47 protein-coding genes, 1 tRNA gene, 3 pseudogenes and 1 riboswitch (1 of these 52 only partly in view) are annotated in these 56,502 nt (G+C 71.7%); of the genes and pseudogenes, 23 read left to right on the top strand and 28 right to left on the bottom strand.

Annotation, left to right across the window (positions count from 1 at the left end; genetic code table 11):
- Positions 1 to 267, bottom strand: the 5' end (the start) of a protein-coding gene (gene nth / locus G6R25_RS00235) for an endonuclease III (RefSeq protein WP_163551186.1). It extends 468 nt beyond the left edge of the window; 267 of the gene's 735 nt are visible here — the first part of the coding sequence; it begins with the start codon at positions 265 to 267; its stop codon lies off the left edge, out of view.
- Between the two features lie 146 nt (positions 268 to 413).
- Between nth and G6R25_RS00230 the strand changes: the two genes are divergently transcribed.
- Both G6R25_RS00230 and G6R25_RS00225 read left to right on the top strand, forming a co-directional pair.
- A complete protein-coding gene (locus G6R25_RS00230) occupies positions 414 to 653 on the top strand; it encodes a hypothetical protein (protein ID WP_163551185.1) in 240 nt (79 codons plus the stop codon).
- A 562-nt stretch (positions 654 to 1,215) separates the two neighbouring features.
- Positions 1,216 to 1,917, top strand: coding sequence for a Crp/Fnr family transcriptional regulator (locus tag G6R25_RS00225; RefSeq protein ID WP_272871437.1), 702 nt, complete (start codon positions 1,216 to 1,218; stop codon positions 1,915 to 1,917).
- Between the two features lie 296 nt (positions 1,918 to 2,213).
- Here the strand turns inward: G6R25_RS00225 and G6R25_RS00220 are convergent, their stop codons facing one another.
- The 5 genes from G6R25_RS00220 to G6R25_RS00200 all read right to left on the bottom strand — a co-directional run bounded on the left by G6R25_RS00220 (position 2,214) and on the right by G6R25_RS00200 (position 8,909).
- The gene (locus G6R25_RS00220; RefSeq protein ID WP_235947009.1) at positions 2,214 to 5,912 is read right to left on the bottom strand and encodes an AAA family ATPase; all 3,699 of its coding nucleotides are present in this window, start codon (positions 5,910 to 5,912) and stop codon (positions 2,214 to 2,216) included.
- A gap of 489 nt (positions 5,913 to 6,401) precedes the next feature.
- Positions 6,402 to 7,256 carry an MBL fold metallo-hydrolase gene (locus G6R25_RS00215; protein WP_163551184.1) on the bottom strand — a complete coding sequence of 285 codons (855 nt, stop codon included), beginning with the start codon at positions 7,254 to 7,256 and terminating at the stop codon, positions 6,402 to 6,404.
- Positions 7,257 to 7,267: 11 nt separating this feature from the next.
- Positions 7,268 to 8,200, bottom strand: a complete 933-nt coding sequence (locus tag G6R25_RS00210; protein WP_163551183.1) for an NUDIX hydrolase — start codon at positions 8,198 to 8,200, stop codon at positions 7,268 to 7,270.
- 66 nt (positions 8,201 to 8,266) lie between these two features.
- The gene (locus tag G6R25_RS00205) at positions 8,267 to 8,740 is read right to left on the bottom strand and encodes a RidA family protein (protein ID WP_136446844.1); all 474 of its coding nucleotides are present in this window, start codon (positions 8,738 to 8,740) and stop codon (positions 8,267 to 8,269) included.
- Position 8,741: 1 nt separating this feature from the next.
- On the bottom strand, positions 8,742 to 8,909 hold the full coding sequence (locus G6R25_RS00200) for a Sp36 family protein (protein ID WP_136446845.1): 168 nt from the start codon (positions 8,907 to 8,909) through the stop codon (positions 8,742 to 8,744).
- Between the two features lie 94 nt (positions 8,910 to 9,003).
- Here G6R25_RS00200 and bagA point away from each other — a divergent pair, with 94 nt between their 5' ends.
- Positions 9,004 to 10,071: an ATPase BagA gene (bagA, locus tag G6R25_RS00195; RefSeq protein ID WP_163551182.1), complete on the top strand. Its 1,068-nt coding sequence runs from the start codon at positions 9,004 to 9,006 to the stop codon at positions 10,069 to 10,071.
- 5 nt (positions 10,072 to 10,076) lie between these two features.
- On the top strand, positions 10,077 to 11,441 hold the full coding sequence (gene bagB, locus G6R25_RS00190) for an ArsA family ATPase (protein ID WP_419469285.1): 1,365 nt from the start codon (positions 10,077 to 10,079) through the stop codon (positions 11,439 to 11,441).
- Positions 11,442 to 11,546: 105 nt separating this feature from the next.
- Here bagB and G6R25_RS00185 read toward each other — a convergent pair whose 3' ends face one another.
- The gene (locus G6R25_RS00185) at positions 11,547 to 11,903 is read right to left on the bottom strand and encodes a WhiB family transcriptional regulator (RefSeq protein WP_136446847.1); all 357 of its coding nucleotides are present in this window, start codon (positions 11,901 to 11,903) and stop codon (positions 11,547 to 11,549) included.
- A gap of 765 nt (positions 11,904 to 12,668) precedes the next feature.
- On the opposite strand from G6R25_RS00185, the gene G6R25_RS00180 reads away from it, so the two are divergent.
- Positions 12,669 to 15,053: a penicillin-binding protein gene (locus G6R25_RS00180; RefSeq protein WP_235947006.1), complete on the top strand. Its 2,385-nt coding sequence runs from the start codon at positions 12,669 to 12,671 to the stop codon at positions 15,051 to 15,053.
- A gap of 135 nt (positions 15,054 to 15,188) precedes the next feature.
- On the opposite strand, the gene G6R25_RS00175 is transcribed toward G6R25_RS00180, so the two are convergent.
- Positions 15,189 to 15,665: a GatB/YqeY domain-containing protein gene (locus tag G6R25_RS00175; protein ID WP_136446849.1), complete on the bottom strand. Its 477-nt coding sequence runs from the start codon at positions 15,663 to 15,665 to the stop codon at positions 15,189 to 15,191.
- A gap of 249 nt (positions 15,666 to 15,914) precedes the next feature.
- Between G6R25_RS00175 and G6R25_RS00170 the strand changes: the two genes are divergently transcribed.
- The 4 genes from G6R25_RS00170 (at position 15,915) to pyrH (ending at position 18,527) form a co-directional block, all read left to right on the top strand.
- Positions 15,915 to 16,850: a metallophosphoesterase gene (locus G6R25_RS00170; RefSeq protein WP_235947004.1), complete on the top strand. Its 936-nt coding sequence runs from the start codon at positions 15,915 to 15,917 to the stop codon at positions 16,848 to 16,850.
- Positions 16,851 to 16,956: 106 nt separating this feature from the next.
- A tRNA-Pro gene (locus tag G6R25_RS00165) sits at positions 16,957 to 17,033 on the top strand.
- An 87-nt stretch (positions 17,034 to 17,120) separates the two neighbouring features.
- Positions 17,121 to 17,474 (top strand): VOC family protein, encoded by a 354-nt coding sequence (locus G6R25_RS00160; protein WP_163551179.1) that lies wholly within the window; start codon positions 17,121 to 17,123, stop codon positions 17,472 to 17,474.
- Positions 17,475 to 17,732: 258 nt separating this feature from the next.
- Positions 17,733 to 18,527 carry a UMP kinase gene (gene pyrH / locus G6R25_RS00155; RefSeq protein WP_163551178.1) on the top strand — a complete coding sequence of 265 codons (795 nt, stop codon included), beginning with the start codon at positions 17,733 to 17,735 and terminating at the stop codon, positions 18,525 to 18,527.
- Positions 18,528 to 18,695: 168 nt separating this feature from the next.
- Here the strand turns inward: pyrH and G6R25_RS00150 are convergent, their stop codons facing one another.
- The 6 genes from G6R25_RS00150 to G6R25_RS00125 all read right to left on the bottom strand — a co-directional run bounded on the left by G6R25_RS00150 (position 18,696) and on the right by G6R25_RS00125 (position 24,161).
- A complete protein-coding gene (locus G6R25_RS00150) occupies positions 18,696 to 19,121 on the bottom strand; it encodes a hypothetical protein (protein WP_136446351.1) in 426 nt (141 codons plus the stop codon).
- 94 nt (positions 19,122 to 19,215) lie between these two features.
- The gene (locus tag G6R25_RS00145; protein WP_163551177.1) at positions 19,216 to 19,674 is read right to left on the bottom strand and encodes a hypothetical protein; all 459 of its coding nucleotides are present in this window, start codon (positions 19,672 to 19,674) and stop codon (positions 19,216 to 19,218) included.
- The gene (locus G6R25_RS00140) at positions 19,671 to 21,299 is read right to left on the bottom strand and encodes a long-chain-fatty-acid--CoA ligase (protein WP_336500085.1); all 1,629 of its coding nucleotides are present in this window, start codon (positions 21,297 to 21,299) and stop codon (positions 19,671 to 19,673) included. Before G6R25_RS00140 ends, G6R25_RS00145 begins: the two co-directional genes overlap by 4 nt.
- Positions 21,300 to 21,351: 52 nt before the next feature.
- Complete coding sequence (locus G6R25_RS00135; protein ID WP_136446348.1) at positions 21,352 to 22,224, bottom strand: phosphopantetheine-binding protein; 873 nt, start codon at positions 22,222 to 22,224, stop codon at positions 21,352 to 21,354.
- A gap of 151 nt (positions 22,225 to 22,375) precedes the next feature.
- Entirely contained in the window at positions 22,376 to 23,782 is a 1,407-nt protein-coding gene (proS, locus tag G6R25_RS00130) for a proline--tRNA ligase (RefSeq protein WP_163551214.1), read from the bottom strand.
- Between the two features lie 52 nt (positions 23,783 to 23,834).
- Positions 23,835 to 24,161, bottom strand: a complete 327-nt coding sequence (locus G6R25_RS00125) for a hypothetical protein (RefSeq protein WP_163551175.1) — start codon at positions 24,159 to 24,161, stop codon at positions 23,835 to 23,837.
- Between the two features lie 1,050 nt (positions 24,162 to 25,211).
- On the opposite strand from G6R25_RS00125, the gene pstS reads away from it, so the two are divergent.
- The 5 genes from pstS (at position 25,212) to G6R25_RS00100 (ending at position 30,189) form a co-directional block, all read left to right on the top strand.
- Positions 25,212 to 26,282 (top strand): phosphate ABC transporter substrate-binding protein PstS, encoded by a 1,071-nt coding sequence (gene pstS, locus G6R25_RS00120; RefSeq protein ID WP_163551213.1) that lies wholly within the window; start codon positions 25,212 to 25,214, stop codon positions 26,280 to 26,282.
- A 163-nt stretch (positions 26,283 to 26,445) separates the two neighbouring features.
- Positions 26,446 to 27,489 carry a phosphate ABC transporter permease subunit PstC gene (gene pstC / locus G6R25_RS00115; protein WP_163551174.1) on the top strand — a complete coding sequence of 348 codons (1,044 nt, stop codon included), beginning with the start codon at positions 26,446 to 26,448 and terminating at the stop codon, positions 27,487 to 27,489.
- A complete protein-coding gene (gene pstA / locus G6R25_RS00110) occupies positions 27,486 to 28,553 on the top strand; it encodes a phosphate ABC transporter permease PstA (RefSeq protein ID WP_163551173.1) in 1,068 nt (355 codons plus the stop codon). Before pstC ends, pstA begins: the two co-directional genes overlap by 4 nt.
- A 125-nt stretch (positions 28,554 to 28,678) precedes the next feature.
- A complete protein-coding gene (gene pstB / locus G6R25_RS00105) occupies positions 28,679 to 29,455 on the top strand; it encodes a phosphate ABC transporter ATP-binding protein PstB (RefSeq protein WP_136446343.1) in 777 nt (258 codons plus the stop codon).
- 71 nt (positions 29,456 to 29,526) lie between these two features.
- Positions 29,527 to 30,189, top strand: coding sequence for a winged helix-turn-helix transcriptional regulator (locus G6R25_RS00100; RefSeq protein WP_419469282.1), 663 nt, complete (start codon positions 29,527 to 29,529; stop codon positions 30,187 to 30,189).
- Positions 30,190 to 30,207: 18 nt separating this feature from the next.
- Here G6R25_RS00100 and G6R25_RS00095 read toward each other — a convergent pair whose 3' ends face one another.
- The 4 genes from G6R25_RS00095 to G6R25_RS00080 all read right to left on the bottom strand — a co-directional run bounded on the left by G6R25_RS00095 (position 30,208) and on the right by G6R25_RS00080 (position 35,249).
- Positions 30,208 to 31,164: an HhH-GPD family protein gene (locus G6R25_RS00095; protein WP_163551172.1), complete on the bottom strand. Its 957-nt coding sequence runs from the start codon at positions 31,162 to 31,164 to the stop codon at positions 30,208 to 30,210.
- A gap of 35 nt (positions 31,165 to 31,199) precedes the next feature.
- Positions 31,200 to 32,279 (bottom strand): DNA integrity scanning diadenylate cyclase DisA, encoded by a 1,080-nt coding sequence (gene disA, locus G6R25_RS00090; RefSeq protein WP_163551171.1) that lies wholly within the window; start codon positions 32,277 to 32,279, stop codon positions 31,200 to 31,202.
- 129 nt (positions 32,280 to 32,408) lie between these two features.
- Entirely contained in the window at positions 32,409 to 33,863 is a 1,455-nt protein-coding gene (gene radA / locus G6R25_RS00085) for a DNA repair protein RadA (protein ID WP_163551170.1), read from the bottom strand.
- A 654-nt stretch (positions 33,864 to 34,517) separates the two neighbouring features.
- On the bottom strand, positions 34,518 to 35,249 hold the full coding sequence (locus G6R25_RS00080) for a copper chaperone PCu(A)C domain-containing protein (protein ID WP_163551169.1): 732 nt from the start codon (positions 35,247 to 35,249) through the stop codon (positions 34,518 to 34,520).
- 757 nt (positions 35,250 to 36,006) lie between these two features.
- Here G6R25_RS00080 and G6R25_RS00075 point away from each other — a divergent pair.
- The 5 genes and pseudogenes from G6R25_RS00075 (at position 36,007) to cysS (ending at position 40,196) form a co-directional block, all read left to right on the top strand.
- Positions 36,007 to 36,489 (top strand): CarD family transcriptional regulator, encoded by a 483-nt coding sequence (locus G6R25_RS00075; RefSeq protein WP_009741775.1) that lies wholly within the window; start codon positions 36,007 to 36,009, stop codon positions 36,487 to 36,489.
- A gap of 275 nt (positions 36,490 to 36,764) precedes the next feature.
- Positions 36,765 to 37,559, top strand: a complete 795-nt coding sequence (gene ispD, locus G6R25_RS00070) for a 2-C-methyl-D-erythritol 4-phosphate cytidylyltransferase (RefSeq protein WP_163551168.1) — start codon at positions 36,765 to 36,767, stop codon at positions 37,557 to 37,559.
- Positions 37,560 to 37,630: 71 nt separating this feature from the next.
- On the top strand, positions 37,631 to 38,113 hold the full coding sequence (ispF, locus tag G6R25_RS00065; protein ID WP_163551211.1) for a 2-C-methyl-D-erythritol 2,4-cyclodiphosphate synthase: 483 nt from the start codon (positions 37,631 to 37,633) through the stop codon (positions 38,111 to 38,113).
- A 103-nt stretch (positions 38,114 to 38,216) separates the two neighbouring features.
- A pseudogene (locus G6R25_RS00060) lies at positions 38,217 to 38,608 on the top strand (PPOX class F420-dependent oxidoreductase).
- A 58-nt stretch (positions 38,609 to 38,666) separates the two neighbouring features.
- Complete coding sequence (gene cysS, locus G6R25_RS00055; protein WP_163551166.1) at positions 38,667 to 40,196, top strand: cysteine--tRNA ligase; 1,530 nt, start codon at positions 38,667 to 38,669, stop codon at positions 40,194 to 40,196.
- A gap of 159 nt (positions 40,197 to 40,355) precedes the next feature.
- Here cysS and G6R25_RS00050 read toward each other — a convergent pair whose 3' ends face one another.
- The 3 genes from G6R25_RS00050 to G6R25_RS00040 all read right to left on the bottom strand — a co-directional run bounded on the left by G6R25_RS00050 (position 40,356) and on the right by G6R25_RS00040 (position 44,179).
- The gene (locus tag G6R25_RS00050; protein WP_235947001.1) at positions 40,356 to 41,642 is read right to left on the bottom strand and encodes an FHA domain-containing protein; all 1,287 of its coding nucleotides are present in this window, start codon (positions 41,640 to 41,642) and stop codon (positions 40,356 to 40,358) included.
- Between the two features lie 75 nt (positions 41,643 to 41,717).
- A complete protein-coding gene (locus tag G6R25_RS00045) occupies positions 41,718 to 43,064 on the bottom strand; it encodes a vWA domain-containing protein (RefSeq protein ID WP_163551164.1) in 1,347 nt (448 codons plus the stop codon).
- On the bottom strand, positions 43,064 to 44,179 hold the full coding sequence (locus G6R25_RS00040) for a PP2C family protein-serine/threonine phosphatase (RefSeq protein ID WP_136446333.1): 1,116 nt from the start codon (positions 44,177 to 44,179) through the stop codon (positions 43,064 to 43,066). Before G6R25_RS00040 ends, G6R25_RS00045 begins: the two co-directional genes overlap by 1 nt.
- A gap of 648 nt (positions 44,180 to 44,827) precedes the next feature.
- Between G6R25_RS00040 and rlmB the strand changes: the two genes are divergently transcribed.
- Positions 44,828 to 45,841, top strand: coding sequence for a 23S rRNA (guanosine(2251)-2'-O)-methyltransferase RlmB (rlmB, locus tag G6R25_RS00035; RefSeq protein WP_163551163.1), 1,014 nt, complete (start codon positions 44,828 to 44,830; stop codon positions 45,839 to 45,841).
- Positions 45,842 to 46,282: 441 nt separating this feature from the next.
- On the opposite strand, the gene G6R25_RS00030 is transcribed toward rlmB, so the two are convergent.
- Positions 46,283 to 46,663, bottom strand: a complete 381-nt coding sequence (locus tag G6R25_RS00030) for a transglycosylase family protein (protein WP_136448846.1) — start codon at positions 46,661 to 46,663, stop codon at positions 46,283 to 46,285.
- 2 nt (positions 46,664 to 46,665) lie between these two features.
- Positions 46,666 to 46,841, bottom strand: a riboswitch (cyclic di-AMP (ydaO/yuaA leader).
- A 446-nt stretch (positions 46,842 to 47,287) separates the two neighbouring features.
- Entirely contained in the window at positions 47,288 to 48,580 is a 1,293-nt protein-coding gene (locus G6R25_RS00025; protein ID WP_235946998.1) for a peptide deformylase, read from the bottom strand.
- A gap of 979 nt (positions 48,581 to 49,559) precedes the next feature.
- Between G6R25_RS00025 and G6R25_RS00020 the strand changes: the two genes are divergently transcribed.
- On the top strand, positions 49,560 to 50,372 hold the full coding sequence (locus G6R25_RS00020; RefSeq protein ID WP_163551162.1) for a hypothetical protein: 813 nt from the start codon (positions 49,560 to 49,562) through the stop codon (positions 50,370 to 50,372).
- An 11-nt stretch (positions 50,373 to 50,383) separates the two neighbouring features.
- Here the strand turns inward: G6R25_RS00020 and G6R25_RS25835 are convergent, their stop codons facing one another.
- Complete coding sequence (locus G6R25_RS25835) at positions 50,384 to 51,250, bottom strand: hypothetical protein (protein WP_235946995.1); 867 nt, start codon at positions 51,248 to 51,250, stop codon at positions 50,384 to 50,386.
- Between the two features lie 130 nt (positions 51,251 to 51,380).
- Positions 51,381 to 51,611 (bottom strand): annotated as a pseudogene (locus G6R25_RS25830) (lipase family protein); the annotation flags it as partial.
- A gap of 677 nt (positions 51,612 to 52,288) precedes the next feature.
- Between G6R25_RS25830 and G6R25_RS25825 the strand changes: the two are divergent.
- Positions 52,289 to 53,104, top strand: a complete 816-nt coding sequence (locus G6R25_RS25825; protein WP_235946990.1) for an ABC transporter transmembrane domain-containing protein — start codon at positions 52,289 to 52,291, stop codon at positions 53,102 to 53,104.
- A 36-nt stretch (positions 53,105 to 53,140) separates the two neighbouring features.
- Positions 53,141 to 54,157, top strand: coding sequence for an ABC transporter ATP-binding protein (locus tag G6R25_RS25820; RefSeq protein WP_235826138.1), 1,017 nt, complete (start codon positions 53,141 to 53,143; stop codon positions 54,155 to 54,157).
- A gap of 65 nt (positions 54,158 to 54,222) precedes the next feature.
- On the opposite strand, the gene G6R25_RS25815 is transcribed toward G6R25_RS25820, so the two are convergent.
- The 3 genes and pseudogenes from G6R25_RS25815 to G6R25_RS28550 form a co-directional block, all read right to left on the bottom strand.
- Positions 54,223 to 55,122 carry a hypothetical protein gene (locus tag G6R25_RS25815; protein WP_235947021.1) on the bottom strand — a complete coding sequence of 300 codons (900 nt, stop codon included), beginning with the start codon at positions 55,120 to 55,122 and terminating at the stop codon, positions 54,223 to 54,225.
- A complete protein-coding gene (locus G6R25_RS25810; protein WP_268904066.1) occupies positions 55,119 to 55,781 on the bottom strand; it encodes a protein kinase domain-containing protein in 663 nt (220 codons plus the stop codon). Before G6R25_RS25810 ends, G6R25_RS25815 begins: the two co-directional genes overlap by 4 nt.
- A gap of 103 nt (positions 55,782 to 55,884) precedes the next feature.
- Positions 55,885 to 56,055: pseudogene (locus G6R25_RS28550) on the bottom strand (serine/threonine-protein kinase); the annotation flags it as partial.
- Positions 56,056 to 56,502 lie beyond the last annotated feature (447 nt).

Genomic DNA, 56,502 nt, shown 5'->3' with positions numbered 1-56,502 from the left:
CAGCAGGGCCTCGAGCTCGGCCCGGTCGGCGGCCGCGTAGTCCGTCGCTGTCCGATACCTGGCGAAGACCGTCGGTGTGACCTCGTTGACTTTCTTGTCGGTGCACTGGGCGGACAGCACCGTTGCGACCAGCAGCTCAAGAGCGTTGTCGAAGTGCAACGCGATGCGGGCATCAGGGTGGATCTCGCCCAGCAGACGCACGATCCGCCGGGCCCGCCGGGTCTTCGCGAGCGGTGTCTCGGTCGCGGTATCGAGGTCGGCGGGCATGTCTCGCAGCGTATCCGCCGGTCGATCCGGCTCGGTTGGCACCGGAGGGCATGCCGTGTGGTCGGCTCGGGCGCCGGCAATCGGATGCGCGACACACCTACCCCCAGTGCGCCCGCCGATCGCCCGTCGGCCACCATAGGGGAGTCATGTTTGTCATTGCCGCGATCTTCTTTCCTCTGCTGCTTCTCGGCCTGCTGCTGGCGATGGAACGGGTGGAACGCCCGTTGAACGCCGCCGACACGGGCAAGGGCCTGGAGGGCTTCCTCGACAACGCCCAACCGGACGAGGTCGACACCTTCGTCCAGCAGGGGCTACCCGCCGCGCTCGAGCGGTACCGCCGCCGCCGGCTGCGCCGCCCGTCGCCCGGAAAGCATCGGGCGGCCTGATGCCCCCTGATGCCCCCTGATGTTCCGGCAGTTCGCCCGCCGGTCATCCGATGCCGGGTTGATGCTCGATGCCGGCGTATACCACATGTCGCCCGCCGCGCGCCATTAATGGTCCGGGTATGAGTGCGTGACGGGCGGCGCGGGCAACGGTTTTCCCACCGCTTTTCCCGCCTGTTCCCGCCCGTGGGCGTTGTCGCAGGTAGCGGGCTCGGGCGGCGGGCACAGCGGGGAAGTGGCGCCAGGCGGCTCGCCCCGTACGACCCCGGCCGTTGGCCCTGGCGGGTCCTGGCCGTCCGGCCAGGTGGCAGGGTGGGCCTATCGGCCCGTCGGCGGCCGGGCCGATCGACCCGGTGTCCGGCTGGCCCGTCCGGGCGAGACGGCTCCTGCAGCCTGTGGTGAGGCGCGGAGGTGGGGATTAAAACACCCGGACGTGCCGTCCGGAAGTGCCTGATCAAGGGCGAATTCTCGCGAACGGCGCACGGTTGGTCGCTCCACGTTCACCTACATGGAGCAATTTGATTGCTGGGGGTCCCTGCTCGTGCCCTCCACCGCTAGTCCTGGCATGCTCAGGACCGTGGAGGATCTGCTTGCCCGCGTACCGCTGTTCGTCGGGCTCTCCGAGCAGGATCGGCTGGCCCTCTCCGACCATCTTGATCGGCAGCACGTCACCCGCGGGGACGTGCTGTTCCGTGAAGGAGATGTCGGTGACCGGGTCTTCGTGGTCCTGTCCGGAAAGGTGAAGATAGGGCGTCAGTCTGCCGACGGCCGGGAGAACCTGCTGTCCGTAATGGGTCCTGGTGACCTGTTCGGGGAGCTTTCGTTGTTCGACCCCGGCCCACGCACGGCTACCGCGACCGCGGTCACGGACGCGTCGTTGCTGTCGCTGGAGCACACCGCGCTGCGGCCCTGGCTGCGTTCCCGCCCCGAGGCGGGCGCAATGCTGCTGCGCGTGCTTGCCCGTCGGCTTCGTCGCACCAATGACAACGTCGCGGACATGGTGTTCACGGACGTTCCCGGTCGGGTGGCGAAAGCCCTACTCGACCTGGCGGAGCGGTTCGGTGAGCCGGCGCAGCCCGGCAATGAGGCGGCCGGTGTCCGGGTCGAGCACGGCCTCACCCAGGAGGAGCTGGCCCAACTGGTCGGCGCCTCCCGGGAGACGGTGAACAAGGCGCTCGCCGACTTCGCCACCCGAGGCTGGCTACGCCTGGACTCCCGCGCCGTCGTGCTGCTTGACCGCGAACGGTTGTCTCGCCGAGCCCGCTAGTCCCGGCGCTCGTCGCGCACCGTCCCGGCGCCGCCCGGACGACCCGCCAGCTCCGTGCGCCCAGCCGTACGCCCCGCTGATGACCCACGCCCACGCCCCGCCTACGCCCTAGCCGTACTTCCGCGTCCCGCGTTACGCCCGCACCCGTTGCCGGCGGGCGGGTCGCCCCCGATGGACGACCCGCCCGCCGGTCCCTTACCTCACCTCTCCGCGCCGGGCGGTCTGACCGCACCGACCCAGCTTGGCGCCGACCAGGTGCAGGAAATGGTGCGCCACGTCCGCCGCGGCACCCCGGTTCAGCCGCCGCTTGCGGCCGCGGCCGGGACGGTCGTATTTGGTCCGTTGGCAGGGCTTCCGCCGCCGGCCGGTCCGTCGCTGCCCGCAGGGTGGCGGGTGCCGGCCGGGCCTCCGCTGGGCAGCAGGCTGGCCAGCAACCGCCGGGTCCGCGGCGCCTCGCTGACGGCCCCGGTCGCGGTGGCCGCGGCCAGCGCCCGCAGGTAGGCGCTGCGGCCGCCCTCGAGATCGCCGTTGGCCACGAGGGCCGTGCCCAGCGCCCGGTATCCCAGCACCTGGGCGCGGACGTCCTCGGCGTCCACGGCGACCGCCCGCCGGGCGACCTCGAGCGCCTCGGCTGGCTGGCCCGCGTCCAGCAGGATGCCGGCGAGGTGCGCGTACGCCTGCCTGCGGGGGAACATCAGCGTCGCCGGCTCGCTCGCCGCCAGCGCCTCCCGCAGCAGTTCCAGCGCCGCCCCGGTCCGGCCGCGGGCGCGGGCGATCTGGGCGACGAGCACCTTCGCTCCAAGCTGGGCGTGCGGGTGCAGCTCCAGGTGCTCGAGGTCGGTGAGGGCGATCTCGGCGGCCTGCGCGGCCTTGTCGATCTCGCCGGCGTCGAGCAGGGTCAGCCCGAGCAGCACCCGTGCCAGGGCGCCGACGACCACGTGGCCGCGCTCGGCGGCCTGGTCGCAGGCCTGCTCCAGGTACCGCGCCCCGCGGGCCGGCTCTCCCGCGCCGCGGGCGGCGAGCCCCTGGGCGACCAGCACCAGCATCGATCCCCACGTGTACTCGGAGTTCTCGAACAGCTCCGTGGCCCGCTGAGCGTGGGACTCGGCGGCGGTGATGTCCCCCAGCTCCGCGGCCGCGATCGCGTCCACGGTCAGACAGACGCCCATGCCCCACTGCTCGCCTACGGAACCCGCGATCTCGATGAGTTCGAGGGTCAGCTTGCGGGCCCGGGTGAGCTGGCCGGACAGCAGCAGTACCAGTGCCTCGGTGCCCCGGCACCAGCCGAGCCCGCCGGTGTCCTCGAGCCGCTCGAACACGGCGGACGCCTCACGCAGCGTCCGCTCGGCCCGGGGGTAGTCCCCGCGGGTGGTGGCGCTCCAGGCCAGGTGCTGCAGCGCCCAGCCGACGCCGCGCGGGTCGTCGACCTGGCGGGCGATCCCGAGGGCCTCGCGATACCGGTCCTCGGCCGCGCCGATCCGGCCGGCGTTGTACTCCAGCATGCCGAGCCGGCGCAGCGCCGCGGCCGTGGCCCGCTCGTCGCCGGCCTGGCGGGCCGATTCCAGCGCGGTGAGCAGGCACTGGGCCGCCTCCTCCGTCCGGCCCTGCTTCTGGCGCAGCTCCCCGAGCACGGAGAAGGCGCCGGCCCGCCGGGCCGGCGCACCGGCCCGCAGCGCCGGGCGCAGGGTGCGCTCGGCCTCGTCGAGGTGACGCAGCCCCACCAGGGCCTCGGCGTGCAGCACCCGGACGACGTTGTCCTCCTGGGTGTCGATCATGCCCCGGCCGAGCCGGCGGGCACTGGCGAGCAGGTCGGCCGCGGTCCGGTGATCGTCGCGGGCGAGCGCCGCCCGGGCCAGCCGGACATGCGCATGGAATCCGGACATCCAGGACGACCAGGCCGGATCGTTCGGCGGCAGGCTCATCGAGGCGGCCAGATCGTAGGCACGTAGGGCGTGGTCGGCGACGAAGGTCGACACCGAGCGGGAGCTGCCGATCATCGCGGTGACGCCCCAGCGGGCAGCCGTGGCGTGTCGGCGGGCCCGCTCGACCTTCGGCAGGCCGGCGTACGCGACGTCTCGGGCCATCGGGTGGACGAAGCGCCAGCGGGTCTCGGCGGCCCGCGGCGGGCGGACGAGCTGGCGTTCGGTCAGCACCTCCAGCGCGCGGGTGACCTCGTCGGCTGGCCGCTCGTCGACCATCGGCAGCGCCTCCGCGGGGAACCGCCGGCCGAGCACCGCCGCGGCTCGCAGCACCGCCTTGGCCCCCGGGTCCAGATCGTCGATGCGGGCGGCGAGCACGGACTGCACGCCGGCGGGCAGCGGGGTCTCGGCCAACGAACCGTCGAGCACCAGCTCGGCTTGTTCGCCGTCGCCGTCGCCGTCGCCGTCGCCGTCGCCGGTACCTGCGCCGTCGGAGGGGTGCAGCAGGCGCCGGTCGATGAGGAGGTTGAGCAGCTCGACGAGGAAGAACGGGTTGCCGTGCACCCGGGCGAGCAGGTCGTCGCGGGTGCGCGGCTCCAGCGTCTTGCCCCGCAGGTGGCTTTGCAGCAGCAGGCCGGACGCCTGCGTGCTCAGCGGCTGCAGGTCGATGCGCCGGATCCGCGGCAGGGTGGCCAGGCGCGGGTTGGCGCGGTCGAGCAGGACGAGCAGCACCGGCCCGGACAGGCGGGAGGCAAGCCGGCTCATCGCATCGCTGAGCTGGCTCGTCGCCCACTCCAGATCGTCGATCAGCACCAGGATGGGTCCGGACCGCGCCAGTGCGCTGAGCAGCAGCGCGACGGCCTCCACCGTCGCCTCCGTGGCGCGTTGCTCGGCCTCCTCGATGTGGGAGGCGCGGGCCGCCGGGTCACCCGGGGTGGTGGCCGGGATGGTGGAGCGCCGGTCCAGGGGTACGCCGAGCAGTAGGAGTAAGCGGTCGGCGATGCCGCCGGGCAGCCGCGCCCCGGTGAGAGGGTGGGACAGGCCCGCCACGGTGCGCCGGACCCGGTCGGCCACCCGGTCGAGCGAGTCGCCGTCCGTGACGCCGCAGGCGTTGCGCACGACGTCGAGGAGGGGGGCGAGCCCGCGACCGTCGCCGTGGCGGACTGTGCGTCCCCACAGCGTCACCGTGCCGGGGGTTCGCTCCGCCCGGTTCGCCAGCTCGCTGGCCAGCCGGGTCTTGCCGATCCCGGCCTCCCCGACGATCAGCGCGACTTCCGGCGAGCGCCGGGTGACGACCTCGGCGAACAGGGTCTCCAGGACGGCCAGCTCCGCGTCGCGGCCGAGGAACGGCGCGTCGTCGGCGAGCCCCGGCCGGGCGACGTTGGACGGGCGCAGGCTGATCAGCTCGTACGCCGGGACCGGTTCCCGCTTGCCCTTGAGCACGAGATCGGCCAGCTCGCGCCAGCTCGCCACCGACCCTGTCGCCAGCACCGTCTCGCGGCCCGCATACACGGTGCCGATCGTGGCTGCGGCCGACAGGCGGGCCGCGGTGTTCACCGTGTCGCCGATCACCGTGTACGAGATGGCCGCCTGCACCCCGGCCAGGACCTCGCCGGTGTTGATCCCGATCCGCAGGCCGAGGCGGCCCTCCGCGCTGTCACCGGCGGTGTCCTGCACCAGCCGGCGGACGGTCTCCTGCATCGCGGCGGCGGCCCGCACGGCGCGTTCCGGGTCGTCCTCGTGGGCGGTCGGCGCGCCGAACACCGCCATGATGCCGTCGCCGGTGAGGTTGTCGACGCGCCCGCCGACCTCGTCGATCTCGTGTGCCAGCGCCGCGAGCACCCGGTCGGTCATCTCACCGACGCGCTCCGGGTCGCGGTTGTCAGCCCAGCCGGTGAAGTCGGACAGGTCGCCGAACAGCACGGTGACGACGCGCCGCTCCGGGACCTCGGACGCGGGGGCTTCGGCCGAATCGAACTGCAGGCCGCAGCTGTAGCAGAACCGCCCGCCGGGGACGGCCGCCGAGCCGCACCGGGGGCAGCGCAGCGGCCCGGTGTGCGGCGCGGTGATCACCATGGTCGCGGTCCGGGGCGTGGGGATCGCGCGGGCACCCTCATCTGCGGGCCTCCCGGAGTAGGGACGTCACCGGTGCCGCGTCTGGCCCGACCGGGTGGCCACGGGCCGCCCCGGACCGGTCGCTCGGTCTCCGGCTGGTCAAAGTGGTCATCCTGCGCACGAGTGGTTCCCTCCGCGCCAGAGTTTAGTGGTCTGGGTCTCCTTCCCGGGATCCCCTCCCGTCGAGTGACCGACCGCAGCCGCATTGGTGCCTTCCGGTGGTATCGGGGTCGTCCGGCCCCTCCGCTGAGCGCTGTCGGGGCCGGATCGGGCGCCGTCCGTCCCTGGCCGGCGACCCCGGTCTACCTGGTCGGCGCCTACGAGAAGGGCGGAGGGAACCTGGCCCGCGGCCCGATGGCGCGGGTCCGCACGGGTGGCCCCGCTCACGACCGCCGTGAGGATATGCCACAGAATGCGGCCAAAGGAACGAACCTGAAGCGCCTGGCTCGTTCAGGGGATGTCGGGATGCTCCCGCAAGTAGTCCAGTTGGGCCCGGACGGAAAGTTCGGCCGCGAACCACAGCGCCCGGTCGGTATCCGTGTACACCCGACGGACCACGTCGGCGGGATCGGCCTCGGCGGCATCGACCCCGGCGTCCGCGAGCGCACGGCGGACCTGGTCCAGGCGGGCCCGACGGTGGGCCAGGTAGTGCTCCGCGGCACGGCCGGCGGCGGGCAGCTCCGGACCGTGCCCCGGCAGCACCGTGGTATCCCCCAGCTCCTGCAGCAGTCGCAGGCTGTCGAGGTAGTCCCCGAGACGCCCGTCGGGGTGGGCGACGACGGTGGTGCCGCGGCCCAGGATCGTGTCCCCGGTGAGCACCGCCGGTCCGGACGGCAGGTCGGACGGCGGGTCGGCGGTGCCCACGGCGTCCGCGTGGGGGCCCGGCGCAGGGCGCTCGTCCCCGCTGAGCAGGAACGACAGCGAGTCCGAGGTGTGGCCGGGGGTGGGCAGCACGCGCAGCTCGATCCCCGCGGTGGCGATCACGTCACCGGCGATGAGCCCCTCCGACCCGAGGCGGTGCGCCGGGTCCAGCGCGCGGACCGGGGCGCCGGTGAGCCGGTGCAACACGGCGGCGCCCGCGCTGTGATCGGCGTGTCCGTGGGTGAGCATGATCAGCTCGACGCGTCCGGCGGCCGCCACCGCGGCCAGGTGCCCGGCGTCATCGGGGCCGGGATCCACCACCACGCACCCCGGTTCGCCCGCGGCGCGCAGGAGCCAGGTGTTGGTGCCATCCAGCGTCATCGGACCCGGGTTCGGTGCCAGCAGCACCGTGGCCAGCGCAGTGACCTGTCGAGGAGTCGTCATGGATCCTAGCCTTACCGCTGGACCGGCCCGCTGTCGCCCGGCGGATCGTAGGCCTCGTCGTGCGGCAACAGCAGGTGTGCCTCCCCACTGCTGACGAGGATCTTCGGCATGATCGGTGACAGGTCGCGGGCGTGGGCGGCGGCGAGGACCGACGCGACGTCGTCGTACTCGCACAGCTCGGCCAGCGTGAACGCGGTGGGCGGCAGCATACCCAACGCGCCGGCGGCGTGGCGCTCGAGCGCGTCGGCGGGACGCATCCACTCCATCCGGTCGGCCTCCCCGGAGGGCTGCTGCGGGGTCTGGCCGCCGGGTAGGGCGGCGACGAAGAACCGGGTGTCGTAGCGCCGCGGCTCGATCTCCGGGGTGACCCACCGGGCCCAGGGTGCGAGCAGGTCGGCCCGCAGTGCCAGGGCGTGGCGGTGCAGCAGTTCACTCAGCCCGAGCTCGTGGCGTTCCAGTGCCCGGCGGGCTTCGGCGCGCGCCGTCGGGTCGAACGTCTCCGTGGTGCCCGTGCCGCCGGCCGGGTCCGGCGTGACGGCGCCGGCCAGCAGCACGCCGCATTCCTCGAAGGTCTCGCGTACCGCGGCGCACACCAGAGCCCGGGCGAGCGCGGGGTCCGCGTCGAGCGCGTGCATCACCTCGGTGACCGGCGGACCGGCCCAGGGCACGTCGGGCCCCATGTCGGTCGGATCCACCCGGCCGCCGGGGAACCCGTACATCCCGCCGGCGAAGGCCATCCCCGCAACCCGCCGCAGCAGGTAGGCCTCGAGGCCGCGACCGCCCGGCGCGGCGCGCAGCAGGACGACCGTGGCGGCGTCCCGCACGGGCGCCACGGAGCTCGTCGGGGACTGTGCCCCTGCCCCGGCACCGGGAGCGGCGGGGTCACGGACGACGACCAGCGACCGTTGCAGCCGGCCGAGCAGGGCAGCCTTGTGATCGACCATAGGGGTGATGCTAGTGACGACCATCGGCGGCCGTTGCCGATTGAGCCCCGACCGCGGCGATCCGGTTCAGCCGCCGGCGGCGGCCACCCGGGCTACCACCTCGAGTTCCACCGGAGCCCCCAGCGGCAGCGCGGCTACCCCGACCGCCGATCGGGCGTGTCGGCCGGCGTCGCCGAAGACGTCGACGAACAGCTCGCTTGCCCCGTTGAGGACCGCAGGCTGCGCGGTGAACCCGGCGGCACTCGCGACGAATCCGACCAGCTTGACGATCCGGATGATCCCGTCCAGGCCGCCGGCCTGCGCGGCGACGGCCGCGAGCGCGTTGAGCGCCGCGATCCGGGCCAGCTGCGCCGCGTGCTCGGCGTCGACCGCCTCGCCGACCAGGCCGGTGGCGACCAGCCGTCCGTCGACGATCGGCAGCTGCCCGGCGGTCCAGACCAGATCGCCGTCGCGGATCGCGGGGAGGTAGGCGCCCGCCGGGCTCGCCACCGGCGGCAGCGCCAGCCCCAGCCCGGCCAGGCGGGTACTCGGGCTGGTCATCTTAGGACTGGCCCTTGGGCCGCTTGAAGTAGGCGACGAGGCCCTCGGGATTCGTGGGGCTGGGGACGACCTGCACAAGCTCCCACCCGTCCTCGCCGAAGGTGTCGAGGATCTGCTTGGTGTTGTGGATCAGCAACGGGGCCGTGAAATACTCCCACTTCGTCTGCATGACAACGGACCTTAGAGCATCCGGTCGGCGGCCCCGGACACCTCGTCCCGCCGCCGGCCAGTGCGCCGCCGCGCGGGCGCTACTGCCTTCCGACATGGCGAGGGCCGGGCACGCGGGTACGGTCGAGCGTGTGAGCGGCAAGCGCACCGTTACCGAGGACCCCGACGACGAGGCGGGCGGTCCGTGGGACCGTCGGCTACATATCGTCACCGGCAAGGGCGGAACCGGTAAGACGACGATGGCGGGTGCGCTCGCGGTGGCGCTGGCTACCGGCGGTCGCCGGATCCTGCTCACCGAGGTCGAGGGCCGCCAACAGATCGCACAGTTGTTCGACACCCCGCCGCTGCCCTACCAGGAGCGCAAGGTGGCCAGCGCGCCCGGCGGCGGCGAGGTGTTCGCGCTCGCGATCGACGCGGACGAGGCCCTGCTGGAATACCTGGAGATGTTCTACAACCTGCGCCGGGCCGGGAAGGCACTGAGCAAGATTGGCGCGGTGGATTTCGCGACCACGGTCGCGCCCGGGGTGCGCGACGTGCTGCTCACCGGCAAGGTGAAAGAGGCCGTCAACCGTCCTGATGCCACCCGTCCGGGGGGGCTTGCCTATGACGCGGTCGTGCTCGACGCGCCGCCCACCGGGCGGATCTCCCGCTTCCTCAACGTGACCGCCGAGGTCGCCGGCCTGGCCAAGATGGGTCCCATCCGTGCCCAGGCCGACAGCGTGATGGCAGTGTTGCGGCCCGAACGTGCCGCCGTGCATCTGGTCACATTGCTGGAGGAGATGCCCGTCCAGGAGACCGTGGACGGCGTCGCCGAGCTCACCCGGGTCGGGCTGCCGCTCGGCGGGGTGATCGTCAACATGGCGCGCTCGCCGCTGCTGAAGGCCAGCCAGTCGCGGCTGGCCCGGCGGGGTGAGCTCGACCGGGAGGAACTCGCCGCCGGGATCAAGGAGGCGGGCCTGGAGCCGACTCGAGACCTGGTCGACGCGTTGGCCTGGGAGGCGGCCCAGCACGCCGACCGGGTGGTGCTGGAGACGGCCGAGCGGGCCGAGATCGCCGCGCTCGGCCGCCCGGTGTACGAGATGCCGCTGGTCGCGGACGGGGTCGATGTCGGCACGATCTACCGGTTTGCGGAGATGCTGCGCGCGCAGCAGATGGTGGGGTGAGCGCCGTGGGCCCGACGCCCGGCGACGATCGGCCGCAGGTCGAGGCGAGTTCCCGGTCGACCAGAGCCACGGCGAGACCGGCGAAGGCGGCCGGCACCGCGAAGGCGGGCACCGGGGGGAGCGGGGCGAAGACCGAGGGCACGTGGCGCCGCTCCGCAGGGTCGGCGGGACGTGCTGCGGCCCGGTCCGCCGGGTCCGCGACCCGCCGGGTCCGGCCGCACCCGGCGGGGGCGCCGATGCTCGACGTCGACGCGATGCTCGACACTGAGCGCATCATCGTCTGCTGCGGCTCGGGCGGCGTCGGCAAGACCACCACGGCCGCGGCGCTGGCGCTGCGCGCCGCCGAGCGCGGGCGCGACGTGGTGGTCCTGACCATCGACCCGGCCCGCCGGCTCGCCCAGTCGCTGGGACTGACCGCGCTCGACAACTCCCCGCGCGAGGTGGCCGGGGTCGACGGCTCCGCCGGCGGGCGCCTCGACGCGATGATGCTCGACATGAAGCGGACCTTCGACGAGATCGTCCTGGCGCACAGCACGCCCGAGCGAGCCGAGGCGCTGCTCGCGAACCCGTTTTACCAGTCGCTGTCGTCCTCCTTCTCCGGGACGCAGGAGTACATGGCGATGGAGAAGCTCGGCCAGCTCGACGCGACCGGCGAGTGGGACCTCATCGTCGTCGACACGCCGCCCACCCGGTCGGCCCTGGACTTCCTCGACGCGCCGACGCGGCTGGGCACCTTCCTCGACGGGCGCCTGCTGCGCCTGCTGCTCGCGCCGGCCAAGGCCGGCGGCCGGGCCTATGCAAAGGTGCTCGGCGTCGGCCTCGGCATGTTCACCAAGGTGATCACCAAGGTGCTCGGCGCCCAGCTGCTCATGGATGTCAGCCAGTTCGTCGCCGCCCTGGAGACGATGTTCGGCGGCTTCCGCGCCCGGGCGGAGGAGACCTACCGCCTGCTCGGCAATCCCGGCACCTCGTTTGTCGTCGTCGCCGCGCCCGAGGCGGCGGCGCTGCGCGAGGCGTCGTACTTCGTCGACCGGCTTGACGCGGAGGGGATGCCGCTGGCCGGGCTGGTGGTGAACCGGACGCACCACAGCGACGCGACGGTGCTCACCGCCGAGCGCAGCCTGGCGGCCGCCGAGAACCTCGACGAGCACGGGGAGCATCCACTCGCGGCGGCGGTGCTACGCATTCACGCTGAGCGGGTGCGGTTGGCCAGCAGGGAGGCGCGGCTGCGGGAGCGGTTCACCAGCGCCCATCCCGACACCCCGCTGGTGGAGGTGGAGGCGCTGTCCGAGGACGTGCACGACCTGGTGGGGTTGCGTGAGATCGGCGACGCGCTGGCTCGGGTCGAGCGGCTGGAACGGGCCGGCTGAAGACTCGGCCGGCGGCGAGGACTGCGTTCCGAACCGGGACGACGCTGTCCTCGGGCGGAATCGGGTGCTGGTCACGGGCTGGCGGGCCCGTGCCGGTGATGCTGGCTAACCGGCGGACGCTGACCGATGATCAGCCTGGGCGTCGGCGAGCAGCTTGCGCCAGGACGTGACGTCCGGGCGGCGACGCAGCAGCGCTCGGCGCTCCCGTTCGGTCATGCCGCCCCAGACGCCGAACTCGACGTGGTTGTCGAGGGCGTCGGCGAGGCACTCGGTGCGGACGGCGCAGCCGAAGCACCGGGTCTTCACCCGGTTCTGGGCGGCGCCCTGGACGAACAGCTCATCCGGGTCGAGGTCGCGACAGGCGGCGTGGGCCGTCCAGTCGCCGTCGACGGTGGAACCCACAAGGCGGGTCGGGTTGACGCGGTGGGTCGTGCTGACGGCGGGGGCCAGGCTTCTGGTCATGCCACCTGCCTTTCTTCTCGAGTCCGGGTCAGGGGGCCCGTGCGGGTGGTGACGTGGCGTTGACCCGAAACCGTACGGAGTGCCGTGGCCACGGCACAGACCCCACACGGGTGGTTGTCCATATGACTAGTCCGGGCCATTGATCCGGATCGCCTCAGTAGTGCGGTCTGTGACAACCGTATGTCGAATGGGTGACATTCAGGTATCGCGCTGGAGGTCTAGTGGTTCCTCCATGGTCCCGATGTCTGGCTGACATGGGAACTTCCACACAAAGCCCACTCCAACCCGGTAGCCCGTTGGTGGGCATGGTGGGCCCGCGTCGGGCGTGGTGATGTGGAGGTCGTCACGTTAATCCGAGGCTCGCCGTCGGAGGCCGACCAAGCCACCCGCCGCCGCAATTGCGGCGCCCCAGGTCGAGGCCTTATCGCCCCGCTTGGGCGGTCTCCTGACCGTCGTTGTACCGGCTTCCCCATCGGGGGTGAGGAGGGTTGATCAGATGTTGGCCCGTATGCTCAGACTGGTGTCCCAGCCTGGCTGGACGGAGATCCGCCGATGACCACGCCCCCTGGGCAGCCGCCCCCTCGGCGCCGGCCGGCGCCGGCCGGGTCGGCGTCCGCCGGTTCCGCGCGGGGCCGCGAGGTCGGTGACCTCTACCGACCGAGACCTTCCGTCGTCGCCTCGCGCGGCTCGAACGGCCGGGGCGGCATCGTCGGCCGAAGCGGTACCGGGGGCCGAAGCGGCACAGGGGGCCGCCGCACGCGCCGTATGGCTAGCCGACTGGCTGGGTTGGGCTTGCTCAGCGTTGTGGCCGGGGTGCTGGTCGGCATGCTCGCGCTGCCGGTGGTCGGCGCGGTGGGGCTGACCGTCAAGGACAGCGCCGACGACTTCATGGATCTGTCGCCGAACCTCACGGTTCCCCCGCTCGCGCAGGCCTCGCGCATCCTCGACGCTCGCGGCAATCAGATCGCCGTCCTGTCCGGCGAGCAGAACCGCGAGATTGTCCCGCTGAGCCGGGTTCCCCAGGTGATGCGCCGGCCCGTCGTCGACATCGAGGACTCGCGTTTCTACGAACACGACGGGCTGGACTACAAGGGCCTCATCCGCGCCTATCTGACCAACCGGGAAAACGGTGAGGTGACCCAGGGTGGGTCCACGCTGACCCAGCAGTACGTCAAGAACGTTCTGCTGATGTCGGCCACCACGCCGGCGGAGAAGAAGGCCGCCACCGAGCAGACCGTGCGGCGCAAGCTGCGGGAGGCGCGGTACGCGCTCTACCTCGAGGCGCATCTGAGCAAGGACGAGATCCTCGAGCGATATCTCAACATCGCCTATTTCGGCGACGGCGCCTACGGCATCGAGGTCGCGGCGAAACACTACTTCAACGTCGACGTGGAGCGGCTCACCCTGCCGCAGGCGGCGACCCTAGCCGGTCTCGTGAAGAATCCGACCGCCTTCAATCCGGTGCTGCATCCGCAGACCGCCCGGGAACGGCGCAACGTGGTGCTCGACCGGATGCTGGAGCTACATCACCTCAGCCAGGCCGACTTCCGCCGGGCGCACGACAGCGAGCTGGTACTCGACCGCCCCGCGCGGTCGGCCGACCCGTGCGCCGACTCGGGCGCGCCGTTCTTCTGCGCGCTGGTCCGCCAGCAGCTCCTGAAGGACCGAACCTTCGCCCCCACCGAGGAAGACGCCCGCAGGCTGCTGTTCGAGGGCGGGCTGACCATCAGAACGACGTTGGACCCGGTAGCGGAGCAGGCCGCGCAGTCGGCCGCCACGGAGGTCATCCCGATCGGCAACCGGGTGGCGGCGAGCGTCGCGATGATGCAGCCGGGTACGGGCCAGGTGCTCGCCGTCGCAATCAACCGGGAGTACGGGGCGACGGACGACGGCCAGCCGGCGAGCCTGTCGACGGATTTCGTGCACACGAAGGAGATCTACCCGGTCGACGAGGACTCGTTCTCCCCCGGGTCGACCTTCAAGGTGTTCACCCTGATCTCCGCGCTCGAGTCCGGCCTGCCGCTGTCGACGACGCTGCACGCCCCCGTCTGCTATCACTCCAACGTCTTCCCGAACCCGGATCCGCAAAACAAGAACTGCTACGGCAACGCCGATCCGAGCGAGGACGGTTTCTACTCGCTGACGACCGCCACCTGGGGGTCGGTCAACACCTACTACATCCAGCTCGCCGAGAAGCTGGGCGTGTTGAAGACGGCCGAGGTCGCCCGCCGGATGGGCGTCTCCTCCTGCCGGATCCGCCCGCAGAACAACGACGACCCGGAATGCAAGGGGATCGACGGGATCAGCCGCGTCGACGGCTCCTCGATCCTCGGCTCCAACGAAATCAGCACGATGGATCTCGCCACCGCCTATTCGACGCTGGCGGCGCGGGGGCGCCGCTGTGACCCGCGCACCGTCCTCGCGATCACGCAGCGGGTCGGCGGCGCGGATCGGCCACTGCCGTTCAACGCCGGCGCGCCCTGCGAACAGGTGCTCGATCCGAAGATCGCGGACACGGCCAGTGCGGTGCTGGAGGGCGTCATCAACCACGGGACGGCCAGCGGCAACGGGCAGATCGGCCGGCCGGCCGCGGGCAAGACGGGCACCGCCGAGGGCTTCAGCACCGCGTCGTTCGTCGGTTACATCCCGCAACTCGCCGCGGCGGTCACCCTCGCCGACCCGCGCGGGCCGACCTCGCATCCGCTGACCAATGTGCTCGGCCGCAACGTCTTCGGCGGCGGGTATCCGGCACAGGTCTGGTCCCGGACCATGACCCGGACGATCAATGGCCTGGGCCTACCGGTCGAGCCGCTGCCGGCGCCGGACGACACCCAGCCGCAGGTGCCGGTGAAGGTCCTGCCGAACGTGGTCGGCCAGCCACAGCAGATAGCCGAGCAGATACTCGTCCAGCTTGGATTCCATGTCACGTCGCAGCCGGTTCCCGCGCCGGTCGCCCCCGGGATCGTGGTGTACATGTCCCCGGGGCCCGGCGGCCCGGTCTCCATCAACACGGAGATCAGGCTCGCGGTCTCCGGCGGGTTGACCGGTGCGCCGGTGCTGCCTGGAGGTTCACCGCCGGCGGGGCTGGGTCAGCCCGTCCCGCCGGCTGCCGGGCGGGCACCTTCGGGGCGAATCTGCGCGAGCAACTGAGCTCGCCGGCCAGCTCCGGGAACGACCCGCTGGCCTGGCCCGGCCGGCCGCGCGGCAACCGCACGCAGCGCCGCGGCGCCTGAGTAGCGCGGCGGCGCCCGAGTAGCGCCGGCTGGCGTCGCGCTGTGACGGCGGTCAGGCGCCGGCGAGTCTGGCCTTCACCATCGCGGCAACCCGGCCGCCCTCGGCCCGGCCGGCCACGGCGGCCTGCACGGACTTCATCGCCGGCCCGATCGCCCTCGGCCCGGACAGGTCCAGTTCGGCGAGCACGCGGTCGATGATGGCGGCCAGCTCGTCGTCGCCGAGCTGACGGGGCAGGTACTCGCCCAGCACCTCGCCCTCGACGCGCTCCCGCTCGGCCTTTTCGGCGCGACCGGCCGCAGCGTAGGCGTCCGCCGCCTCCCGCCGCTTCTTCACCTCGCGGGTCAGGACCTTCGAGACCTCCGCATCGTCGAGGACACGGGCGGCGGTGCCGGCGACCTCCGCGTCCTTCACGGCGGCCAGCGCCAGCCGGAGGGTGGACGTCCGCAGCTCGTCACGAGCCTTCATCGCGGTGGTCAGGTCGGCGCGGAGCCGCTGCTGCAGCGTGCTCCGTTCCGTGGGGGTGCTCATAGTCAACGCAGCCTATGGTCCGCGGGTGAGCTGGTCACGCCTGGCCACGGCGGTGGCCGGCCGGGGTGGCGCCCGGCCGCGGCGAACCGGGGATGAGACTGTGGTGCGCGGCCTCTGGCAGGCCGTCGCCCCGGGATGTGGTCCCTCTCCCGCGGTGGGACCCTCGGGCCGATCGGGCGGCGCCGGCGCGGACGAGGCGGCCGGTCGGGGCGTCGAGGAGCATCGAGGAGCCGGGCCGAGGAGGTTGTGGTGGCGAGTGCGAGTGCGGGTGCGGGGGCGAGAAGCGCGGTTGCGGGACTCGGGGCGTCGGTCGCGACGGCCGGAGCGGGCACGCTCGCCTACGGCGCGCTCTACGAGTGCAACGCCTACACGCTGCGTCGGCTGTCGATCCCCACCCTCCCAGCCGGCTCACGCCCGCTGCGCGTACTGCACCTGTCCGACCTGCACGTCACGGCGCGCCAGCGGGGCAAGCTCGCCTGGCTGGTGGATCTGGCTCGGTTGGTGCCGGACCTGATCGCCCTCACCGGCGACGTACTCTGCGCCGAGGATGCCCGCGATCCGCTGCTCGGCGCGCTGGAGCCGCTGTACTCGTTTCCGGGTGTGTTCGTCCCCGGGAACAACGACTACTTCGTCCCCACGCTGCGCAGTCCGCACCGGTACCTGCGCCGCGCCGCGCCGGCCGAGCCGACCGGCGTCCCGCTGGACTGGGCGGGCCTCGCCAAGGACCTGGCCGCGGCGAGCGGCTGGATCGAGCTGACCAACACTCGGGCTGTCCTGGCCGTCGGCGGCAGCCGGATCGACGCGCGCGGGGTCGACGACGCCCGGCTGCGCCGCGACCGGCCCGACCTCGTTGCGGGCGCGCCGGAGCCCGGCACGCAGCTCGCGCTCGGCCTGTCGCACACGCCCGAACCCCGGGTGCTCGACGCCTTCACCGCGGATGGCGTCGGGCTCATCCTGTCGGGTCACACCCACGGCGGCCAGATCCGGCTGCCTGGGATCGGGGCGCTGGTGAGCAACTGCGGGCTCGACCGCTCCCGGGTCCGCGGGCTGTCCCGCCACGTGACCGCCGCGGGAAGGTCCTGGCTGCACGTGTCCCCGGGCCTGGGGACCTCGCCCTTCGCGCCGGTGCGCCTCGGCTGCCGCCCCGAGGCGACGCTGCTCTGCCTGACCGCGGGCTCTGCCTGACCGCCGGGTCTGGCCTGGCCGTGGGGTCCGGCCTGAGGCTCGGCCGAAACCGCGGCCACCCCCTGCCCGCAACCACTGGTCCGTCGGGTATGCTTCAACTCGGTCGCGGGGTGTGGCGCAGCTTGGTAGCGCGCTTCGTTCGGGACGAAGAGGCCGTGGGTTCGAATCCCGCCACCCCGACCACGCAAAAGCCCTGGTCACAGGCTCCTAAGGGAGAGCCGGACCAGGGCTTTCGTCATGGCTTCAGGCAGGGCGAGGTAGCGTCGCGCTGTGAGTCCAATCCGTGAGGTGCTCGCTCGGATCTACGTCGAATCGCTCGACGCCGCGCTGCCCCTCTACCAGCGACTGGCTGGTGATGCGCCCACGCGTCGCTTCGGCTTCCGCGATGTCGAGCTGGCGTGGGTCGGCCCCTTCCTCCTGGTGGCAGGCACGCCCGCCGCGCTGGCGCCGTTGCGCAACCGGGCTGCGACGGTGCTCGCCGATGATCTCGACGCTGTCGCCACCACGATCATCTCGGCAGGTGGTGCACTGATCGAAGGGCCCGGCGAGTCACCCAACGGGACCCGACTGATCGCCGAACACCCCGACGGGACGGTGTTCGAGTACCTGCACATCGCGCCTTAGCACCGCCGGCCCCGCCCCGGTGGTGACATCGCTGTGACGCGATGACGGCGGGAGCGCCGATCATCGTGGAGCGCTGGGTCGGCAGGGCGCCGCGGCCGGGGCAGGCCCTCGTCGGCGCCTGACGCGCTGCGGCCGGTGCGGGTTGTTTTCGTGGCCGGCTGGTCATGGCGTGGCGCCGGGAGTCGGGTGCTCTACCGTGTACCCAGTACTTCCTGGGCTCACGATCGATCATTGGCCCGGCTACGTTAAGATCGCACGATGGAAAAGGGGAAGCGGGAGACTGTGGCCAAATACCGTCGAGTGGTCGTAAAACTAAGTGGCCGGGCGATCGCCGGTTCCGCCGAATTCGGCTTCGATTCGAATGCGCTGGAACATCTCGCCCGGGAAATCATCGCGGTGCGTCAGTCCGGGGTCGAGGTGGCGATCGTCGTTGGCGGTGGAAACCTCTTCCGCGGCAACCAGTCGGACCGGTGGGGAATCGATCGGGTCGAGGCCGACAACATCGGGATGCTCGGTACCGTCATCAACAGTCTGTTGCTGCGGGGCAAGCTGACCGCCCTCGGGGAGGACAACCTGCGGGTCATGACGGCGGTCCCGGTCCCGGCGGTGGCCGAGCCCTATATCCGGCTGCGAGCCGTGCACCTGCTGGAGAAGGGGGCCACGGTCATTCTCGCCTGCGGGAACGGCCAGCCCTTCCTCACCACCGACTACCCGGCGGTGCAGCGTGCGCTGGAGCTGGGTGCCGACGCGGTGCTCGCCGCCAAGGACGGCGTCGACGGCGTCTACGACAGCGACCCGAAGATCAACCCGGACGCCCGGCGATTTTCTCACCTCAGCTACGACGAGGTGATCAGCAGGGGCCTGCGCGTCATGGATCAGTCGGCATTCATTCTCGCCCGCGACTTTGGCATCCCGTTGCATATCTTCGATATCGAGCAGCAGGGGGCGATGACGGCGATCTGTCGCGGTGAACACCGGGGGACCGTCATTGACAGCACGGGCGGGAAGTCGGATTCCGCGGCGCTGGCGAGTTCCGCCGAAACGGTGGTGTGAGCCGCGCGGCGCCGCCGGTAGGCCGTACAATCGGTGTCTTAACCGGCGAAGTCGATGGCCGGGACTCGGTCCCATATCTGCGCCTTTTGTCGTGATTCGCCCGGTCCGGCCCCACCGGACCGGTACCGACACGTGGCCGGTACCGGCGCCGGGTTCACCAGCGGTGGATCAGAAGCAGGAGTAGGTGGTGCTCGAGGAGGTGTCCGTGGTCGACACACCGTCCGCGGTGCCGGTGGTCACGGTCTTGAACTGTGCCTGGCCGTCGAAGCTGCAGGGCACCGAGGTGCCCTCGCCGACGCCGCTGCCGCCCCAGTAAGACTTCTTGACCGGGGTCCCGACGGACGTCCACTGCCCGTTCGCGTACTTCCGCAGCTGGTTGCTGATCTGCATGTTGCCCGAGTACCGGGGGTCGCAGGTGATGCCGCCGTTCGCGAAGATCGTCGAGCCGCCGCTGGGCGGCCAGGCGGTGACGGTGCAGCCGGTCGCCTGGATCGGGGTGGACGCGCCGGCGGGGACGGCGCCAAACAGGCCTGCCGCCACGGCGCCGGTCGCGCCGACGGCCGCGGTCCGCAGTACTGCGCGGGTGCTGGGCACGGTTTCCTCCAGGTGGGGTTCGGGGATGGGCGGAGGGTTTTGCGGATGGGCGGAGCGGGACGGCGGCAGCGGGGCGGCCGCCGCCGGGGCGGGTTCAGGCCGGTGCCGCGCCGAAGGAGTAGACCGGCCGCGGCGGCGGCCCGAAGAAGGTGCTGATGGTCTCCAGACGCGGCCGCTCGGTGAAGGTGACGACGTCGAGGCCCATCAGCACGATCTGCCCGATGCTGTTGCGCAGCCCCCACTCCCAGCGAGCGCGGCGATGGTGCACGTCGACCCCGCTGGTGCGCACCGGACGATGCCCCGGGTAGGGCGCGAGGAACTCGCCGATGAGATCGGCGAACTCGATGATGCCGACGGCCTCACCGAGCGGGTTGGCGTAGGTCACCGCGGGGATGCAGCAGTCAGCGAGCAGCTCGTCGCGCCGAGACACTGCCGGCTCCGCCCAGGCGGCGTAGAGGCCGTCGGCCAGGGCCGCGAGCCGTTCGGCTGTGACGGCGTCGCTGCCCGCCCCGACGCTGTGCGCGTCATGCCGCGCGGTGGGCTGGGTGCTCATGGGGTGAACCTCCGCCTGGCCTCGGCCCGCTGCAGCTTCCCGGAGGGGGTCTTCGGTACCGAGCCCGGGTCGAGCACCAGCACCGCATGCGGGGTCACCCCGAGCGCGGCGCGGATCTCCTCGGTGACCGCGCTCTTCAGCGCTTCGGGATCGGCCTCTCGGGTCTCGACGGCCACGGCGAGGCCCTCCCCGCCGAGGTGGCCGGGGCGCGGGTAGCCGAACGCGACGATGTTGCCTGCGCGGGCACCGTCCGCTCGAGCCGCGGCCCGCTCCACCTCCTCGGGGTAGATGTTGCGGCCGCCGAGGATGATGACGTCCTTGCGGCGACCGCAGACGACGAGTTCGCCGCCGGTGAGGTAACCGAGGTCGCCGGTGGCCAACCAGCCGTCGCGGGCGCGCAGGGCCGCCGCCGACTCGGGATCGTCATGGTAGGACGCGGCCACCGAGGTGCCGCGGACCTGGACCTCGCCGACCTTCCGCTCGGGCAGGACCCCACCCGCGTCCGGGTCGGCCACGCGCACCGACAGGCCGGGGATGGGCTCGCCGAGCAGCGCCAGCCGCCTCGTGCGCACGGCGGTGTCGGCGTGCTCGGGCGGCACGAACCGGGCCGCGCCCGCGGCCAGGGCGTCCGCGTCGACCGTGTCGTAGCGCGCCCCGCGTCCCACCGCGGAGAACGTGACCGCGACTGTTGCCTCCGCGAGCCCGTAGGCAGGCATGAAGGCGGCGGGGTGGAAGCCGTGGCCGCCGGCGGCGTCGAGGAAGTCGTCGACGACCGCGGGGTCGATCGGCTCCCCGCCGCACAGGGCGTAGGCCAGGCAGGACAGGTCCAGCCGGGGGCCGGCGCGCAGCAGCCGGGCCGCGACGGCGTAGGCGGAACCGGGTCCGACCGTGTTGGTGACATGGTGGTGGGAGATCAGCTGCATCCAGCTCGCCGGCCTGGCCAGGTACTCGGTGGGTGAGGACAGCAGCGCGTCGCAGCGGCCGCACGCCATCGGCAGGATGAACCCGCCGATGAGCCCCATGTCGTGGGACAGCGGCAGCCAGGACAGCATCCGGCCGTGCACCGCCTCGTGGCTGGTCGCCACCCGGATGCCCTCGACGTTCGCCGCCAGGTTGCCATGGCTGATCCGGGCAATCTTCGGCGCGCCGGTGGTGCCGCTGGTCAGCTGCAGGATTGCGGGGTCGTCCGCGGTCAGCATGGGTGGACGCCACGGAACCGCCGGCGTGGTGCCGACCGCCTCGGTCAGCGGGATGACCCGCCCGGCCCCGCCGGACAGCGCGGGCACGGCGTCCACCCACGGCGCTCCGACCAGCACGAGCGGCTCGCCGAGCGAGTCGAACCGGTCGCGGGTGTCGGCGAGGTACCGGGCCAGGTCGACGGTGCGGGCGGGGGTGGGGGCCATGGTGAGGCTGCCGCCGGCGAGCCACGCCGCCATCGCCGCGGTGATCGTCTCCCGCGACGTGTCGGCGAGGATGACCACCGGACGGCCCGGTCCGACCCCGCGCGACTGCAGGCCCGCGGCGACGCGGCGGGCGTCCGAGTACAGCTCGGCCCAGCCGACCCGTTGACCGTGGTCCGGCGCGAGGAAGGTCACCGTGTTCGGACCGGCGCTCGCGCGCCTCATGCGATCCAGCAGATAAACCATTGTCGACGCCCTCTCCCGGCGGACGATCCCGTTATCGGGCGTCGCCGTCCGCACTGTCCCGATAGACGGCGAGAATGAGACGGTCCCAGTAACGGCCGTGATAGAAATCGTGCTTGCGCAGCCGTCCCTCGATTTCGAGCGCCCCGCCGGGCGAGTTCTTCCGGTCCGCCCCCGCGAACTGCGGATAGTTGAACTCCGGCACCTCGAAATACAGCTTCCGGAAAGGCCAGATGTCGAAGATGTAACGCACGAACAGGTCCAGTGCCTCGACGGCCAGACCCGAACCGGTGTAGTCGGCCGAGATCGCCGCGCCCACGTAGGCGTACCCCAGGGTGAACTCCGGGTTGTAGCAGATCGCATGGCCGACCGGCCGAGCCGTCTCGATCGACTCGATCAGGAACTGGGTCAGCACGCCCTGCCACAGCTCCTGCTCGAACTGCGGGTACGACGGCACCGAGCCCCGGTAGCGCCAGCGGAAGCCGATCTCCGGGGTCACCGCGAGCTCGTAGAGGAACGGCGTCGACGCCGGCAGTACCGGCATCAGCCGCAGGAACCGCCCGGCGAACCGCGGCGGCGGCGGCGTGAGCGCATCGGCGGTCGCGGTCGCGGTGCCGGCCACGGCCGGTACCGCGCCCCCCGTGCCAGCCGCGCCCCGCGGCTGGGGGGTGGCTGCGGCGGGTGGGCCGGCACGGTAGCGGCTGTAGAGCTCGCCGACCGTCTCGATTTCCAGCCAGTTCGCCTCGGAGAGGTCGACGCCCAGCTCAATCACGTAAAGGCAGAGTTCCAGGAGCCGGAAGGAATCCAGCCCAAGGTCCTCGTGGAGCCGGCTGCCGCCGCCGATGACGGAGTCGGCGAGACCCAGTTTCCGGGCGATAAGCTGCTCGAATTCGTCTTGTCGGAGCATGCTACCTGTTCTGCGTGCGCGAAAGACGGAATTACATCAGGGCGATTTGACGATTTCGGGCAGTTCGGACATTGGTGACGTTAGCAAACGAGTCGAAGGGCCGCAAAGCGGGATAACCCGTTTCGGCTAACGCCCCTGTGTCACCCGGTGGTCAGTAGGAGCGGGCGATCAGGCAGACCAGGTCGTCGGGGTCGACGCCGGCCGCCGGGATCTCGCCGTCGGGCGTCTGCAGGCAGCGGACGGTCAGGGCCTCCTCGGCGAGGAGCGCCTCGCCCTCCTCGCCGACGAGGCGCCACGGGATCCGGGCGAAGCCGGTCTGCGCCGCCTGCGCGGCGTCCGCGACCGTGGTGACGTCCGCAGTCCGGCTCTCGCGCAGGGTCAGGGCCTCGGCGAGCAGGCCGGCCTGCACCTCGTCGAGCAGCGCCGGGACCCGCCCGGCCGCCTCCGCGAGTGGCACCGGCGTCTTCACCGAGGTGTCCCGGCGGACCAGGGTGACGTTTCCGGCAGCCAGGTCGCGCGGGCCGACCTCGACCCGCACCGGGATGCCCTTGATCTCGGCGTCGGTGACCCGGCGGCCGAAGGAGAGCCCCGGGCGGGCGTCGACCTGCACCCGCAGGCCGGCGTCGGTGAGCGCCGCGCCGATCTCGCGGGCCTTCGCGACGACGGTCTCGTCGTCGCGCACCGGCAGCACCACGACCTGGGTCGGCGCGAGCCGGGGCGGTATGCGCAGGCCGTTGTCGTCGCCGTGCGCCATGATCAGGCCGCCGACCATTCGGGTCGAGCTGCCCCAGGACGTCGTCCAGGCGAGGTGCTGGGCGCCGTCAGCGCCGACGAAGTCGATGTCGAAGGCGTGGGCGAAGTTCTGTCCCAGCTCGTGGCTGGTCGCCATCTGCAGGGCCTTGCCGTCGCCCATCATGCCCTCGCAGGTCATGGTGTTCGTGGCGCCGGCGAAGCGCTCCCTGCGGGTCTTCACCCCGATGAACACCGGGATGGCGAGCACGTCGGTGAGGAAGTCGCGGTAGACCTCCAGCGCGATCCGGCGGGCGTAGGCGGCGGCGTCGGCCTCGTCGACATGCGCGGTGTGCCCCTCCTGCCAGAGGAACTCGCTGCTGCGCAGGAACAGCCGGGGACGCAGCTCCCAGCGGACCACGTTGGCCCACTGGTTGAGCAGCAGCGGCAGGTCGCGGTAGCTCTGCGTCCACTTGGCCAGGTACTCGCCGATGATGGTCTCGCTGGTCGGCCGCACGACCACCGGCTCCTCCAGCTCCTTGCCGCCGCCGATGGTGACCACGGCCAGCTCGGGGCTGAAGCCCTCGATGTGCTCGGCCTCCCGGCGCAGGTAGCTCTCCGGGATGAACAGCGGGAAGTAGGCGTTGACTGCGCCCGCGGCCTTGATCCGGGCGTCCACGTCCGCCTGCATGCGTTCCCAGATCGCGTAGCCATACGGTCGTATGACCATGGTCCCGCGGACGGGGCCGTTCTCGGCCAGCTCGGCCTTCGCGAGCACGTCCTGGTACCAGCGGGGGAAGTCGGTCGCGCGGGGGGTGAGTACAGCCACCCCGCCACGATATTGCTTGCGCGGCGCCATCGGGGCCATCGGGGCGGGCGGGTCAGCGGTGATACAGACCTCGTCTCTGCGGCAGTGAGCCGGCGCCGGGCTCGGCCCGCCCCTCCTCGCCGCCGGGAAAGGGTCGGGTGACCTCCTGGAACACCAGCGAGACGTCGACGTCGCCGTGATGGCTGACCAGGCAGGTCGTGGGCGGGACGAGGATCATGGCGGTCGTCAGGTCGGTTGCGGTGGCTCCTGGCGCCAGGACCAGCTCGTGCCGGATCGTCAGGCCGTCGTGGACGGTGACCACTTCGGCGAGGGAACCGGGCCGTCCGCCGGTGATCGGCCGGGGCTTCGGCAGGAGATCGTCGTTGTCGACGGTGTTCATCTTCTGGCCGTCCTCCTGTATGCGTGTCGGTCCGATGCGTGCGCGTGTGGCCAGCACCGGCCTGGCGGGCGTCGGGCTTTTCCCGAGCCGGGATAACTTCACTAAGTAACTTTGATGTTTCTTATTGCTACTGTCATGCGAAATCGTTCCCTGTAGTGGGACTGTCGGGCGTATACGGTATGCTTTCAGCAACATCGATGTTGCTTGTAAGCAAAGCACAGGAGCGGGCGGAACGCCACCGGCGATCTCCGGGCAGAGCGGACGTCCGGTGACTGAGGGCGCAAGTCATGATCATCTGCGTAGCGTCGCGTGCGGGATGGCCGCTTCGCCGGCTCCGTCCCACTGCGTCGCCGGGCGCAATGGGCTCGGTCGGGTATGACGCGCACCGATGAACAATCGGTGTCAGTGGCGCAAGTTTCCCGAGTGGCTCGATGTCGTTCGATGACGTTGCAAGGCCCGAATTCGGGCGTCGGGCCGGCCGACCCGACGACGCGTGAGCGGCCGCACCATGGTTGCGGGCGGGCCGTCGGTCGTCCCCACTTCCACGTCCTCTTGTCCTTTACTTGTCCCGATGTTCGCGGGTGTAAAGGGTGGCTCGCGGCCCCCGATGGCGGCCCCCGGTCGGGGCACCGGTCGGGCGCGGCCGGCTGCTGAATGGCTCCTGCCGGCGGACAATCGCGGGCCGCGGGCCGCCGCCCGAGCGACCCGCGGCACCCTCGCGGTGGGCGCAGATCTGCGCGGTGTCGATGCGCGGTGTCGAACTGTGGGCCCGCCGTCCGTCAATTACGGAGCGCTTATAGTTCAGCACACTGCGTTCCGTGGAGGTGGCGTCCGGTCTGGTCAACAGGCCATAAATCGTCCGACATGGATGTGTTCCGGTTGGTGACGGGTTGGCGTATGCGCTTGTTCATCCTTCGTTCACTCCGGATCGCTTCGATTCTCGCTGGCACCCCAGTCCGGGGGGCGGACGACATTCGGCGCCGTGAACGGCGCGAGGACGAAGGGTTGCTTGTGATCCGAGGCAAGCGTCAGGCCGCCGTCGGGGCCGTGATGGTGGCACTGCTCACCGTGGCGGCGTGCGGAACTGACGACAACAACGACTCCGGCGGCGGGAACGCGGCACCGCCAAGTTCGGCGAACGCGATCTCGTGCGCGAAGGGGTCCATCACGGGCTCCGGCTCGTCCGCGCAGAAGAACGCGATCGACGAGTGGGTCAAGGCCTACCAGAACGCGTGCTCCGGCGCGACGATCAACTACCAGTCGACGGGCTCCTCGACTGGTCGCCAGCAGTTCATCAGCAAGCAGGTCGCCTTCGTCGGTTCGGACTCCGCGCTGAAGGACCAGCAGAAGACCGACGCGGACGCGCGCTGCACCGGCGGTGCCGCGGCCGACCTGCCGATGGCCGTCGGCCCGGTGGCGCTGATGTACAACCTGTCCGGCGTCGACGGCCTGCAGCTGTCCACTCAGACCCTGGCGAAGATCTTCGCCGGCAAGATCACCAAGTGGAACGACCCGGCGATCAAGGCCGAGAACAGTGGCGCCTCGCTGCCGGACGCCACGATCGCGTCGGTGCACCGTTCCGACGGTTCCGGCACGACGGACAACTTCACCAAGTTCCTCAAGGGTGCGGGCGGCGCGGACTGGACGTTCGACTCCGGTTCGGACTGGAAGGCCCCCGGCGGTCAGGGCGCCAAGGGTAGCGACGGCGTCACCTCGACGGTGAAGTCCACCGAGAACTCGATCGGGTACGCCGAGCTGTCCTACGCGGAGAACGCCGGGCTGTCGACCGTCAAGGTCAAGAACGCCGCTGGCGAGTACGTCGCGCCGAGTACGGACGGTGCCTCCCTGGGCCTGAGCACCGCCAAGATCGCCGACGGTGACGACCTGAAGCTGACTTTCGACTACGCCACCGCGACGAAGGGCGCCTACCCGGTCTACCTGGTCACCTACGAGATCGCCTGCACCAAGGGCCTCTCGGCAGACCAGGCCGCGCTGGTCAAGTCCTTCCTGACCTACACCGCCTCGCAGGCCGCTCAGTCCTCGATCGGCGACCTTGGCTACGCGCCGCTGCCGGACGCGGTCGCGACGAAGGTCCGCGCGGTCGTCGCCACGCTGGCCTGACCCGCAACTACTACCACGGCCGCCCCGGCCGGTGCCCACGGTGGGGCGAACGACCCACCGTGGATTCATCGATGTACGGCGGCCGCGGCACCCGCGTCCCGCCGCGCGTGCCGAGTCCGGGATCTTGATCGCCAAGCCCCGCTCGGGTACCAAGGAGAAGATCATGACGACGGAGCCGGACCGCTCGGCGGACGCCGCCGAGCAGCGGGGGGCCGCCACGGCGACGGCCCCGCCGGAAGACCCACCGCCGGCTGACAGGCCCGCGGTTGCATCCGCGGGCAGATCCAGGGTCGGGACGGCTGACCTGGTCTTCAAGAATCTCACCCGCACGGCCGGCCTCGGGCTGCTGGCGCTGATCGCCGTGATCGCCATCTTCCTGGTGCTGCGCGCCACCCACGCCCTCAGCGCCAACACCGGGGACTTCCTCACCACCGAGGAGTGGTTCCCCAACGCCACCCCGCCGAAGTTCGGGGTGGCCGCGACGCTGTACGGCACGGTCGTCTCGGCGGCGGTCGCGATGGTCATCGCGGTGCCGGTGGCGGTCGGGATCGCGCTGTTCATCACCGTGTACGCGCCCCGGCAGCTCTCGTCCGTCCTCGGCTACATCGTCGACCTGCTCGCCGCCGTGCCGAGCGTCGTCTACGGCCTGTGGGGCCTGATCGTCCTCGCGCCGCACATGAAGGGCATCCAGCTCTGGCTGAACGACTACTTCGGCTGGATCCCGCTGTTCAGCGGCGACTCGGTGGGGCGTTCGCTCTTCGTCGCCTCCGTGGTTCTGGCAATCATGATCCTGCCGATCGTCGCAGCCCTGTCCCGTGAGGTCTTCCTCCAGGTGCCGATCGCGCACCGCGAGGCGGCCCTGGCCCTCGGCGCGACCCGGTGGGAGATGATCAGGACCGCGGTGCTGCCCTACGGCAAGCCCGGGGTGATCAGCGCGTCGATGCTGGGCCTCGGCCGGGCGATGGGCGAGACGATCGCGGTCGCGCTGGTCCTGCCCGCCTCGTTCAACATCTCCGCGCACCTCCTCTCGCCCGCCGGCAACACGATCGCCGCGAACGTGGCGAACGGCTGGGGCGAGGCCAACGACATCGGCCGCGGCGCGCTCATAGCCTCCGGCCTGGTGCTGTTCATCGTCGCGATGATCGTGAACATCATCGCGCGGGCCATCGTCGCGCGCCGCCGCGAGTTCTCCGGGAGCTCCGCATGAGCACCGCGACCGTGTCCGGACCGGACATCGACAGTGACCCAGACCACCTACGCCTGCGCGGGCGGACCCTACCGCGCTGGGCGCCGCTCGCCGGCGCGGCCGGCGCGGTGGTCGTGTCCCTGCTGATCTACCTGCTCACGCCGGTCGACAGCGAGATCCAGATCGTGCTGATGGCCGCGCTCGGATTCGTGGTCGCGACGACCGTCGTCTCGACGGTCGTCGAGGGCGGGCGCCGGGCGCGGGACCGGTTCGCGACGACGCTCGTCTACACCGCGTTCCTGCTCGCCTTGATCCCGTTGGTCGCGGTGCTGGTCAGCGTGATCAGCAAGGGGGCCGGTCGGCTCGACGCCGGCTTCTTCACCCATTCGATGAACGGCATCGGCGCCCGGGACGTGGGCGGCGGCATCTACCACGCCATCATCGGCACGGTGGAGCAGGTCCTGCTCGCCAGCGTGCTGGCGGTGCCGTTCGGCCTGCTGGTAGCGATCTACCTGGTGGAGTACGGCCGCGGCCGGATCAGCCGGGTGATCAGCTTCTTCGTCGACGTGCTCACCGGCCTGCCATCGATCATCGCGGGTCTGTTCGTCCTGGCGTTCTGGGTGCTCGCCCTCGACCAGGGCTTCTCCGGGTTCGCGGGCGCGCTCGCGCTGGCCGTGCTGATGATCCCGACGGTCGTGCGCTCCGCCGAGGAGATGCTCAAGCTGGTTCCCAACGAGCTGCGCGAGGCCGGGTACGCGCTCGGCGTGCCCCAGTGGCGGACCATCCTGCGGGTGGTCGTGCCCACCGCGCTGCCCGGGATCGTGACCGGCGTCATGCTCGCGGTGGCCCGAGTGGCGGGCGAGACCGCCCCGGTGCTGCTTACCGTCTTCGGGACGAACCTCATCAACTCGAACCCGTTCTCGGGCGAGCAGTCGTCCCTGCCGCTGTACATCTACTCCCAGGCCGGCCAGCCGCAGAAGTTCGCGGTCGACCGGGCGTGGGCGGCCGCCCTGGTGCTGATCATCATCATCATGGTGCTGAACCTCGCCGCCCGGTTGTTCGCCGGACGTAACCGGTTGAAATGACCCAGACCCGGGCCGGTGGCGCTGCCGCCGACGTCGCCGGCCCGTACCGTCCTCGTTCCCGTACCGCCCCCTGTTCCCGTCCGAGCATCGAACAGCGTCCAGACAGATCGTGAGTCGAGGTTGCCATGGCCACCCGCATCGACGTAACCGGGTTGACGGCGTACTACGGCAAGTTCAAGGCCGTAGCCGACGTGAACCTGACCATCGAGCCGAAGAACGTCACCGCATTCATCGGGCCGTCCGGGTGCGGAAAGTCGACGGTGCTGCGCACCCTCAACCGGATGCACGAGGTGCTTCCCGGCGCCCGCGTCGAGGGGAAGGTGCTGCTCGACGGCGAGGACCTCTACGGGGCCGGCACGGATCCGGTGAACGTCCGCCGCACCGTGGGGATGGTCTTCCAGCGGCCGAACCCGTTCCCCACCATGTCCATCTACGAGAACGTGATCGCCGGCCTGAAGCTCAACGGGGTGCGAAAGAAGGCGCTGCTCGACGAGCGGGTGGAGGAGTCGCTGCGCGGGGCGAACCTCTGGGAGGAGGTCAAGGACCGGCTCGGCCGGCCCGGAGCCGGCCTGTCCGGCGGCCAACAGCAGCGGCTGTGCATCGCGCGGGCGATCGCCGTCGAGCCCCAGGTGCTGCTCATGGACGAGCCCTGCTCGGCGCTTGACCCGATCTCCACCCTGGCCATCGAGGACCTGATCACGAAGCTGAAGTCGAGCTTCACGATCGTCATCGTCACCCACAACATGCAGCAGGCCTCCCGGGTCAGTGACGCCACCGCGTTCTTCTCGCTGGAGAAGACCGGAGACCCCGGCCGCCTCGTCGAGTTCGACAAGACCTCGAAGATCTTCACCAACCCGACGGAGAAGCGGACCGAGGACTACGTCTCCGGGCGGTTCGGCTGACGGCCGCGGCGCAGATCAGGTCGGCTGGTCAGCCCTCGCTGCTGATCGCCGACTCCGAGGTCGACGACGGGATGCTCGACGCCATCGCCGGCGGCGGGGTCGAGGTGAGCGTGGTGGCCGACGGCGCGCGGGCCCTGCTGGAGATCGGTCTCCAGCACCCCACCGCCCTGCTGATCAGCGCCCGGCTGCCGGTCGTCGACGGGGTCACCGTCGTGCGGACGGTGCGCAGCGTCCCCGGCCACGATGATGTGCCGATCCTGCTCGCGGTCGGTCCCGACGACCGGCCGGCCGCCGCGGCCGGCCTGGACGCGGGCGCGAGCGCCTGCGTGGGCAAACCGTACCGGGTGCCGGAGGTGCTCGCGATGGTCGGTGTGATCGGGACGGCGCGACCCGGCGCGCACCAGCCCCGGCCAGCCGGGGACGACGTCCTGCGCGGCGGGCTGGTGCTGCTGGACCGGGCGGCCCACGAGGTCCGCTTCGACGGCGCGATCGTGTCGGTCCCGCCGCGGGAGTTCCGGCTACTCGCGCTGCTGCTGGAGCAGGCGGGGCGGGTCGTCCCGCGGGAGACCCTGCTGCGGGAGGTCTGGGGCTCGGCGCAGACCGAGACCAACACCCTCGCGGTGCACGTGCGCCGGCTGCGCCGCCGCCTCGGCGAGGCCGCCGGTGAACCGACGATCATCGAGAGTATCCGCGGGGTCGGCTACCGGTTCCGCGCCGCGCCCGATCTCACCTGAAATGGACCTCGCGACGGGTCAGGCTGGGAGGGCGTAGACGCCGGGGGCGACGCGGACGATCAGGCCGTCGTCGATCAGCCCGGCCAGCGCGCGGTCCCGCTGGACCGGGTCGTCCCAGACCTGGTCGAGCAGCTCCTGGCCGACCACCTGCTCGGCGTCGCGCAGGACGGCCAGCAGCCGGCCGCGGACCTGGCGGTCGGTGCCGGCGTAGCCCTGGGGCCGGCGAGCAGGGCCAGTCCCGGCCGGGCTGCCCGCCTCCACCCAGGCGCAGCGGTGCAGCAGCGGGCAGGCGGCGCAGCGGGGGGTACGGGCCACGCACACCAGCGCCCCGAGCTCCATCAACGCGGCGCTGGTCATGGCGGCCGTCTCGGGGTCGGCCGGCAGCAGCTCGGCGACGGCGGCCAGGTCGCGGCGGCTGACGGTGGCCGGCGGGTCGGCCCGGCCCTCCACGGCGCGGGCGAACAGCCGGCGCACGTTCACGTCGACGACCGGGTGGCGCTGGCGGAAGGCGAACGCGGCGACCGCGCGGGCCGTGTAGGTCCCGATCCCGGGCAGGGCGAGCAGTGCATCGAGGTCCGCTGGGATCTCGCCGCCGTGCCGCTCGACGATGGCCGTCGCGGCCTGGTGCAGCCTTAGCGCCCGGCGGGGGTAGCCCAGCCGGCCCCAGGCCCGCACCGCCTCGCCGGCGGGCTGCGCGGCCAGCGCCGCCGGGGTCGGCCACCGGCCCAGCCAGGCCTCCCAGACCGGTAGCACCCGGGCGACCGGGGTCTGCTGCAGCATGACCTCGCTGACCAGCACCGCCCACGGCGTCGTCCCGGGGCGCCGCCAGGGCAGCTCCCGGGCGGCGGCGGCGAACCAGCCGAGCACCAGCCCGCCGAGCGTCTCCGGCCCGGCCGGCGCCTGGACCGAGATCGGGCCCGCAGCCAGAGCCGGGGGACCGGCCACGGTCCGCGGTGCGGTGGTCATCCAAGCCATCGTGCCAGGCCCGCCGGTGGCGGGTGTGGGGCGGGTCAGACGTAGCGTTCCAGGATGCTCGACTCGGCCAGCCGTGACAGGCCCTCACGCACGGCGCGGGCCCTGGTCTCGCCGACGCCGTCGACGGTCTGCAGGTCGTCGACCCCGGCGGCGAGCAGCTTCTGGAGCGTGCCGAAGTGGTCGACGAGCCGGTCGACCACCATCCGCGGCAGCCTGGGCACCTTGGCCAGCATGCGGTAGCCGCGCGGGCTGATCTGCCGGTCGAGGATGTCCGCCCCGCCGGAGAAGCCGATCACCCGGGCGAGCACGGTGAGGTCGAGCAGGTCGGTCGGTGACATCGCCGAGAGCTCGGCGAGGACCTGTACGGCCGGCCCCGCCTTCGACCCGGCGGGCAGGTAGTCGCGCACGGTGAGTTCGCGCTCGGTCTCGACGCCGGCCATCAGCTCCTCGAGTTGCAGCGACAGCAGCCGCCCGTCGGTGCCGAGCTCGACGACGTAGCCCTCGATCTCGTCGGCGATGCGGCGCACCATCTCCAGCCGCTGACTCACCGAGATCGCGTCCCGGACTGTGACCAGATCCTCGATCTCCAGCGCGGACAGGGTGCCCGCGACCTCGTCGAGGCGGAGCTTGTAACGCTCCAGGGTGGCCAGCGCCTGGTTCGCCCGGGACAGGATGGCGGCCGAACCGTCGAGCACGTAGCGCCGCCCGGCCACGTAGAGCGCGATGATGTGCATCGACTGACTGACTGAGATCACGGGGTACTCGGTCTGCTTGGCGACCCGCTCCGCGGTGCGGTGGCGGGTGCCGGACTCCTCGGTGGGCACGGTCGGGTCCGGCACCAGATGCACCGCGGAGCGCACGATGCGCTGCAGGTCGGAGGACAGCACGATCGCGCCGTCCATCTTGGCCAGCTCCCGCAGTCGGGTGGCCGAGAACTCGACGTCGAGCTCGAAGCCGCCGGTGCACAAACCCTCGACGACCTTGTCATGGCCGAGCACAATCAGCGCCCCGGTATGCCCGCGAAGGATGCGCTCCAGGCCGTCGCGGAATGGAGTTCCGGGGGCGACCGCGGCCAGTGTCGTCCGGAAGATGTCGTCTCCGGGTGGTCCCGCCATCAGGCTCCCTCAGCTCCTCGGCTCCCCGCTGTTTCCCACCTCTGCCGCGATGCTATCGGGGCGACCGGAGTCGGGGCGGTCCAGCTCTTCACGGGGTAACGAAATTGCTCAAAACCGACATATTTCTGGTTACGCTTCATGCATTCGGGTTATGGCAGCGATCAGATCGGGCACCTCGGTGACTTTCATGCCCTCAGGGGCGGCCCCGGCACCCACGGGTACGAGCGCCTGTCGGAATCCCAGCCGCGCCGCCGCGGCGAGCCGCTGGCGGACCGCACCCACAGCGCGCACCTCCCCGGCGAGCCCCACCTCCCCGACCGCCACGAGATCGGCCGGCAGTGGCCGGTCCCGCGCCGCGCTCACGACCGCGAGCGCCGTCGCCAGATCGGCCGCGGGTTCGGCCAGACGCACGCCACCGACAGTCGCGACGTAGACGTCGGCCCGACCGAACCGGACCTTCGCCCGGCGCTCGACCACGGCGAGAATCATCGCCACCCGGGCCGGATCCAGCCCGGACACCGCCCGCCGGGGCACCTGGGCGGATGTCTCGGCAACGAGGGCCTGTACCTCCGCGACGAGCGGCCGGCGGCCCTCCACCGTCACGGTGACGCACGTTCCCGGCACCGCCTCCAGACTTCCCGCTCCCGAACGGGACAGGAACAGCCCGCTGGGATCGGCAATCTCGTGGATGCCGGAGTCGTCCATCTCGAAACAGCCGACCTCGTCGGCGGGGCCATACCGGTTCTTGCCCGCTCGCACGAGACGAAGCGCGGAGTGCCGCTCACCCTCGAAATGCAGAACCACGTCCACCAGATGTTCCAACAGGCGTGGCCCGGCCACCAGGCCATCCTTTGTCACATGGCCGACAAGTATCGTCGCGAGGCCGAGCGCCTTGGCCGTGCGGATCAGTGCGGCGGTCACCTCGCGCACCTGGGTGACGCCGCCGGCCGCCCCCTCGACCCCGGCCGCGGAAATCGTCTGCACCGAGTCGACCACCAGCAGGGCCGGCGAGACCTCCTCGACGTGGCGAAGCACGGCACCGAGATCCGTCTCGGCGGCGATCCACAGATCCTCGTGGAGGGCGCCCGTCCGCCCCGCTCGCAGCCGTACCTGGGCCGCGGACTCCTCGCCGGTGACGACCAGGGCCCGGGACCCGCCGGCCGCGCTGCGGGCGGCCACCTCCAGCAGCAGCGTGGACTTGCCGACGCCCGGCTCCCCGGCGAGCAGGATCACCGCGCCGGGGACGAGACCGCCGCCGAGCACCCTGTCCAGCTCGTCGATACCCGTGCGCCGGCGGCGGGCGGCCGTGACGTCGACGGACATCACCGGCTGCGCCGGTGCCGTGACCTCCGTGGCCACCGCCGCTTGCCCCACGCTGCCAAGGCCCGCGGCGCGGCGCGGCGCCGGCGCCTGAGCCTCGAGGGTCCCCCACTCCTGGCAACGCGGGCAGCGCCCGGCCCAGCGGACGGACTCCGTCCCGCAGCCACTGCACCGGAAGCCCGCCGCCGCGCGGCCGGACCCCCGACTGCCGGCCGCCGGCCGAGTGGATGTCATGGGCGCCACGTTAACCGGCCGGTCCGACATGTCGGAGCCAGCCGCGCGTGGGGGCGCCCACAGGTGGCGTCTGACCAGGACCCGGGCCCAGCGACGCCGTACCGGCCGCAATCGCCGCCCAGGGTCTTCGCCGGGTGGGGCCAGGCGTTGCGGGCGCTCCAGGGCTTCACCGGACGGTCAAGGGTCTCACCGGGCGGTCAGGGGCCTCGATGGCAGGCAGCGGGTCACCGCCGGCTGGACCAACGATTCCGAAGAGCACGAACCTTCACCGGTAATGGCCGGTTGTGGTGTGTGGGAAGCGGGTTGCGGTGCGATGCGCACGATCCCGGGGCTCAGACCGTGCAAAACGCACCGCAACCGGCCTCGCCCCGGTTCGGGCTCACTCGTCTGGTCCCGTGGTCAAGCCTCGACTGGAACCGTGGGGCAAGCCCCGACGCGATTCCGTGTGCGATTGGTGACAGAATGAGGCGAAAGATGTGACGGCCAGTGGGGCTCACCGAACCCCGAGGCGATTTCATCGATTTCATCGAGGCTTGGCGGCTCTCAAGGCTTAAACAACACCCGCAACCAGGCAGTTTGACCTGGATACCGCAGCCGGGACAGTAGGGCCACGACAGCGGCCGTGGCCCGGGTCTGCCCAGCGGGTGCCCCGCGATGCGGCGGGCGAGCCGAGAAGCAGCGGCCTTAGCCCGCGGCCGCGGTGACGGTCGCCGTCGGGGTGACCTGGCCTGCTGCCGGGGTGGCGCCGGTGCTCGGCGTGGCCGATCCGGCCGCGGGAGTCTGCTGCGCCGGGCTGGTGGTCGTGTCCGGGCTCGCGGTGGTCTCCGCCGGGGCACCGGAGGCGCCGGTGGCGGCCGGCTCCACCGGCACGTCCAGGGTCACGCTGCCGGCCTTCGCGAAGGTGAAGGTGATCGGGAGCTGGGACCCGATCAGCAGGTTCTGCGTCACGCCCTGCAGGGTCGGCGCGGAGGCGTCGGCGATGAAGATCCGGCTACCGCCGGATGGGAGGTCCGCCGGCTTCGGCGGCTCGCCGCCGCCGGCTTCCGGCGACGACACCGAGACCAGGGTGTCCGGCTCGCCGCCCGCGTTGAAGAACGCCGACACGATCGGCGCCGAGCCGCCCTGGGACACGGGTCCGGCAACGTAGACGTTGCGCAGTGTGATGGCGCCGACGGACCCCGCGACGCTGTTGGTCGTGGTTCGCGCGAGGTTTGTCATCGCGTCGTTGCCGGAGGCGCAGCTCGCCAGGCCGGCCGAACCGATCACCGAGGCCAGCAGGGCGACGCCCACCCGGCGCGACGTCATCCGCTGCCGGAACGCGGAGCGCGAGGCGGCGTCGTCGCCTGCCGCGACGGCGGTCGTCGCATCGGCGACGGCGTTGACTGACGGGAAACGGGCACCCGGACGGCGGCTCACAGCTCGGTGGCTCCTCCTGCACAAGACCGGCGCGTTGGGCGGCGCCGGTGCTGGTCGACGGCCGTCGCTGAAGACGGCCACCCGGCGGCGCGCCCCGGTGCCGGTAGGTCGGAACCGGCGTGCAGGGGGTTGCCCCGGTGCCCGGAGGACCACCGCCGACGGCCCGGTGCGCAGGGTAGTCCACGGGAGGTCTCCGTGCCGGCCTAACACTAGTCACCCGGCGACACCACATGCCCAGGCCGATGGCCCGGTCAGCCCGCGTGGGCCGGTGCGCGGCGCGCGTCGGGGGCTTTGCGCGGGCCCTGGAATCAGCGCTGACCGGCCCGACAGGCCACGAAGGGCCGGTCGATGACGTGGGCAGAGTCACGCTCCGCCGCGGACGGCGTGCGGGCGGTCGATCGCCGTTCCGGCCGAGGTGCGCCGCCGCCGCGCCGGCTGCCCTCGTGTCGGTGCGCAGGCGGGGTCCATCCGCGCTACGTTCGTCGGGCGGTTGACGCTCAACGAGCAGCCAACGCCCGTCGACCTGTCGCCTGTTTTACCTGGTAGGGCTGTTCGGTGTCGTTGCGCGGCGATGTGGGGTCGGTGCGGGGTCGGTGCCGGGATCCGCGGCGGGCGGTGTCCGTCGTCGCGAACGGTGGCCGGAAGACCTCGCCGAGCCCCGCAGCTTGGCGTTGCGACCCTTGCGCTTGCAGCGCGCGTCTGACCTGCGGCGATGCGTGCGTGTTACGCTGGTAGAGGCGGAAGGGGCACGTGACACATGGCGTTCCAAGTCGGCGAGACCGTTGTTTACCCGCATCATGGTGCTGCTCTGATTGACGCGATTGAAACCCGCGTCATCAAGGGCGAGGAAAGACTCTATCTCGTGCTGAAGGTCGCTCAGGGCGATCTGACTGTCCGGGTGCCGGCAGACAACGTCGGCATGGTCGGGGTACGCGACGTCGTCGGGCAGGATGGGCTGGAACGGGTGTTCGAGGTGCTCCGAGCACCCCACACCGAGGAGCCCACGAACTGGTCCCGGCGTTACAAGGCAAATCTCGAAAAGCTCGCCTCCGGTGACGTGAACAAGGTTGCCGAGGTCGTTCGCGATCTCTGGCGCCGTGATCGCGAACGCGGTCTTTCCGCGGGTGAGAAGCGCATGTTGAGCAAGGCGCGGCAAATCCTTGTCAGTGAGCTCGCGCTCGCGGAGGGCACCAACGAGGACAAGGCTGAGGCGATGCTCGACGAGGTTCTCGCCGGCTGATCCAAGGCCTTGTCAGCCCGGTCGTAATAGATCGGGTGCCGGCTGATCGTTCGGCCGACGCGATATCCCGGAAAGATGATTTCCGGTCGGCGAGGTCGGCCCCTCCGGACGCTCTGCCGTCCGGTGGGCCGGGTTCGCCGACCGGCGCGGTCCGATGGCGGCGTACGCACCGCTCGGCTGCGCACGCCCGATCGGCGTACCGGTCGGCCGGCTCGCGCCCGGTCGGCCGGATAGGCCATGCTCTCGTGGTGGATGGCACACGGGAGGTCTGAATGATGGGCGAAGGTCTCCAGCCGCGGGCAGTCGGTCCGCGGGTTGCGGCGATCGTGCCGGCTGCCGGCCGCGGCGAGCGGCTGGGTGGGGGCACCCCGAAGGCGCTGCGTGCTCTGGGTGGTCGGCCGATGTTGGTGCGTTCGATCGAAGCGCTGCGACGGGCAGAGTCGGTGACGCAGATCGTGGTGGCTGCACCGCCCACTCTGGTGGAGGTTGTGGCGCAACTGCTCGGGCGGGACGTACGCGTGATCGCCGGGGGCGCGGAGCGGGTGGATTCGGTCCGCCGGGCCCTACGCGCGGTGGACGACGACATCTCCGTCGTCCTCGTGCACGACGCGGCCCGGCCGCTGACCCCATCCTCCCTCGTCGACGCGGTCGCTGCGGCGGTGCTGGCCGGGCATCCGGCGGTGATCCCCGTGCTCGGCCTGACGGACACCGTCAAGGAGGTCGGCCCGGACGGACGGGTGATCCGTACCCCGCCCCGCGACGGGCTGCGGGCCGTGCAGACCCCCCAGGGATTCCGGCGTGACGTGCTTGCCGCCGCGTATGCCCTGAAGGACATTCCGGTGACGGACGACGCCGGTCTGGTGGAGGCTCTCGGGGTGCTGGTGATGACCGTCCCCGGCGCGCAGGAGGCGTTCAAGGTGACCCAACCGCACGATCTCGTCCTCGCCGAGGCGCTGCTGGCCCGTTGCGCCCCGGGCGACGCCCCCGCGGGTGCCGACTCCCGCGGCGGGACCGACTCCCGCGGCGGTCTGGATGTGCGCGGTGGCTCGGATGTCCGGAGTCCCGGGTGAGCCCGGACATGCCCACGCCGGCGGATGGCGGCGTGGCACCGACCGACCGGCCGGCCCTGGCCTCGAGCGCGGTGACCACCGCGGTGCTGCCGCGCGTCGGCATCGGCATCGACGTGCATCCGTTCGCGGCAGGTCGGCCGTGCTGGGTCGCCTGCCTGGAGTGGCCGGGGGAGACGGGCCTGGCCGGGCACTCGGACGGTGACGTCGCCGCGCACGCGACCTGTGACGCATTGCTCACCGCGTCGTGCCTCGGTGATCTGGGGAAGGTCTTCGGCACCGACCGGCCCGAGTACGCGGGCGCCTCCGGCACGGTCCTGCTGGCCGAGACGGCCCGGCTGCTCGCCATCGGCGGCTGGGTCATCGGGAACGTGTCGGTCCAGGTCATCGGCAACCGCCCGCGGATCGCGGCGCGCCGCGAGCAGGCCCAGGAGGCGATGTCCGCGGCCCTGGGCGCCTCGGTGAGCCTCTCGGCGACGACCACCGACGGGCTCGGCCTGACCGGCCGGGGCGAGGGGCTTGCGGCGATTGCCACGGCCCTGGTCGTGCGGGCCTGAGCGCTGGCCGGGCCCGAGGGGTATGCCGATCCGGCATCGCTCGGTAGTGTGCCGGCGGTGAGTGAAAGGCTGGGCCGTCGTTGGCCGCTCCCCGAGGAGTCTGATGGCTGGTCGCCTTCCCGAGCCGGTGCGGGCCCTCGCGGACGCGCGGATCCACGTGGTCCTGGCCACGGTCCAACCCGACGGCTCGCCGCGGATGACCGTGCTCTGGGTGGATCGCGACGAGGACGAGCTGCTGCTGTCCACGGTGCGCGGACGCGCGAAGGAACGGGACATCGCCCGTGATCCGCGGGTCGGGCTGATGTTTCTCGACCAGGAGAATCCCTATTCTTACGTCGAGGTGCGCGGCACCGCGACGCTGACCGAGCAGGGGGGCCGGGAGCTCATCGACCGGTTGTCGCTCAAGTACACCGGCGACATCTACCGGTGGGACGATCCGGGCGAGGTTCGGGTCGTCTCCGGGTCGTGGCCAATCGGGTGCTGATGGCCGGTTAATGGCCGGCTGACCCGGGTTGCGTGCCCGCCGTCGGAGCCGGAGCCGTACCCTTGACAGATGGGTCTTCACCTCTACGACACGCGTAGGCGGCGTGTGCGGCCATTTGAGCCGCTGCGCCCCGGTCACGTGGGCGTCTACGTGTGTGGACCCACCGTGCAGTCGCCGCCGCACGTGGGTCACCTCCGTACGGCCCTGCCGTTCGACCTGCTGCGCCGGTGGCTGGTGCAGTCCGGGCATGAGGTGACACTCGTCCAGAACGTGACCGACATCGACGACAAGATCATTACCAATGCGGACCGGGACGGCACCTCGGTCTGGGAGCTCGCCACCCGCCAGACCAGGGCCTTCGACGACGCCTATCGCACGATCGGCATCCTGCCGCCGACGATCCAGCCGTGCGCGACGGGCCACATCCCGGAGATGATCGCGCTGATCTCCGCGCTGATCGATGGCGGCCACGCCTACGCCGGCGGGGGCTCAGTCTGGTTCCGGGTCGGATCCTTCGCCGATTACGGGGCTCTGTCGCACCAGCGGCCGGATGCGATGCTGCCCTCGGCGGAGTCGGAGCCCGGCAAGTCCGATCCGCGGGACTTCGCGCTGTGGAAGGCTGCTCGACCCGGCGAGCCGTTCTGGTCCTCGCCCTGGGGCGACGGCCGTCCCGGCTGGCACCTGGAGTGCTCGGCGATGGCCGGGAAATACCTCGGCCCGGCCTTCGACATCCATGGCGGCGGCCTCGACCTGGTCTTCCCCCACCACGAGAACGAACGGGCGCAGACGGTCTGCGCGGCGGGCGGCGCCACCGGCGGCGGGGACACCGGCGAGATGGCCCGGTACTGGATGCACGTCGGGCTGCTGACCATCGGCGGCACGAAGATGTCGAAGTCGCTCGGCAACTCGGTGCTTGTCGCCGACGCCCTCGGCGCCGTGCGCCCCCAGGTGCTTCGTTACCACCTGCTGTCGGCGCACTATCGGTCGACGCTCGAATACACCCCGGAGGCGCTGGACGAGTCAGCCGCGGCGCACGACCGGGTGGAGACCTTCGTCCGCAACGCACTCGACATTCTCGGCGGGCCGGGTGAGGCGGCGGCGCTAGCGGCCGACGACGGCCAGTCCCTGCCCGGGGCCACCCGGGGACGGGCAGCTCGGGGCGGGCCCGGCAGCGAGGCCGTGGGCGCCGCGGCGGGAGATGCGGTGGCGGGGCTGACCCCGCAGCGGGCGTGGGCCGACTTCGCGGCGGCCATGGACGACGATCTCGCGGTCGGTCGCGCGCTGGCGGCCATCTTCGGCGCGGTGGGTCAGGGCAACCAGGTGCTGTTGAAGGCGCACAGCCGCCAGCTGGCAGGCTGGGTCAACGTCACCCGCCGGATGCTCGGCGTCCTCGGGCTCGACCCGCACGAGCAGTGGCCCTCCGCCGGCGCCGAGCTTCGGCCCGCGCTCGACGGGGTCATGCAGATCGCGCTGGATCTGCGTTCGGCGGCGCGAGCCCGGCGGGACTACGCGGAGGCGGACTCGATCCGTTCGCGGCTCGCGGCCGTCGGCCTCATCGTCGAGGACACCCCCGAGGGACAGCGCTGGCACCTGGCCTGAGCCCGCTCGGTGGCAGCCCCGCAAGCGCGGGGCTGCCACCCGGCCGGCCGAGTGCCCGGTTTACGACGGCATGCGCAGATTGCCTGCCGGTCGTGTACCAGGCAGACAATCTCGTGGGACGTTCGGCGCCGGCCTGAGCCACGGGCCGGCGCCTGCCGATCAGCGTGCGCGCAACGTGATGCGCGTCCAGGCACCCAGGTAGACGCGATCGCCGTCCCGGAGCGGGACGGGCTGGCCGGGTTCGATCGGGTCCGGCTCGTCGTTGAGCCGGGTGCCGTTCGTCGAGCCGGGGTCGCGCACGGCGTAGCCGCCGTCGGGGAGCTGCTCGAACAGCGCGTGGCTGCGCGAGATCCCCGGATCCTCCGGCGCGCCGGACAGGTCGATGTCCGGGTGGATGCCACGCGACTCGCTGCGCCGCCCGACGAGTATCTGCTCGCCGGCAAGCGCGAAGACGCGGCGCGGGTAAAAGGTCGGGAACGGCACCCGGTGGTCGTCGCCGCTGTCGTAGTACTCGCGCTCCGCCTCGACGATGGCCTCCCAGACGGTGGCCCCCGCCGGGGGACGGTCACGGTCCCACCCGCCGGCGCCACGCGGGTCGTCGGCGATCGGATCGCGCCGACCACCCCGCCCGGCATCGTGGCGCGGGTCGCCGAGGTCCGGACCGGGACCGCTCAGCCGTGGGTCGTCGAACCGCGGATCGGTCCCGGGCCGGGCATAACGGGGGTCGGTGGTGTGCCGCGAATCCACGCCGCGGCCCGGCAGGCTCCGGTCGGGCGCGGCGCCCGGGTCGATGCCCAGCGGATCGGCCTCGTAGCCGTACCCCTCGTCACGCCGGCTGCGGCGATGGGTGTCGGATTCGCGGTCCAGGCCCTCGCCGTACCCACCGGCGCCGCGGCCCTCCCGGGCCGGTGGGTAGCCGCCGCGGTCGGCGTCGGGATACCCGGCCGGGGCGCGGTCGTCGCGGCCGGCGGGGTAGCCACCGCGGTCGGCCCGTTCGTCGGGGGCGCGGCCGTAGGGGTCGCGGTCGGCGTCGGGGTATCCGGCGGGGGCGCGGTCGTCGCGGCCATAGGGGTCGCGTCCGCGGTCGGCCCGCTCGTCGGTGCCCGGCCGGTCGTCGCGCCGCCGAGCGTAGGCGTCACGGTCGTAGCCGCCCGGGTCGTCGTACGGGTCCGCCGGGTGGTAGCCGCGACCGCCACGGGGCTGGTCGGCATAGCCGTCACGGCCGTACCCGCCGTACGGGTCGCCGCCGCGTGGCGGATCCCCCGCGCCGGACTGGTCGGCCGGCGAGCGCCGGATGCCCAGCTGGTCGTAGCCCCCTGCGCCGACGGCGTCTGGGCTGTCCGGCTGCGACGGGCCGCGCCGACGCTGACCGCCGGGCTCGTCCGTCCCGTAGGGAGACCGACCGCCGTCGTCGGGACGATATTCGTACCTCTCCTGACCACTCATGATCCCAATTCCGCACCGATCGCAGTAGTCGGGTCGTGAGACAGGTGCCCCGCAGGGCAACGTGCCCTCACCTGATCACCGGTTCACCCGGAGGGTCCTCGTCGACCGTGTGTCAAGGACCATCTCATCGATCTTCTTGACGTTCTTCTTCAACCGAACCGTACCTGTTGTGGCATTGTCGATGTGCACCACCTTCTGTAGGAGGCGGTAGGTGTCTTCGTTGCCGGAGGCGAGCGCCAGCTGGGCCACGCGTCCGAGCAACAGTGTTGCAGTGGCCTCGTCGCCGGATTGACGCGCCTCCAGGCCACGCAGCACCGAGGCCGTGAGCTCGGCCTGTCCGGTGTAGTGGGCAACGGCCGTGCTGACCGGAGTGGAGCGCGTCTCGTCGTCGGTCCACATCGCTCTCACCAGCGTCTGCGACGTTTCTCGGCCGTCGATGACGAGGCTGACCCGCGCGGCCAACGCCTCGGTCCCGACCGGCCGGGCCGGCACCCGGATGTTCAGGTGGTAGTCGCGCGACTCCGTTCCCCATGCGCCGGTAAGGTAGTCGACGTTGTGATCATCGGACGTGGTCGCCTCGGCCTTCAGGTCGCGCAGCGTGGGGGAGACTTCCCGTAGAAACCCCACCTTGGCGCCCCGCGGGGTCCACACCCGCAGCGCCACCCGGTCCGTGGCTCGGCTGGTGGCGGTCGCGATTACGCCGGTGAAGTCCGCGACGAGCTCATCCGGGCTGCCGATCGCGTCGACCGTGCCCAGCAGGTTCGTCGCGATCAGCCGCAGCTCGTCGACGCGCCAGTCGGCGCCGATGCCCCGGCAGTCGCATTGAAACCGCCCGCGGGACGCGGCGACGGCCGCTGCCAGGTCCGTCGCCAGCTCACCGTTCTGGCCGTCGGTGAGCAGCAGCGCGTGCGCGATGGCCTGCGGCCTGGTCCCCGTCAGCGCCCGCGCCAGGTCAAGCCAGCGGCCGATGGCGGTACCGCCGTGCGGCTCCATCTGGTTGACCGCGAGGCGGGTCTGCTCGCGGGTTGCGGGGGTGGCAGCCACCACGCGTGGGCTGTCCGGGTAGATCATGCTGGCGGCGCCGGTGCCGCGCACGATCGCGAACCAGACGCCGTCGGGCAGGCAGTCGATGGCGGCGCACGTCGCCCGGCGCGCCTGGGCGATCTTCTCCGGCGGATTCGCCATCGAGCCCGAGCAGTCGAGCAGGAGGACCTCGACAAGTTCCGGGCGCCGTGATCCGTGCGACGGCGGGGTGCCATGCGACGGCGGGGTGCTGTGGGTGCCGTGGGTGTTGGCGAGGCTGGCGAGTCCGTGCGGGCTGTCGGGTCGGCCGGTCGACGTCACGGTGACCACGGCGTGCACGTCCGTCCCACCGGGCGGGAGGTACTCGTTCTGGTGGACCTCCGCGGTGAACGCGCCCATCAGTGATCCACCCTGGCGGCGACCGCGGTGATGTTGTCGTGGCCGCCGGCGTCGATGGCGAAGTCGACGAGGTGGCGGGCGACATCGATCGCCGTGCAGTGCGGTGGGAGCTGGTTGACCAGCGAGGCCATCACGTCCGGCCGGGAGGCGTAGTTCCACAACCCGTCGGAGCAGACCAACACCGTGGCCGGCATCTCGATCGGGAAGATCTCCGTGTGCGGGGCCACGTCCTCGACGTCGCCGCCGAGCCAGCGGGTCAGCGTGTGCGCCCGCCGGTGCGTCTCGGCCTCGTTGGCGGGGATGAGACCCGCCCGAGCGGCCTCGGCGGCCCAGGTGTCGTCCGAGGTCAGCCGCTCGCACCAGCGCGGCCCGAGCAGGTAGACCCGGCTGTCGCCGACCCAGCCGACGGTGACCATGCCGGGACCGTCGGGCGTCGGTGGGGTGACGATGGCGGCGGCGAAGGTGCAGGACGGTGCCATCCGCCCCTCTGCTGCGTTGAGCTGGGCGATTGTGGCCTGCGCCGCGTCGACGGCGGCGTGCAGCGCGGCCTCCGCGTCCTCCGGAGAGAAGCCTCCGACGATCGCGCGCGGCGCCGTGCGCGGCTCGTCGTACCCCGAGTACGCCGGCTCCAGGATGTCCAGCATGTCGTCGGCCGCGCTGCCGCCGCGAGGGGGGCGGGTGTCGAGGTGGACCGGATGGCCGGGTCCGTGGGCCCGCACGGCGTCCGCGAGCACCGCCATCGCGGTTGCGGCGGCGGCGGCCGATGCCTGACCGGAGCCGGGCGTGGTCGAGACCCCGTCGCACACCACCGCGATGAGCGTGTCGTAGACGACGGCGAGCCCCATCGCGTCCTCGTTGGTCGTGTGGCGCACCCCCCGGTCGCACACGCCGGCGAGCTCGCCGAGGTCGACCTCGCTGTGGTCGGCGTCGCCGTGCGCCGGGTCCGGGCCCTCCAACGGGTGGCCGCAGAGCTCGCAGTAGCGGTCGTCGGAGTACACCGGCGCCGCACACACGGGGCAGCGGCCCAGGTCGTCATCGGGGTCGAAGGCCCCGCTCCCGGTGAGCTGGTAAGCCACCGTGGGTGCGTCGTCGTGCGCGTTGAGGTCCACCGTCATGCCGCCGGGAGGGAACGTTCGCGTGCGGGCGGTGTGCGCAGAGCCATGTGCTGGGTGCCTCCTGCCCCTGCTGATCCGGTCATCGGAGCTCGCCGCCGTCGCTCCGCGACGCCGAGGGCGCACGGCCGGCGACCAGACGAACTGGTCACACGCGTCGAGCTGGCCATCCTGGATTCATCGGGACATATTCTTCCAGCTTTCCCCGCGGCCCGTCGACGACGGAGATCGGCCTGGGCAAGCCAGGTCCCGGCGCATCCTCCTTCGTCGGCGCGCAAACTCAACAGAGCGTAAGGGTCGAGTGTCGACGATGGTGGCGGCCATGCCACCGCCGGGGCGTCGGCCGTGGCGGCCGACTCGGGCCCACGCTCGTCGATCATCGGCTGGACCTCCGTTCGGGCCGAACCGGCCGGGACCACCCAGGTCACCGGCGTGGGACTGCCGCCTCAGGATAGGGCGCCGGACAGCCCCGGACGACCATGTCGCGGCAGGTGGTCGGGTTCGAGCCAGCCAGACCCCCGACCGGGGACCCCTGGCGGGCTCGCCAGCCGGGCCGGGTCGGTTGTGTTCGGCGCCGGCCGCGTCCCCGGCGCCGGCCGTATACCGTGGTCACATGGTCATTTCCGCGGCGCACGCCGGTCGATGGCACTGATGGCCGGCGCCGCGCGTCGCGGTGGCGGCGGGATCGCCCGGGGCGGGCAGGGCGGCCGGGCCGGTAAGACGGGTTCGCATCGCAAGGGAGCCGGTGCCGGCAGCGGCGGCCAGGGTCGTCAGGCCTTGGAGGGCCGTGGGGCGACCCCGCCGGCCCACCTGCGTCCCGGCCACCCCGCCCAGCGCCGGGCGACCGCCGCCCGGACCGCGCAGACCGGGGGGCGGGGCTCCGCCGACGCCGCCCAGGCAGGCTCGCGCCCGCGGCGGCCCGAGGCCGACGAGCTGGTCGTCGGCCGCAACGCGGTGGTCGAGGCGCTGCGCGCCGGGGTGCCGGCGTCAAGCCTCTACGTCGCCGGTGGCCTGGACTTCGATGAGCGGCTCGCCGACGCGCGCCGCCTTGCCACGCGGGCGGGGATCGCGGTAATCGACGTCGCGCGCCCGGACCTCGACCGGATGTGCGGCACGGCGCCGCATCAGGGGCTCGCCCTGTCGGTCCCGCCGTTCCGCTACGCGCATCCCGACGACCTGCTTGCCCGCGTGCGCGCCGCGGCTCCCGGCCTGCTGGTCGCGCTCGACGGCGTCACCGATCCCCGCAATCTCGGTGCCGTGGTGCGATCCGCGGCGGCCTTCGGCGCCCATGGCGTCGTGGTGCCGGAGCGACGTGCCGCCGGAATAACCGCCGCCGCCTGGAAGACGTCGGCGGGGGCCGCCGCCCGGCTGCCGGTCGCCCGGGCCACCAATCTCGCGAGGACCCTGGTGTCCTTCGCCGAGTCCGGCCTGTTCGTCGTCGGGCTGGCCGCGGACGCCGACACGACCATCGACGAGCTGGAGATGGCGACCGATCCGGTCGTGCTGGTGATCGGGTCCGAGGGGCGTGGGCTGTCCCGGCTGGTCGAGGAGCGCTGCGATGTGACAGTCCGCATTCCGATGGCCGGGGCGGTCGAGTCTCTCAATGCCGGAGTGGCCGCCGGCATCGCGCTGGCCGAGATCGCCCGCCGCCGGCGCGGTGCCTGACCGATTCCCGGTGCCCCAGGAAGGTCACGCAGCCGAGTAACTCGCGGCGGAATGAGGAGCCGTCCCGGCGTGTCCTTGTAGCCTCATGCCCTACCTGGGCGTCGGGCGGGCGCTGTCGCCGGGCGGCGCTTGCGGACCGGGCCGTTGTCGCAGCCGGAGGCGGCGGCCGTGGTGCTGCTGTCGACGTCGATGACGGGCAGCTCTGCATGGAGTTGCGCTGGCCGCCCGCGGGAGTGCCGCTTGGGCCGGGAGTGCTGACCGGCGGCCCGTCCGCGGAGATGACGGAGCCTCGCCCCCCGAACGGAGGGCGAGGCTCCTGACCCGGGCTGGGTCGCGTCGCCTCGCGCCGGCTGCGGCTCACGGTCCGTCGAGCACGATCCGATTGATCATGTGCGGATCAGAGCCGGCCGAGTGCGGATGTCGGCGCGCTGTACCGGGGCCTCAGATCCGGTGTCCCCAGCAGGGCTTCGACGCGTACCAGGGGCTGGTACCGGCCTGCGCGTACAGCTGCCGCGCGCGCTGCCACTGCTCCCCGACGCTGGCGTGCTGCGGCAGCCCCCTGCCGCCCAGGCCGTGCCACGTACTGGGCAGGAACTGGAACAGGCCGCCGGCTCCGATGGAGTTGACCGCGTGCGGGTTCCCGCCGGACTCGCAGGGAATGACGGCGCGCAGGAAGTGATCTGCGTTGGGGGCCGCGCTGGCCGGCTGGGACAGCGCGAGACCGCCGCCGACGGAGGCGGCGAGAGTGGTGGCGATGACTGCGGCCCGGGTGCCGAGCTTGATCCGGTTGAGGCCCCGACCGAGCGAACGAGCGTTGGACATTGAGTTACCCTTCCCCACGCCTACGAGGTGAGCTGTCGGGTTCGGGCTGGGAATGCCCGGCCGCGGTTCTCGGCTTCACCCCTAGGGCGCCCGAACTCGGCGCCCGAAATTGGTTCCCCCATCCCTGCCACAGGTTTGATTCTCGTCGGGTGGGAGCAGGGTTCGGCGTGCCACCCGACGTCTGCCATCAGTTGACGGCATGGCGACGAACATAGCTGAGCGTGACCCCGGGAAATCAAGGGTACGTGAGGATCCGCACAGTACGTTCTAACGTCTTTAAATGATCTCTTAAGTGCGATTTCGCGCCCGGGTACGCGCCCGATTCTAACGGCCTTCGGCGTACCTGAAAATACCTGGTCTGCGGTTGACCTGCCACGCTCACCGTAAATCCTTCGCGGTACGTGGCCGGTCTTTTTCCGGCCGTGGCGGGAGCGCCCACTACCCGCGTTGACGGCGAAGCTAACGGAGTCGAAGAAAAATTCCGCGGCCGCTGCGACGATAACGCCGCTTTTTCGCTTTTCCGAACTATACGGCACGCCGCCAGTAGTACCGCTTATGGGGATGTGTCAACCGACTGGGCCGCGGGCCTGTCGGTGACCGATGCCCGGCCGGGGCGACGGGGTCTCAGGGGTGGTAGGTCCAGGCCGAACCGGTGCCGCGGTACTGCTCGACGGGGATGGGCGCGGTTCCGGGTCGCATCCGGTCGGTGTAGAGGTGCCCGTGCAGGTGGTCGATCTCGTGCGCGACCAGACGGGCCAGGCCCTGGCGGTACACCGTGATGTGCCGGCGGCCGGAGATGTCGGTGTGCTCCACGTGCAGCTCCAGGGAACGCGGCACGATCCCACGGACGTCGAAGAAGGTCAGGCACCCCTCGTACTGCTCGTCGCTCTCGGGGGCGGACTCGATGACGCGCGGATTGAGCAGGGTGAGGATGTCGCCGTCCGCCGACCGCACGATCGCCGCGGCCCGGTTGATCCCGATCTGGGGCGCGGCGATGCCAATCCCCTTGCCGAAGGTGTGTAGCGCGGACACCCGTTCCATGGTCGACGACAGCTCGGCGACGACGCGGCGGGCATCCTCGGCCTCGGCGGGCAGCCCGAACGACCGGGCCGGCTGGTGGAGCATGGGATCGCCCACCTGGACGATGCCCGTCGCGGCCATCTGCTCGCTGGGTCTGGGAACGGTCCGGCCGGCCGGGTTCCGGCTCGTCGCCCCGGCTCGGAAGTTCCATTCCAGGCGATACCGGGCATGCGGGGGTGGCTTGCTGGTGGACCAGGTGAACACCCGCCTGTCGGCGGCATCCGCGCGGGCGATCGCCGTGCGGAACGAGAAGGCGTCCGCGGTCATCGACGTCTCCATGCCCCACACCACGGGATCGACCTCGGCGGGGAAGTCCAGCACGACCGACAGGAAGCTGGTCGGTACCCGGACGGCCCGCTGGAACCATGGGCCCCACTTCTCCTCGCCGACCCGGTAGCTGTATTCGATCAACGCCGATTCGCCCGGGTAGAGGGGGAATCGGCCCTGATTGTTCTCGAAGAGGAGCCAGACCTCCTTCAGCGCGTCCCAGCCGGTCTTGACCTGCCAGGACATCTGCTCGTCGCCGCAATGTGCGCTGAGCTGCAACTCCTCCCAGCGCAGCGGATTGCTGCGGTAGAGCCGGGCGGAGCGTTCCTGGTCGCCGGGAAAGCGGTCGACGGAGATCCGCATCAGGTAGCGCGTCACCGGTTCGATGCCGGTGTTGAGCACCCGTCGGCGCTGGTGGGCGACGTACATGCCGTCCTCGTAGCGGAGCTCGGCGCGGTCCTCCTCAACGACGAGCCCACCGGAGTCGGGGCCGCCACGGGCCGTCCGGAATGACTCGACCGGCGCGGCCGCCGCAATGGGGGACGCCGAGGCCGCCGGCGGCGGGGACACTTCGCCGCCGGGACCGGCCGGTCGGGCGCCCGCGCCCCTTGATCGGGGGACGCCGTCGCCAGGCTCGCCGGTCGCCTCCCAGGGGCGCGCGGCGAGGTGTGGAAGTAGGCGCCCGGGATGCGCAGCGCGTCGGCGATGCGCTCGATCAGGGAGAGCCGAGCGATGTGGTCCTCGCCCTGCATGACCCGGCTCTGGCTGAGTCCTTCGACCGGGGAGGCGATGCGATTCTGGCTCGCGCCGTCGTACTTCTTCATCAACCGGAAGGCCATCCGGAAGTCCCGGGTCTCGCAGGCGGTCCGGAAGTCGGGCCGGGCGAGCAGGACGCGAGAGACCCGGTAGGGACCGGATTCGTAGGACATCGCCCGGCCTTCCGTCCAGCTCCGACATGTGTCGATCGCCGTGCCAGGGCGGCGGAAAGTCTCCGGCGTCGGGCTCCGGCTGATGTATCGGGATGATGACGTTATGCCAAACCGGCATAGTTTGCCGGCGCTTGCCGGCACCGTGCGGTTGTCGCGGATCCGACATACGGCCGGGCGGCATCGGGGCGGATCTGGTAGGCGACCTGCGGCTCGCCTTCGTCCCACCCAGCCGGGTCATCCCCTCCCGCCCCGTTCGGGGAGGAAACGAGGCCGCCCCCGCGGCGTCGGCGCGGGGCGCACATCGGCGCCGCGGCGGCCATGGTCCGGTCCGGACCATGGCGGCCAATACGAGAAGAGCATGCCTGACTGACGTTTCCCGGCCACCGCGACGCGGGCGAACCTGGACGCAGGCCGGCCCCGCCCCGCGTCGAGCCGCGACCTCCGCCGGGCGGGGCCGGCGCACCCGGCGGCCCGGTCGATCACCGTCGGCCCGGAGGGGAGGGGCGCAGCGCGGGCCACCGATCTCGGTGGCCGCCATCGGCGTCGCTGGCGGCCACCGGTGTGGCTGGCCGGGCGGACGCTGAAGCGGGGCGGCAGGCGCGGAAGGGCGGTGACGATCGTTGACGGAGCCGAGGAGGGATCATGATCAGTCTGCGGTCGTCTACGGCGTTGTCCGGTTCGCACCCGGCGGCAACCGGCAGGTCGCCGACGTGATGATCACCTTTGTCTCCGCGTCGGCCGCGGACGACTTCGCGGCCGAGCAGGGCTGGCCGGAGTACGAGGTGGCGCCCCTGCGCTTCTTCGTCCACGAGCGGCAATCCGCTGTCGCCGGGCTGCCCCCGCCGATCCGGCCATCTCTATCCCCCACCACTCCCGCGCAGTCGCTGACCGGTGCCAGCCCGGGCGAGACCGTCGCCCCCGCCGACCGGCTGCCGCGGACAGGTGACCCTGCCCTGCCCAAGCAGGGTCACCGCCCCGCCGCCGATCCGGCCGGACCCCCCGGATCGGCGGCGGCGCCCCCGGAAGATCAGGCAGGGGCCAGCGCGGCCGGCTCGCGGGACGCGAGCTCCGTCCTGCCGGCGGCGGATCGGCAGGACGACCGACGGGTCACCGTGACGCCCTGGGGACTGGACCGCTGGGCGGTCGCGCTGCGCGCGGGGTCCGATCCGGTGGAGGTGTTCCGGGCCATCGCCCGGCTGCCGGCCAGCTTGGTCTTCACCGCGGCCTACGGCGACGTCGACGTGGTACTGGTGTATGGGAAGAGGCCCGGCGGCGATTCGGCGCCGGGCCGACCGCCGACCGTGGTGGAGACCGCGCTCGGCGTCGAACCGGCGGGATCGGTCCAGGCGCGCTGGATGACGGCGGGCGAGCGGGAGGCGTACCGGGCGGGGTACGCGGCCGCGGTGGACGGCATCCGGCGAGCTCTGTCGTAGCCGTCGTGCCCTCAGCCGTCGTCGCGGAAGTGCAGCGTGACGCGATGGGTGTCTGACGGCCAGGCGGGCACCCGCAGCACCTCACGATGCGCCGCCTGCCCCCGTGGGGTCATCGCGACCTCGACCGAGCGGTCGCCCGCCGGAATGTGCAGATCTGTGCCGGTGATGAAGCCGATCCCGAAATATGAGGGGATCGGGGCCATGACGTCGGAGACACCGTCGGCATTGAGATCGAACAGGTACACGCCGAGGGCCAGCTTGGCGCGCGGGGCCACCGCCGAGCTCAGGACATTCGTCCCGTCGACGGCGAGGATGTCGCTGGCCCGCCTCTGATCGCCCCACCATTCCAGGGCACGGGTGACGACGAGATCGGTCTGTTTCGGGCCGGTCTGCATGCCGCCGCCGATCTCCTGGCCCGGTCGGCTGGTCAGGAGGCGGACGAGCCGATCGCTTCGGCGGAAGGGCTGGTAGTAGAAATGGTGCACGGGCTCTCCGGACCGGACGACGGCGAACTCGTAGGAGGCGGCGCCGTCCGCGCGGAACGGACCCCAGGAGCCGTCGGCGGGCAGGGCGAAAAGGCCCCCGAGGCCCTTCGGGAGGCGCTTACCCGTCTTCGGGTCGAGCTGGTAGACCTCCAGCCGGGCCTTGTCGACCCCGGCGTTCGCGGGATAGAGCAGCACCCGGCCGGAGATTTCGATCTGGCCTTTCTCGGCGATGACGTCCGTGGTGAACGGCTCGGTACCGGTGAGGAAACGGAACATCTCCGGGAACGCGCCCGTCGAGGTCAGCAGCCCGATGCGGTCCAGGCCGGGGAAGCGGACGTTGCCCGCTCCGGGGACCCGAAGGCTGGGATCCCCGGTGTTCCAGACGACGAGCATCGGCACGTTCCGGGGGGGCCAGGGAACCATCCACGCTGACCAGATGCGCGACCCGATCCGCCCGCCCGGTGGAGCTGGCCAGGTACCGTTCGGTGAGCCCGGTGCCCTCCGCCAGGCCCACCAGATCGACCTTCTTCATACCGGTCGTCCTGAGCAGGCCCTGGATCTGCTTGTCAAGCTGCGGGAATACCTGCTCCGGAGAATCGGTCGAGGATGACGAGTCGTAGTCGAAGGCGGCGATCCGGTCGGCTGGATAGCCGTTGCTGGTGAACCGCTGTGCCTGCGACTCGAACTGGTCCCCCGAACCGAGGGCGCCGTGAACGAACAGCAGCGGCAGGCGCGCGGTGTCCGGCGGGGCCATGGGCCCCGCGACCTCCTGGGCGAGCGCCGTGAAGCGGGCCTGCGCGGAGGGGGAGCTCTCACCGGTGGAACACGCGCCCGTCGCCGCGGCGAAAACCACCGCTGCCGCCAGGCCGAACCAGCGTCCGCGAGGCATGCGACGCCCCTTCCCTGCGGGATGTTCGACGGCCGCCGCCAGTATTGCTCCGTCAATGACGCTACAGAAATGACGCCCAGTGGGGTGTGAACCCGAAGCGTAGGGCTTCATTCCTTGGTGCAACAGTAAAAGATATCGTTGTCTTCCTTCGTCCGCCAACCATCCGGGGCGGGCGGAGCGCCCGTTGTGGTGATGGTGGGAACGGGTGGCGCGGGCTGATCCGCGGGTGGCGGGATCGGACCGCCGATGTCCGGTCACATCCGGCCCGCAGGGCGCGGTCGCGGCGCAGAGATCGGCGCCGGTCGACGACCGCGGGCCGATCGTCGTCCGCCACGCCGACCTCGCCGGCTCCTACCTGCGCACGGTCGAGGCGACCACCTATGCGTACGGCACGAACACGCCGGCCGGGGGAGAACGTGCCGGTGCTCGCCAGTCGGGATCTGTGCTCGTGGACGTCGCTGGGCGACGCCCTGCCGAGGATCGGGACCGTGACGCCCGGAAAATGAGATGCGGAATGTACCCCGTGCTGCCATGATTTTCGGATGGGCGCTACGGGCGACGACATTCCCTGGCAGCGAAGACGATCTTCCGAGTCCACCAGCGGCGATATCGGGGGTGCCGACGCCGACGCCGGCGACTCGGGCCGGCACGCTGGGCTGCGTTCCTACCTGGGTTTCGTCGGCACCTTCAAGGGTTCTGTGGTGCTGGTGGTCGCCTGTTTCGTGGTGTCCAATGTGGCGCTCGTGGTCCTGCCCGTCTTCATCGGGAGATTCGTGCAGGCCCTGGCCGGCATGGCGGATTCCACCGACGGAGTTTACCGGTACGCGGCGATCCTCATCGGCTGTAACATTCTCCACGACCTGACCTGGCGAGCCGCCGAGATATTGTATCTTCGGCTGCTGAACGATCGGGGATACGAGTACGAGAACATTCTCTTCCGCCGAGTCATCAACGAACGGTATCCGTACTTCGTCGGCAAGTTCACGGGTAAGATCAGCAGTTATATTGGGCTGTTGGGCCGTGAGTTCTGGGAGATCCTGGAAACCACCTGCTTCACCTATGTGGAGCAGGAGATCAGGGTGCCATCAATTATCATCATCATGTTCTCCGTCAACCTCTACTCGGGGCGCACGTTCCTCTTGGCCGTGCTGCTGATGATGGCGATCGGCCGACATACCGTGCGCCTTTCGTCCCGGGCGGAGAAGCGTCTCGCGGACGAGGTCTCCGAGCTGGACGGCTATGTGATCGACGTCATCACGAACTTCGTCAGCGTGAAGTCCTTCCGGCAGGAGGGGACCGAGCATGAGCAGGTGATCCGGCGCCGCCGCACCGTCATCGAGGCCGCCCGCCGCTCCTAATTCTGGACCATCGTGTTCTGGGCCTCGATGTCCCTCGTGGTGCGCTATCTGGTCTGGCCGGTCTCGATCCTGCTCAACCTGCACCTGTACCTGACGGGCCAGCTCAGTCTGGCGCAGTTCACGACGTTCCTGTCGGTGTTGGTGATGTTCTCGGACTTCATCTGGGGAACGGTCTGGGAGATCGCGCAGCTGAATCTCCGCCTGGCGCGGGTCGAGGAGGCCTACCGTTACCTTTTCGCTGGCCGTCCCATCGCCGTGGACCAGCCGGTCGAGCTGCCCGGGACGACCCCCGCGGCCGCGTCGCGTGCGCCGGGCCGGTTGGAGTTCTGTGGGCTGTCGTTCGCCTATCCGGAGAATGACGGCCGGCCGGTGCTCGCCGGCATCGACCTGACGATCGAACCGGGCGAGAAGATCGGTGTCGTGGGCCGCAGCGGGAGCGGCAAGACGACATTGATCAAGCTGCTTCTCGGTTATTATCCGCTAGCGATGGAAACCGTCCGGATGGATGGCCGCCCGACGTCGAACTATGCGCTCGCCGCGGGGATCTCCTACGTCCCGCAGGACACCGCACTGTTCCACCGGTCCATCCGGGACAACATCACCTATGGGACGGCCGTTGCGGCGACACAGGAACAGATCGAGTCGGCCGCGCGGCGGGCCCACGCGCACGGTTTCATCAGCCAGGCGCCGGAAGGCTACGACACCATCGTCGGTGAGCGCGGCATCAAGCTGTCGACCGGACAGCGGCAGCGGATCGCGATAGCCCGCGCATTCCTCGATGCCAAACCCATCCTCATTCTCGACGAGGCGACGAGCGCGTTGGACAGCGAGGTGCTCGTCCAGCATGCGCTGGAGGAGCTCTGGCGCGACAAGACGGTGATCGCCGTGGCGCACCGACTGTCGACCCTGCTGAACATGGACCGGATCATCGTCCTGGATGAGGGCGTCATCGTGGAACAGGGGTCGCATCGCGAACTGCTCGACCGGCACGGCAAGTACCGCGCACTGTGGCGGCGGCAGAGCGGCGGAACGCTCTCCGTGGACGGAGGGTGAAGACCAACCGGCGTTGCCCGGCGGAGATGACGGTTGGTCCGGACTGGCGGCGCAGTTTCGAGTGATCAGTCGAGGACGTCCCAGGACATCTCGGAGCTGACGGCGGCGGCGATAAGGCGGGGGATGCCCTCGGCGAGCGCCGTCGACCACGGTGGCGGCGGCGGCGCGGCGGTCAGGATGGCCGGGAGAGTTTGCGCCGACGGGACGCCGCATCCGGCCGCGAGCTGCAGCGGCCCCCAGGGGCCGCCGGGCAGGCAGGTGCTCGCCGAGTGTACAGAAGGCGTCGTGGCCGACCCGATGCCACTCGTGAGCGCGGTGGCCGGCCCGGATCGCTGGGCGGCGGTCGGGAAGGCCACCTCGCGGACGGTCGCCGCCGACGGTGACCCCGCGCCCACCCCCGCCGTCATCGACGAAGGGGGAACTGCGCCCTGCACCGAGCCCGTCGCCGCCACGGGGGGCGCCCCGCCTGCCGAGGTTGTCGCTGCCGCGCCGGTCGGGGGGCCCGTCGAGGCGACCCACGCCGTCGAGCCCACCAGCGTCGTAGCGCCGGTCGCCGCCCGCCCGGCCGACGCCGCGGGGTAAGCCGCCGCCGAACCGGGCGGTGCCGCCGGGAGCGTCCGTCCGGTCGGGTCGGTCCGTCCGCCCGGCAGCGGTTGCACGGCGGTCTCGGGCCCGGCCAGGGCCCCAGGACCGGTCGCGCCGGCCTGGTAGCCGGCAGTCGGGTCGCCGAGGGTCGGGTCGCCGGCGGTGGGGCCGTCGGCGGTCGGGTCAGCCGCGGCAAAGGGGATGTGCGAGCCACCGGCGATGACGGACCTCCCCCCGCCGGACGGGGAGGGGACGCCGAGATGGGGGCTGGTCGCATCGCCCTCGGCGGCGCCGCCGCCCGCCGCGATGGCGTTGGGCGGCTCCGCCGGTGCGGTGGCGAGCAGGATCGCGGCGGTCACGGCCGCAGCGACCGCGGTCACTCCCACACCGGGGACCAGCACGTCGCGCCGCTGCCTGGGCCGGCGGGTGGTCCGCCGCTCGCGGGGGAGCGTCGGGGTCGGCTCGCCGCCGGCCGCACGCAGACGGGTGACGGGCGTGCGGCCGCCCGGCAGGGGGCGACGTCGGCGTCCGCGCCGTCGGCCGCCGCGGCACCTGCGGTGGCGGCGATCTGGCTGAGGATCCGGTGGGCGTCCGGCCGGCGTTCCGGCCTCTTGCGCAGGCTGGCAGCAACCACCCCGCGCAACGGGCCGGGCAGGCCGCTGAGGTCCGCCTCACCGTGGACCGTCCGGTAGAGCAGCGCGTCCAGGGGGCCGCCGCCGAAGGGCGGGCGCCCGCTCGCGGCGAAGCACACCGTCAGGCCCCAGGAGAAGACGTCGGCCGCGGGCCGCGGGCGACGCGTGGTGGTCAGCAGCTCGGGCGCGAGGTAGCCGATGCTGCCCATCACCACGCCGGAGGCGGTCATCATGCCGGGCAGGCCGGCGACGATCCCGAAGTCGATCACCTTCGGGCCGTCCGCGGCCAGCATGACGTTGCCCGGCTTGAGGTCGCGGTGCACGACATCGGCGTCGTGGATGGCGCACAGCGCTTCCGCGAGCCCGCGGGCCACCTCCCACAGCGCTTCCGCGAGCCCGCGGGCCACCTCCCACAGCGCCTCGCCGGACAGCGGCCCGCCGGTGGCGACCGGATGAGTACAGGGTGGGCCCCGCCACGTACTCGGTGGCGATCCACGGCTGGTCGCCGTCGACGTCCGCGGCCAGCAGCCGGGCCACCCGGGGGCTGTCGATCGCGGCCACCGCCGCGGCCTCCCGGTGGAAGCGGTGGCGGAACGCCGTGTCGGCGGTGTGCTCCTCTCGCATGACCTTGACTGCGGCTCGGGTGCCCGCGTCGTCCTCACCGAGGTACACGATGCCCATGCCCCCGCTGCCGAGCCGACCCATCAGCCGGTACGGACCTACTTCGGGCGGATCGCCCGCCCGCAAAGCCTTCCAGGACACGCCATGTCCCCCTCGGATGCTTGCGTCGCGCCGAGGCCGCGCCCAGGCGCCGCCGTGTCGGGCACCGAGGGTGCGGCGACACCACGAACGCCGGCACGCCCGGTCGCGGCACTCGCCGCTACCCGACCAAATCAGTTGTACCCGGACGATTCGGGCGAAATGCTGACTGCGCGAGCACTGTCGGTGAACATGGCCTGGTCGGGCTGGTACCCCCGAGGGGTCGGTTTGGGCCAGCCGACCAACCGATCCGACCGGACGACGCAGAGGCGATTACCCCACGCTCACCTGCACGTTCGGTCGGGTGCGGCGATCGAGGGGCTAGCGGGCGGCCAGCCGACGAACGTCCGCGGCGCAGGTGCCTAGTAG

Origin of the sequence: Candidatus Frankia alpina (assembly GCF_902806485.1) — a bacterium.
GTDB lineage: Bacteria > Actinomycetota > Actinomycetes > Frankiales > Frankiaceae > Frankia > Frankia alpina.
This window is presented reverse-complemented; position numbering and strand designations above follow the sequence as displayed.

What these genes read in the sequence shown, in the direction of transcription:
- G6R25_RS00230 (WP_163551185.1), top strand. Translation starts at nt 414, where the DNA reads ATGTTTGTCATTGCCGCGATCTTCTTTCCTCTGCTGCTTCTCGGCCTG.
- G6R25_RS00225 (WP_272871437.1), top strand. Translation starts at nt 1,216, where the DNA reads ATGCTCAGGACCGTGGAGGATCTGCTTGCCCGCGTACCGCTGTTCGTC.
- G6R25_RS00220 (WP_235947009.1), bottom strand. Translation starts at nt 5,912, where the DNA reads ATGGTGATCACCGCGCCGCACACCGGGCCGCTGCGCTGCCCCCGGTGC.
- G6R25_RS00215 (WP_163551184.1), bottom strand. Translation starts at nt 7,256, where the DNA reads ATGACGACTCCTCGACAGGTCACTGCGCTGGCCACGGTGCTGCTGGCA.
- G6R25_RS00210 (WP_163551183.1), bottom strand. Translation starts at nt 8,200, where the DNA reads ATGGTCGATCACAAGGCTGCCCTGCTCGGCCGGCTGCAACGGTCGCTG.
- G6R25_RS00205 (WP_136446844.1), bottom strand. Translation starts at nt 8,740, where the DNA reads ATGACCAGCCCGAGTACCCGCCTGGCCGGGCTGGGGCTGGCGCTGCCG.
- G6R25_RS00200 (WP_136446845.1), bottom strand. Translation starts at nt 8,909, where the DNA reads ATGCAGACGAAGTGGGAGTATTTCACGGCCCCGTTGCTGATCCACAAC.
- bagA (WP_163551182.1), top strand. Translation starts at nt 9,004, where the DNA reads ATGGCGAGGGCCGGGCACGCGGGTACGGTCGAGCGTGTGAGCGGCAAG.
- G6R25_RS00185 (WP_136446847.1), bottom strand. Translation starts at nt 11,903, where the DNA reads ATGACCAGAAGCCTGGCCCCCGCCGTCAGCACGACCCACCGCGTCAAC.
- G6R25_RS00180 (WP_235947006.1), top strand. Translation starts at nt 12,669, where the DNA reads ATGGCTAGCCGACTGGCTGGGTTGGGCTTGCTCAGCGTTGTGGCCGGG.
- G6R25_RS00175 (WP_136446849.1), bottom strand. Translation starts at nt 15,665, where the DNA reads ATGAGCACCCCCACGGAACGGAGCACGCTGCAGCAGCGGCTCCGCGCC.
- pyrH (WP_163551178.1), top strand. Translation starts at nt 17,733, where the DNA reads ATGGAAAAGGGGAAGCGGGAGACTGTGGCCAAATACCGTCGAGTGGTC.
- G6R25_RS00145 (WP_163551177.1), bottom strand. Translation starts at nt 19,674, where the DNA reads ATGAGCACCCAGCCCACCGCGCGGCATGACGCGCACAGCGTCGGGGCG.
- G6R25_RS00140 (WP_336500085.1), bottom strand. Translation starts at nt 21,299, where the DNA reads ATGAGGCGCGCGAGCGCCGGTCCGAACACGGTGACCTTCCTCGCGCCG.
- G6R25_RS00135 (WP_136446348.1), bottom strand. Translation starts at nt 22,224, where the DNA reads ATGCTCCGACAAGACGAATTCGAGCAGCTTATCGCCCGGAAACTGGGT.
- G6R25_RS00125 (WP_163551175.1), bottom strand. Translation starts at nt 24,161, where the DNA reads ATGAACACCGTCGACAACGACGATCTCCTGCCGAAGCCCCGGCCGATC.
- pstS (WP_163551213.1), top strand. Translation starts at nt 25,212, where the DNA reads ATGGTGGCACTGCTCACCGTGGCGGCGTGCGGAACTGACGACAACAAC.
- pstC (WP_163551174.1), top strand. Translation starts at nt 26,446, where the DNA reads ATGACGACGGAGCCGGACCGCTCGGCGGACGCCGCCGAGCAGCGGGGG.
- pstA (WP_163551173.1), top strand. Translation starts at nt 27,486, where the DNA reads ATGAGCACCGCGACCGTGTCCGGACCGGACATCGACAGTGACCCAGAC.
- pstB (WP_136446343.1), top strand. Translation starts at nt 28,679, where the DNA reads ATGGCCACCCGCATCGACGTAACCGGGTTGACGGCGTACTACGGCAAG.
- G6R25_RS00100 (WP_419469282.1), top strand. Translation starts at nt 29,527, where the DNA reads ATGCTCGACGCCATCGCCGGCGGCGGGGTCGAGGTGAGCGTGGTGGCC.
- G6R25_RS00095 (WP_163551172.1), bottom strand. Translation starts at nt 31,164, where the DNA reads ATGGCTTGGATGACCACCGCACCGCGGACCGTGGCCGGTCCCCCGGCT.
- disA (WP_163551171.1), bottom strand. Translation starts at nt 32,279, where the DNA reads ATGGCGGGACCACCCGGAGACGACATCTTCCGGACGACACTGGCCGCG.
- radA (WP_163551170.1), bottom strand. Translation starts at nt 33,863, where the DNA reads ATGTCGGACCGGCCGGTTAACGTGGCGCCCATGACATCCACTCGGCCG.
- G6R25_RS00075 (WP_009741775.1), top strand. Translation starts at nt 36,007, where the DNA reads ATGGCGTTCCAAGTCGGCGAGACCGTTGTTTACCCGCATCATGGTGCT.
- ispD (WP_163551168.1), top strand. Translation starts at nt 36,765, where the DNA reads ATGGGCGAAGGTCTCCAGCCGCGGGCAGTCGGTCCGCGGGTTGCGGCG.
- cysS (WP_163551166.1), top strand. Translation starts at nt 38,667, where the DNA reads ATGGGTCTTCACCTCTACGACACGCGTAGGCGGCGTGTGCGGCCATTT.
- G6R25_RS00050 (WP_235947001.1), bottom strand. Translation starts at nt 41,642, where the DNA reads ATGAGTGGTCAGGAGAGGTACGAATATCGTCCCGACGACGGCGGTCGG.
- G6R25_RS00045 (WP_163551164.1), bottom strand. Translation starts at nt 43,064, where the DNA reads ATGGGCGCGTTCACCGCGGAGGTCCACCAGAACGAGTACCTCCCGCCC.
- G6R25_RS00040 (WP_136446333.1), bottom strand. Translation starts at nt 44,179, where the DNA reads ATGACGGTGGACCTCAACGCGCACGACGACGCACCCACGGTGGCTTAC.
- rlmB (WP_163551163.1), top strand. Translation starts at nt 44,828, where the DNA reads ATGGCCGGCGCCGCGCGTCGCGGTGGCGGCGGGATCGCCCGGGGCGGG.
- G6R25_RS00030 (WP_136448846.1), bottom strand. Translation starts at nt 46,663, where the DNA reads ATGTCCAACGCTCGTTCGCTCGGTCGGGGCCTCAACCGGATCAAGCTC.
- G6R25_RS25835 (WP_235946995.1), bottom strand. Translation starts at nt 51,250, where the DNA reads ATGCTCGTCGTCTGGAACACCGGGGATCCCAGCCTTCGGGTCCCCGGA.
- G6R25_RS25825 (WP_235946990.1), top strand. Translation starts at nt 52,289, where the DNA reads ATGGGCGCTACGGGCGACGACATTCCCTGGCAGCGAAGACGATCTTCC.